Here is a 53,975-nt window from a genome sequence, read left to right as displayed (position 1 = left end):
GTTCGTCGCGGACGCCAGCCACGAGCTGCGCACCCCGCTCGCCTCCATCCGGGGATACGCCGAGCTCACCCGGCGCGGCCAGGAGGAGTGCGGCCCCGACACCCGGCACGCCCTCTGCCGGATCGAGTCCGAGGCGGCCCGGATGACGGGCCTGGTCGAGGACCTGCTCCTGCTCGCCCGGCTCGACGCCGGCCGCCCCCTCGCGTACGAGACCATCGACCTCGTCCCGCTCGTCGTGGACGCCGTCAGCGACGCCCGCGCCGCAGGGACCGACCACCACTGGCGCCTCGAACTGCCCACGGACGGCGCGGTCGTACGGGTCGACGGCGCCCGGATCCAGCAGGTCCTGGTCAACCTCCTCGCCAACGCCCGCACCCACACCCCGCCCGGCACCAAGGTCACCGCCCGCGTCCGCGCGGAGGCCCCGGTCGTCCTCGTCGAGATCGAGGACGACGGCCCCGGCATCGCGCCCGAACTGCTCCCCGCCGTCTTCGAGCGCTTCGCGCGCGGCGACGCCTCCCGCTCCCGGCACGCCGGATCCACCGGCCTCGGCCTCGCCATCGTCCGCGCGGTCGTGCTCGCGCACGGGGGAGAGGTGGGCGTCGAGAGCACCCCCGGCCGGACGGTCTTCACCGTCCGACTGCCCGCCGCCCAGGACACCCGACTGCCCGCCGCCCAGGACACCCGGCCGGACGCCGTACAGGACGCCCGGCCGGAGGCGGAAGCGCAGGACTCACAGGCAGGCCACAGGCTCATCACACGGCCGTGACAGCGGGGCCCGGGAGGGTCCCTGTCATGCGAACCCAAACCATCGGGGAAGCCCTCCCCGCCCGGGAGCACCTGCCGGTGGACGCCGCCGGGCGGCCCGTCCTGGACGTGGTGGTCCCCGTCTACAACGAGGAGAAGGACCTGGAGCCGTGCGTCCGCCGGCTCCACGAGCACCTCCTGAGGACCTTCCCGTACGGCTTCCGCATCACCGTCGCCGACAACGCCTCCACCGACACCACGCCCGCCGTCTCCGCCGCCCTCGCGGCCGAGCTGCCCGAGGTCCGCTCCGTACGGCTCGAACAGAAGGGCCGCGGCCGGGCGCTGCGGACCGTGTGGTCGGCCTCGGACGCGCCCGTCCTCGCCTACATGGACGTGGACCTGTCCACCGACCTCAACGCGCTGCTCCCGCTGGTCGCGCCGCTCATCTCCGGTCACTCGGACCTGGCGATCGGCTCCCGGCTCGCCCGCTCCTCGCGGGTGGTGCGCGGACCGAAGCGGGAGTTCATCTCGCGCGCCTACAACCTGATCCTGCGCTCCTCGCTCGCCGCCCGGTTCTCCGACGCGCAGTGCGGCTTCAAGGCGATACGGCGGGAGGTCGCCGAGCGGCTCCTGCCGATGGTGGAGGACACCGGCTGGTTCTTCGACACGGAGATGCTGGTCCTCGCCGAGCGGGCCGGGCTGCGCATCCACGAGGTGCCGGTGGACTGGGTCGACGATCCCGACTCGACCGTCCACATCGTGCGGACGGCGACCGACGACCTGAAGGGCGTGTGGCGGGTGGGGCGGGCCCTCGCGACCGGTTCGCTGCCCCTCGACCGGCTCGCCCGGCCGTTCGGCGACGACCCCCGGGACCGCGAGCTGAACGGCGTGCCGGGCGGCCTCGCCCGCCAGCTCGTCGGGTTCTGCGCGGTCGGGGTCCTGTCCACGCTCTGCTACCTCGCGCTGTACTCGGCCTTCCGGCTCGGCGTCGGTCCGCAGCTCGCCAACGCGGCCGCCCTCCTCGTCTCCGCCGTCGCCAACACGGCCGCCAACCGGCGCCTCACCTTCGGCGTGCGGGGCAGGGACCGGGCCGTCCGCCACCAGGCGCAGGGGCTCGTGGTCTTCGCCATCGGTCTCGCCCTGACGAGCGGTTCGCTCGCCGCCCTCGGCGCGGCGACCGGCGATCCGGCGCACTCCACCGAGCTCGCCGTCCTGATCGTCGCCAACCTCGCCGCGACCGTCCTGCGCTTCCTCCTCTTCCGCCTCTGGGTCTTCCCGGACCGCGCTTCAGCAAGGAACGAACGATGACCACCCCGAGCCCCGCGGTTCCCGCCGCACGAGAGAACGGCCGGCTCGCCCGGCTGTGGCGCGGACGCCCCGAGGACCGCCCCTGGGCCCGGCCCGCCCTCCTCGCCCTGCTCGTTGCCACCGCGCTCCTCTACCTGTGGAACCTGAGCGCCTCCGGCTACGCCAACTCCTTCTACTCCGCCGCCGTCCAGGCGGGCTCCCAGAGCTGGAAGGCTTTCTTCTTCGGCTCCCTCGACGCGGCCAACGCCATCACCGTCGACAAGCCGCCGGCCGCGCTCTGGCCGATGGCCCTCTCCGTCCGTCTCTTCGGGCTCGGCTCCTGGCAGATCCTCGTGCCCGAGGTGCTCATGGGGGTGGGCACGGTCGCCGTGCTCCACGCGGCCGTCCGGCGCCGGTTCTCCGCCGGGGCGGGCCTGATCGCGGGCTCGGTCCTCGCGCTGACGCCGGTCGCCGCGCTGATGTTCCGCTTCAACAACCCGGACGCGCTGCTGGCGCTGCTCATGACGGTCGCGGTGTACTGCGTGCTGCGCGCCCTGGAGCGGGACCGGGGCGCGGCGAGGTGGCTCGTGTGGGCGGGCGTGGCCTTCGGCGCCGCGTTCCTCGCGAAGACCCTCCAGGCCTTCCTGATCCTTCCGCCGCTCGCGCTGGTGTATCTGGTGTGCGCGCCGGGCGGGTTCGGGCGGCGGCTCGGCCGGCTCGCCCTGGGCGGGCTCGCGCTGCTCGTCTCGGCGGGCTGGTGGGTGGCCCTGGTCGAGCTGTGGCCGGCGTCCTCCCGTCCGTACGTCGGAGGCTCGCAGAACAACAGCTTCCTGGAGCTGACCTTCGGCTACAACGGCCTCGGCCGTCTCAACGGCGACGAGGTCGGCAGCGTCGGCGGCCGGGGCCGGGGCGGCCCCGGCGGGATGGCCGAGAACCTGCCGGCCGGCCTGGAGCTGCCCGGCCGCCCGGGCGGCGGTGGCGGCTGGGGCGAGACCGGGATCGGCCGGATGTTCAACGAGTCGGTCGGCGGTCAGATCTCCTGGCTGCTGCCGGCCGCGCTGGTCCTGCTGGTCGCCGGACTCGTCGTCACCCGGCGGGCGCCCCGGACGGACACGGCGCGCTCGGCGTTCCTGGTGTGGGGCGGTGCGCTCCTGACGACGCTCGCCGTCTTCAGCTTCATGGCCGGCATCTTCCACGAGTACTACACGGTGGCCCTGGCCCCGTACCTCGCGGCGCTGATCGGCATGGGCGCGGCCGTGCTGTGGGAGGAGCGGACCCGGTGGTCCGCCTCGGCGGCGCTCGCGGTGACGGTGGCGGTGACGGCCGGATGGGCGTGGACGCTGCTCGGCCGTACGCCGGACTGGCTGCCGTGGCTGCGCTGGGCGGTCCTGGTGGCGGGCGCCGTCGCGGCGCTCGGGCTGCTGTTCGCGGGCCGGGTCGACCGGCGCCTCGGGCTCGGGGTGGCGGGGCTCGGCCTGGCGGCGGGGCTCGCGGGGCCGCTCGCGTACACCCTGGCGACGGTGGACTCGGGACACCAGGGTTCGATCGTGACGGCGGGCCCGGCGGGCGGTGGCATGGGCGGCCGGGGCCCGATGAACGGCAGGCTGTACTTCGGCTTCTTCCCGGGCGGCGCCCAGGCCCCGGGCGGTGGCCTGCCGCCGGGCGGCCAGATGCCCGGCAATGGTCAGGCGCCCGGCAATGGCCAGATGCCCGGTGGCCGGGGCCAGGGAGGCGGGATGCCCGGCGGCACCCCGCCCCAGGGACTGCCCCGGGGGACGGTCCAGGGACTGCCCCAGGGGGCGGCCCGGGGCGAGAGGCCCGGCGGCGGCATGGGCGGCCTCCTCAACGGCGCGGACGTCGGTGAGGCGGCCGAGAAGGCCCTCCTGAAGGACGCCGACGCGTACACCTGGGTCGCCGCCGCCGTCGGCGCGCAGAACGCGGCCAGCTACCAACTCGCCACGGAGAAGCCCGTCATGGCGATCGGCGGCTTCAACGGCAGCGACCCGTCCCCGACGCTCGCCCAGTTCAAGCAGTACGTCGCCGACGGCAGGATCCACTACTTCATCGGGTCCGGGGGCGGGATGGGCGGCGGCAGCGAGATCAGTTCGTGGGTGGAGGACACCTTCGAGAAGACGACGGTCGACGGCACCGCCTTCTACGACCTCACGCGGAGGAAATAACTCCTATACACCGTACGAGAAACTCTTGTACGGTGTACGAGTCCCGGCCTCGTACACCGTACAAGGAGTCCTTCCCATGACAGCAGCCACCGGCGGCGGCCACCCCCAGCGCTGGCTGATCCTCGGCGTCATCTGCCTCGCCCAGCTCACGGTGCTGCTCGACAACACCGTGCTCAGCGTCGCCATCCCCTCCCTGACCTCCGAACTCCACGCGTCCACCAGCGACATCCAGTGGATGATCAACGCGTACTCGCTCGTCCAGTCCGGCCTGCTGCTCACCGCCGGCAACGCCGCCGACCGCTACGGCCGCAAGAAGCTCCTCGCCACCGGCCTCGCGCTCTTCGGCCTCGGTTCGCTCGCCGCCGGCCTCGCCGGCTCCACCGCGCAGCTGATCGCCGCCCGCGCGGGCATGGGCGTCGGCGGCGCGCTCCTGATGACCACCACCCTCGCCGTCGTGATGCAGATCTTCGACGACTCGGAGCGGGTCAAGGCCATCGCGCTCTGGTCCACGGTCGCCTCGCTCGGCTTCGCCGGAGGCCCGCTGATCGGCGGCGTGATCCTGAACCACTTCTGGTGGGGAATGATCTTCCTGATCAACCTCCCGGTCGCGGCCGTCGCCCTCGTCGCCGTCCTCAAGCTCGTCCCGGAGTCCAAGAACCCCCAGGGCGAGCGCCCCGACCTGCTCGGCGCGCTGCTCTCCACCATCGGCATGACCGCCGTCGTGTACGCGATCATCAGCGGCCCCGGGCACGGCTGGACCTCCGCCCAGGTCCTGGTCCCGGCGGCCGTCGGCCTCCTCGGGCTCGGCGCCTTCGCGCTGTGGGAGCTGCACACCCCGTACCCGATGCTCGACATGCACTTCTTCCGGAACCAGAAGTTCATCGGTGCCGTCGGCGGTTCGATCCTGGTCGTCTTCGGCATGGGCGGCTCGCTCTTCCTGCTCACCCAGCACCTGCAGTTCGTCCTCGGATACGAGCCGCTCGAAGCCGGCCTCCGGATGGCGCCGCTCGCCCTGACGATCGTCGGCCTCAACCTGACCGGCGTCGGCCCGAAGATCGTCATGAAGCTCGGCACCCCGCCCACCGTCGTCCTCGGCATGACGCTGGTCGCCGCCGGTCTCACCTCCATCGCCCTGCTCGGCGGCGGCACGGACGGCAGCTACTGGGGGATGCTGCTCGGCCTGGTCCTGATGGGCTTCGGGATCGCCGTCTCCTCGCCGGCCATGGCCAACGCCCTCATGAGCGCGATCCCGCCGGAGAAGGCGGGCGTGGGCGCCGGGATCAACGGCACCCTGGCCGAGTTCGGCAACGGCCTGGGCGTCGCCGTCCTCGGCGCCGTGCTCAACGCCCGCTTCGCCGCCCTCGTCGCCGTGACCGCGACCTCGCTCCCGGCCGCCCTGGCCGCCGCCGGCGGCGAGGCCGAACGGCGGCAGATCTCCGACGCCTTCGCCTCCGGCCTCCAGACCAGCCAGCTCGTCGGCGCGATCGCCGTCTTCGCCGGCGGCCTCCTGGCGGCGGTACTGCTCAAGCGGGCCGAACGCGCGGAGAAAGCCCTGGCGCCCGAGCAGCCGGTGGCTGCCTAGCATGGTGACGGATCGCTGACAGACGGAGGAACGCGATGGTCAAGGCAGCCGATCGGGCCAAGAACCCGGCGCGTTCCAGCGTGTGGCTGGAGAAGCGGGCCGCCCGCAGCGGCGGGGGCCCGGCCGGGCTCGACCGGGACCGGATCGTCGCCGCCGCGGTCCGGATGCTCGACGAGGAGGGCCTCGCCAGACTGTCGATGCGCAAGCTCGCGACCGAGCTGGGCGTCACCGCCATGTCCCTCTACTGGTACGTGGACACCAAGGACGACATCATCGAGTTCGCCATGGACAGCGTCTACGGCGAGTTCGACCTCGCGGCGGTGGACGCCGCCCGGGACTGGCGGGACCGGATCCGCGTACTCGCCCGGGAGTACCGGAAGATGCTGGTCCGTCACGCGTGGATGTCGCCGAGCGCCGGCCAGTACCTGAACATCGGACCGAACGCGATCACCGTCGCGTACAAGATCCAGCAGGCGATCCGGGACACCGGCCTCTCGCTGGACCGCCAGCCGGGCGCGATGTCGGCGGTCTTCCAGTTCGTGTACGGCTACGGGACGATCGAGGCCCAGTTCGGCCGGCGCGCGGCGGAGGCCGGCATGTCGCAGGACGAGTTCTACGTGGACTCGGTGAAGGCCTTCCGGGACGACCCGGAGTTCAAGGACCGGATCGAGGGCATGGAGGAGATCCTCGACGAGCGCGCCTCGCACGGCAGCGTCGGCGTCATCTGGGACCGCGACTTCGTCCACGCCCTGGACGTCCTGATCGCCGGCATCGAGGTCATGGTCGCGCGCGAGGCCGAAGGCGACTGACGGAGGGCGTCGCGCGAGGCCGAAGGAACCCGAGGGCGGACATGACGGAGCGGCGGGCCGTCCCCTGCCCGCCGCTCCGTACCCGACCCGGCCGCGCCTCCGCTCGAAGCGCGGCCGGGAGCTTTTCCTAGGCCTTCGCCTCGGCCGTCTCCTCGGAGGCCTTCGCCTTGTTGCTCTTCAGCGCGACCTCCTTGATGAACAGCGTCACCACGAAGGCGAGCAGCGCGAACGGCGCCGAGTAGAGGAAGACGTCGGCGACACCGTGGCCGTACGCGTCCTCCATGACCGTGCGGATCGGGGCCGGCAGCTTGTCCATGTCGGGGATGCCGCCGCCCGAGCCGCCCTTGCCCATGGCGGCCGCGGCCTTCGGGCCGAGCTCGGCCAGGCCCTCCTTGACGTAGTTCGTGACCCGGTGGGCCATGACCGCGCCGAGCGCCGAGACACCGATCGCACCGCCCAGGGAGCGGAAGAAGGTGACGACGGAGGAGGCGGCGCCGAGGTCGGCGGGGGCCACCTGGTTCTGGGTGCAGAGCACCAGGTTCTGCATCATCATGCCGAGGCCGAGGCCGAGGACCGCCATGAAGAGCGCGATGTGCCAGTACGCCGTGTCGTAGCGGATCGTGCCGAGCAGCCCGAGACCGCCGGCGGCCAGGGCGCCGCCGCTGACCAGCCAGGCCTTCCAGCGGCCGGTCTTGGTGATGACGAGACCGGAGACGGTGGAGGAGACGAACAGGCCGCCGATCATCGGGATGGTGAGGACGCCGGACATCGTCGGCGACTCGTTCCGGGCCAGCTGGAAGTACTGGCTGAAGAAGACCGTGCCGGCGAACATCGCGACGCCCACGAAGAGCGAGGCGAGCGAGGCCAGGGTGATCGTCCGGTTGCGGAACAGGCGGAGCGGGATGATCGGCTCGCTCGCCTTCGACTCGACGAGCAGGAAGACCGCGCCGAGGAGGACCGCGCCGCCGACCATGGCGGCCGTCTGCCAGGACATCCAGTCGTACTTGTCGCCCGCGAAGGTCACCCAGATGAGGAGCAGGGAGACGGCGGCGCTGATGAAGAAGGCGCCGGCCCAGTCGACCTTGACCTGACGCTTCACCACGGGGAGCTTCAGGGTCTTCTGCAGGACGATCAGGGCGATGATCGCGAAGGGCACGCCGACGTAGAAGCACCAGCGCCAGCCGAGCCAGTCGGTGTCGGTGATGACGCCGCCGAGCAGCGGGCCGCCGACGGTGGCGACGGCGAAGGTCGCGCCGAGGTAGCCGCTGTAGCGGCCGCGCTCACGCGGGGCGATCATCGCGGCCAGGATGATCTGGGAGAGGGCGGTCAGACCGCCGACGCCGATGCCCTGGACGACGCGGCAGGCGATGAGCATGCCGGTGCTCTGCGAGAGACCGGCGACGACCGAGCCCGCGACGTAGACGATCAGGGCTATCTGGACGAGCAGCTTCTTGGAGAAGAGGTCGGCGAGCTTGCCCCAGAGCGGGGTGGTGGCGGTCATCGACAGGAGGGCCGCGGTCACCACCCAGGTGTAGGCGGACTGGCCGCCGCCCAGGTCGGTGATGATCTGGGGGAGGGCGTTGGAGACGATCGTCGAGGACAGGATGGCGACGAACATGCCGAGCAGCAGCCCGGACAGCGCCTCCATGATCTGTCGGTGTGTCATCGGGGCGGTCTCGCCGCCACCGCCGGTACCGGTGACGCCGTTCCGCGCACCGGTGTCGGGCGTGGTCGTGGCCATGAACTTCCTTTTTCTCAAGCGTGGTGGGCCCGGCAGTCCCCGAAGGAGTCGCGGAGGCGGGCGAGCAGGACGGTGAGCTGTTCGACGTCTTCGTCGGACCAGTCCGCGAGCGTGCGGGCGAGCGTGGCGGTCAGCCGCCGGTCGAGCGTGGCGAGCATCTCCGCGCCCGCCGGGGTCAGATGGAGGATGCGGGAGCGCTTGTCGGACGGGTCGGGCAGGCGCTCGACCCATCCGCGGTCCACCGTGTGGGCCACGTGCCGACTGCCGACCGACAGGTCGACGGCCATCAGTTCGGCCACCCGGCTCATCCGTACGTCCCCGTGGTGGTGCAGCAGGGCGAGGACGATCGCGGATCCGCTGGGGCAGTCGGCGGGCAGGGTCCGCGCGAGTCCGCGCTTCACGGCTCCGACGGCGCTCACCTGGCGGGCGAGGTTCTCGTACCGATTGCCTCTGTCCATCGGACACTCCATCGATGTTGTTGCTTAGGGCAACCATAGAGATGGATGGTTGCTTCAGGCAAACTAAATCGGTCAAACGGCGCTAAAGAATCGGCAAAGGCGGTTCGTCGCCGCCGGGGCTTGGGCCCCCCATCCCGACTTCGCTAGGGTCCTGGCCCATGGCACACAACCCCCAAGCACCGTACGGCCAGGGCCAGCCCCCTCAGGGTCCCGAGGGCTACGACCCCGCCGGCAGCACGCAGATGTTCCGCGCCTTCGTCGACGAGGGCACCCCGCAGCGGCAGCAGCCGCAGGCCGTGGCCCCGTCGGGCGGCCCGCGGGTCGGCCTGATCGTGGGCGTCGTCGCGGTGATCGCCGTCCTGGCGGCCGTCGCCTGGCTGGCGCTGGGCTGACCCCCCGTACCCCCGTCGTGGTGGGCCGGATCCGCACCGAGCGGACTCGGCCCACCTTTCTTTTCCCGTCCGTGCGCGTCTCGTCCGTGTGCGGCTTTACGGGCTCGCGTCCAGCGCCGGCGCGAGCACCGCGAAGGCCTCCCCGAGCAGGGCGACCGGGTCCTCGGTGACCTCCGTGCTTTTGCCGGCGCTCCACCGGCGCAGTACGGCGTCGAAGGCGGTCAGGGCCATGCCCGCGGCGAGCCGGGGGCGGAGGTCGGCCTCGGGGTCGCACCCCAGCCGGGCCCCCAGCTCCTCCGCCAGGTCCTCGCGCCACTCCGCCTGGTGCTCCAGGAAGCGCGCGAGGAGGGAGGGGGTCCGCAGGATCAGCCGGACCACCGGCAGCACCCGCTCGGCGTGGTCGCCGCAGGCGGCCAGGGGTACGGAGACGGCGCGCCGCAGCGCCTCGGAGGGGCGCTCGTCGGCGGGCCGGGCGGCGAGCGCGGCGCGCATGTCGGCGCCCATGCCGGCCAGGAACTGGACGACCACGTCCTCCTTGGACGCGAAGTACCGGAAGAAGGTCCGCTTGGAGACCCCGGCCCCGGTCGCGATCTCGTCGACGGTCGCGGCGTCGAAGCCCTTGAGTGCGAACAGCTGGAGCGCCGCCTCGGTGAGCTCGGTGGCGACGAGCTGGCGTTTGCGCTGGGCGAGGGTCGACTCGGGGCGGGTGGTCACGGCTCGATGGTAACGCGGTGCCTTCGATGGCATCCATAGTCATGCTTGACACCCGGTGACACGAGCGGCAACGTGTGCCGCATGACTGAGAAGCAGCGCTGGACCGCCGACCTCATCCCGGACCAGACCGGGCGGGTCTTCGTCGTCACCGGGGCCAACAGCGGACTCGGCCTCGCCACCACCCGCGCGCTCGTCCGGCGGGGCGGGCGGGTGATCCTCGCCATACGGGACGAGGCGAAGGGCCACCGGGCGGCCGAGGACCTCGCGGCGGCGGGGGCCGACCGGGACCTCCTCCTCGTACGGCGGATCGACCTCGCCGACCTCGACTCGGTGCGCGCCTTCGCCGACGGCGTGCGCGCGGAGCACCCGCGCCTCGACGTCCTCGTCAACAACGCGGGAGTGATGGCGCCGCCCCGCACGCTCACGCCCGAGGGCCACGAGCTCCAGTTCGCCGCCAACCACCTCGGCCACTTCGCCCTCACCGGCCTGCTGCTCGACCTGCTCGCCGCCGGGACCGACCCGCGGGTGGTCACGGTCAGCTCTATCAACCACCGGCAGGGCGGCCTCCGCTTCGACGACCTGAGCGGGGAGCGGGGCTATGCGCCCATGGCCTTCTACAACCAGTCGAAGTTCGCCAACGCCGTCTTCGGCAAGGAGCTGCACCGCCGTCTGGCCGCGGCCGCCAGCCCGGTCCGCAGCGTGCTCGCCCACCCCGGCTACACCGCCACCAACCTCCAGATGAAGGACACCTCCGGACTGGCGAAGCTGTTCTTCGGGCGCATCGGCAATCCGCTCCTCGCCCAGCGGCCGGAGCGGGGCGCGCTGCCCCAGCTGTACGCGGCGACCGACGCGTCCGTCGCGGGCGGCGAGTTCATCGGCCCGGACGGCATGGGCGAGCTGCGGGGCTCCCCGACCCGGGTGCGCCTCTCCGAGGCGGCGGCCGACCCCGGGACGGGCCGCCGGCTGTGGGAGGAGTCGGAGCGCCTGACGGGGGTGCGCTACCCGGGTCGCTGATTATTCTCTGGCGGAACGAACCTAGGGCCCTTAGCCTTCTTCCTAGGACGACTAGGAAAGAGGAGGGTCTCGTGGTGCGCGCGGGAATCACCGTCGGCGGCCTCGTGCGGGCGGCCGCCGAGATGGCGGACGAGAGCGGCCTCGACAAGGTCACCGTCTCGGCCCTGGCGCGGCGCTTCGGGGTCAAGGACGCGAGCCTCTACTCGCACATCAGGAACCTGCGCGAGCTGCGGGTCCGGCTCGCGCTCCTCGCCTCGGGCGAGATGAACGACGCCATCGGCGCCGCCGTGGCCGGCCGGTCCGGCAAGGAGGCGCTCGTCGCCTTCGCCGACGCCTACCGCGACTACGCCCTCGCGCACCCCGGCCGGTACGCGGCCGCGCAGCAGCGGATCGAGCCGGAGGAGATCGAGGACACCGGCGTCCTCCTGCGGGCCATCGAGCTCACCTACGGCATGCTGCGCGGCTACGGCCTCCAGGAGCCCGACCTCACCGACGCCGGCCGTCTGCTCCGCAGCACCTTCCACGGCTACGTCCACCTCGAACTGGGCGGCGGCTTCGCGCACTCCCGCCCCGTCGCCTCGTCCTGGGCGCGTTCGCTGGACGCGCTCCACCACGTCCTGGAGAACTGGGGGAACGATTCATGAACGACATCGACATCGCCGTCGGCACGGTGAAGGTCCCGGGGGCCACCCTGCGGTACGAGACCCGGGGCAGCGGACCCGTGCTGCTGCTGATCCCCGGGGGCGCCGGGGACGCCGGGCTCTTCGAGGGGATGGCCGGCCTCCTCGCCGACGCCGGACACACCGTGGTCTCGTACGACCAGCGCGGTCTGTCGCGCAGTCCGCTCGACGGCCCCCTCGCCGACCAGCGGGTGACCGAGTGGCGCGACGACGCCCTCGCCGTCCTGGACGCGGTCTCGCCGGACGCGCCCGCCGACGTCTTCGGCAGCAGCTCCGGCGGCATCGTCGCCCTCTCCCTGCTCGCCGCCCGCCCGGACCGGGTGCGCCGGCTCGTCGCCCACGAGCCGCCCCTCGTGGAGCTGCTCGCCGACCCGGCCCCGTACCGCGACCACTTCGCCGAGGTGCGCGAGCTGCACCGCACGCGGGGCCTCGGGCCGGCGATGGCCCGGTTCTCCGAGACGCCGGACGGCCGGAAGCCGGAGCGGCAGGACGGCGAACTGCCCGCCTCCATCCGGCCGATGGCCGCCCGCATGACCGCCAACATGCCGGTCTTCCTGGAGCACGTCCTGGTCCCCTTCTCCTCCTCCGCCCCCGATCTGGAGGGGTTGCGCGCCGCCGCCGGGAAGCTGGTCCTGGGCGTCGGCGAGGAGTCCACGGATCAGGAGGCGCTCGCCGGACCGGCCCGGCGGCTCGCCGAGCTGACCGGCGCCGTGCGGACGGAGTTCCCCGGCGGCCACGTGGGCTGCGTGGAGCACCCGGCCGAGTTCGCGAAGGTGCTGCTCAGCGCCATGTGGCGGTGACCTCGCGGGTGTCGATCCGCATCCCGATCGGCACCCGCCAGGAGTCCACGCACACCGTGTACGTCTGCGTCCGCGCCGCCCCCGCGGCGATCGGCGCGGGCAGCGGCTGACTGGAGGAGAACGTCCCCCAGTCGGTGCCGAGCAGGCCGATGACGTGCGTCGCGAAGCCGACCGTCCCCGAAGTGGCCGCGGAGCCACCGGTGTTGCGGAAGGTCACGGTGACCCGCTGGCACCAGCGCCGGTCGCCGTCGGCGAGGCTGGGCGCGGAGACGGTGAGCACGGCGGGCCCGGGCGCGGGGGTCGGCGTGGGTGACGGCGGGGGCGTGCCGGTTCCGGTGCCGGGCGGCGCGGGCCTGGGCGTCGTGGAGGGCGTACGGGGCGGGGTGCTGCCGCCGGGCTCCGGGGCCGGGGCGGGGGCGCCGGTGCCGGGGGCGGGGCCCGCGCCGGGGTGGACCGGCTCGGGCGCCGGAGCCGTACCGGCGGGACCCGGGCCCGTACCCGTGTCGGAAGGCCCCGGTGTGCCCGGAGCGTCGGACGGGCCCGGGGAGGGTGCCGCGGGCGACGGGGAGGACGTGCTGGACGTCGTCCCGCTCGCGGAGGGGCTCTCCAGGGGGACCAGACGGACCGCGCCCGAAGGGGCGACCGCGCCCTCGGGCGAGGGGCCTGCGCCGACCGCCGCGTACCCCTCGCCGTCTCCTCCGCCACCGCACGCGGTCAGCGCCCCGCCGAGGCAGAGCGCCACCGCTACGAGTCCCGGCTTCCTGCGCCTCATGCGTCCCAGTCTGGCTGACGTGCCGTCAACGGACAGGGGTTTCGCGGAAGTCGCTCGGCTCAGTCGGAGATGAGGCCCTCGCGCAGCTGGGCGAGGGTGCGGGTGAGGAGGCGCGAGACGTGCATCTGGGAGATGCCGACCTCCTCGCCGATCTGCGACTGCGTCATGTTCGCGAAGAAGCGGAGCATGATGATCTGCCGCTCGCGGGGCGGCAGTTTGGCGAGCAGCGGCTTGAGCGACTCGCGGTACTCGACGCCTTCGAGGGCCGAGTCCTCGTAGCCGAGGCGGTCCGCGAGCGAGCCCTCGCCGCCGTCGTCCTCGGGCGAGGGGGAGTCCAGCGAGGAGGCGGTGTACGCGTTGCCGACGGCGAGTCCGTCGACCACGTCCTCCTCCGACACTCCCAGCACCGCGGCGAGTTCGGGAACGGTGGGGGAGCGGTCGAGCTTCTGCGCGAGCTCGTCGCTGGCCTTGGTCAGGGCGAGGCGCAGCTCCTGGAGCCGGCGCGGCACCCGCACCGACCACGAGGTGTCGCGGAAGAAGCGCTTGATCTCGCCGACGACGGTCGGCATGGCGAACGTCGGGAACTCCACGCCCCGTTCGCAGTCGAAGCGGTCGATCGCCTTGATGAGGCCGATGGTGCCGACCTGGACGATGTCCTCCATCGGCTCGTTGCGGGAGCGGAAGCGGGCCGCCGCGTACCGCACGAGCGGGAGGTTGAGCTCGATGAGGGTGTCGCGGACGTAGGTCCGCTCCGGGCTGTCGGCGGCGGCGCCCTCGGCGTCGAGCGCGCGCAGCCGCAGGAAGAGGGAGCGCGAGAGGGTGCGGGTGTCGAGGGCCCCGGACGTGACGACCATCGGCGGAGGCGCGGTGTCGGTGGTCTCAGCGGCGTTCACGAGCTCCGTGCCGTCGGCCGCGGTCGGCGCCGTCGTCTGCGTGGGCACGGGAACGGGCGTGAGCGTGAGCACCTTCGAGCTGCCCAGTTCTGTGGACATGCCACCCCCTTTGAGGTCGCGGACGGTCGCGGTGGCCGCGACCGTCTGAGGAACGCAGCCTCCACCTGAATACCGGCGGCGGGGCTGCGGCAAACTCGGTTCCAGCAGAATGTCACATGTCGGCAACACGCTGTAGTGACTTGTCGACACAGCGGTGGTGCATTTCCGCAGGAAACAAGGGGTGTACGGCATTTGGTGCGGGTGAGAACTGCTCCGAACCGGTCTACCCGTTCCGGTTACGCCTCGATCCTGTTTGCGGATCTCAGGCGGGCGAAACTGCGGGCGAGGAGCCTTGACACGTGCATCTGGGAGACGCCGAGCTCCTGGCTGATCTGAGACTGGGTCAAGTTGCTGTAGTAGCGCAGCATCAGGATCCGCTGCTCCCGCTCGGGCAGCTGGACGAGCAGGTGCCGGACGAGGTCGCGGTGCTCGACGCCGGCCAGCGCGGGGTCCTCGTAGCCGAGCCGGTCGAGCAGTCCGGGCAGCCCGTCGCCCTCCTGCGCGGCCTCCAGGGAGGTGGCGTGGTACGAGCGGCCGGCCTCGATGCAGGCGAGCACCTCGTCCTCGCCGATCCGCAGCCGCTCGGCGATCTCCGCGGTCGTGGGGGAGCGGCCGTGAGCGGTCGTCAGGTCCTCGGTGGCGCCGTTCACCTGGACCCACAGCTCGTGCAGCCGGCGCGGCACGTGCACGGTCCGCACGTTGTCGCGGAAGTACCGCTTGATCTCGCCGACGACGGTCGGCATGGCGAAGGTGGGGAACTGGACGCCCCGGTCGGGGTCGAAGCGGTCGATGGCGTTGATGAGGCCGATGGTGCCGACCTGGACGACGTCCTCCATCGGCTCGTTGCGGGAGCGGAAGCGGGCCGCCGCGTACCGCACGAGCGGCAGGTTCGCCTCGATGAGGGCCCCGCGCACCCGGTGGTGCTCGGGGGTGCCCGGCTCCAGGTTCTTCAGCTGCCCGAAGAGCACCTGGGTGAGGGCGCGGGTGTCGGCGCCGCGACTGCTCTGGGGGCGCGGGCGCGGGGCTTCCTGGCCGCCGCCGCCCGCCTCGTGCTGGGGCGGGACCTGAGGTGCTGTACTGGCCGGCACGTTCACGCCACCCCTTCGCCTGTTCTTGCTGGTCGACCGGGTCAACTACGGTCAACTCATCCGTCAAAAGCGGTCATAGCATCACAAGACATGTCCACTGTGTGCAAGCACCGCATAATCCCGTGTTGAGGGCATACTGGCGGAAAAAGGGGAGGTCACGCACGGAAAAGGCCCCCCGCCGCGAGGGCAGGGGGCCTCGGGGTGAAGGAGGACTAGAAGGCGTAGTCCGCGATCACCCAGGTGGCGAACTCGCGCCACTGGGCGACACCGGCCTGGTGCGCGGGGTGGTCCAGGTAGCGCTGGAGCGCGTCCTCGTCCTCGACGGCCGAGTTGATGGCGAAGTCGTACGCGATCGGGCGGTCCGTGATGTTCCAGTCGCACTCCCAGAACTTCAGCTCCGGGATCTGCCCGCCGAGCGCGCGGAACGCCTCGACGCCGGCGACCACGCGCGGCTCGTCGCGCGATACGCCGTCGTTGAGCTTGAAGAGGACCAGATGGCGGATCACGGTGAGCTCCTAGTTGACGAGTTCGGTCATGAACTGACCGACCCCCTGGGCGGCGCTGGAAATGCCCTCGAACCCTACCTGGACCAGATCGGCCGCCCGGGCCGGGGAGTTAACGATCGTGTACAGCACAAAGACCACGACCGCGTACAGCGCGATCTTCTTCGCCTGCGCCATCTGCCCGGCCCTCCCCTGTTCCCCCGGCTGTTCCCCCGCCGTACGACCGCGCCACTCTAACCGAGTGCTTATGGACCAAGGGCCCGGCGATCGGGGCCTTTCGCCGCCCTCCGGAAGGGTGACGGGCGAGCAGTATGGATGTCGAGCCCGGCGGATCTGGCAGGAATCCGCAAGGCTCCTGGAACCGGCCCGCACTGCGGGGTCCGCGCCGCGGGCTTCCCCCCTGAACGCGGCGCAGGACCTGCGGCTCCGGTTCTCATCGGGGGGAGCGGCTTGTCCCCCCGATGCCGCTCCCCCCGGCCCCTTCCCTCCCCCCACGCCTCCCTCTCCGGGGATACGCCTCTTCAGAGATACGCCTCTCCGGAGGTACGCCGAAGGGCCCGGCGCTGATGCGCCGGGCCCTTCGATCGAAGCGGTAGCGGAGGGATTTGAACCCTCGGTGACTTGCGCCACACTCGCTTTCGAGGCGAGCTCCTTCGGCCGCTCGGACACGCTACCGAGAGAGAGCTTAGCCCAAACTCGCGCTGCGATGAAATCCGCATCGAAGGCCAGGTCGGAGCGGGGGTCAGCGGCTGCGGAAGAAGGCCGTCAACTGCTCGGCGCACTCCTCGCCGAGGACGCCCTGGATCACCTCGGGGCGGTGGTTGAGCCGCCGGTCCCGCACGAGGTCCCAGAGCGAACCGGTCGCGCCCGCCTTCTCGTCGAGCGCTCCGAACACCACCCGCTCGACGCGGGACTGGACGAGCGCGCCGGCGCACATCACACACGGCTCCAGGGTCACGACCAGCGTGCAGCCCGTCAGCCGCCACTCGCCGGTCACCGCCGCCGCCCGGCGCAGGGCGAGCACCTCGGCGTGCGCGGTGGGGTCGCCGGTGGCCTCCCGCTCGTTGTGCGCGCGGGCGATCACCGCCCCGTCCGGGCCGAGCACGACCGCCCCGACCGGTACGTCACCGGCCGGCGCGGCCGCGTCGGCCTCGGCGAGGGCGAGACGCATGGCGTCCCGCCAGGGATCCCGGACCGGGTCCCGAACGGAGTCGGGAGCGGGGTCGGGAACGGGTACCGCGGATGCCACTAGCGGACGGCCTCCAGGACCTCGGCGGCGCCCAGCGCCTCCGCGATCTCCGCGAGCGCGTCCGTGTCGAGGGCCAGCAGGTCCTCCGCCGACATCCCGAGGTCGGCCAGGATCAGCCGGTCGCCCACCGGAGCGGCCGGGACGGCCTCGGCGGCCACGGAACCCGCCTCGTCCTCGTCCGCCTCGCCGTCGAGCGGCTCCCCGTCCTCGGTGCCGTCCAGGTCCAGCGTCTCCAGTTCGTCGACCAGGTCGTCCAGGTCGTCGCCGAGGATCTCCCGGGTGAGCATCTCCCCGTACGAGGAACGCGCGGCGGCGGCCCCGTCCGAGACGTAGATGCGGGGGTCCTCCTCACCCTCGATCCGGACGATCCCGAACCACGCGTCCTCCTGTTCGATGAAGACGATCACCGTGTCGTCGTCCGAGGCCTCACGAGCGAGCTCGGCCAGATCCGACAGGCTCTCCACGTCGTCGAGCTCCGTGTCGCTCGCTTCCCACCCGTCTTCGGTGCGCGCGAGCAGTGCGGCGAAGTACACCTGACTCTCTCCCACTGATCAGAGGTGTGACGTTCCGGCGGCGCGCTTCCGATGCCCCGCCCAATCGGCATCGTGACAGAAACGTCGCCGTCAGGAGAGGTCTTCGGCTCTTGCGTCGTGCATCAGTCTGAACGACCCCGCGATCGGGTGGGCGTGCGACCCCGGCGCACGGAGGGGGCGCACGGCCGGCTGCCGCCGCGGCGCCCCACGGACGGCCTCACCAGCGGAAGGTCCGCATGCGCATCGCCTGGCGCATCCGGGCGGCCCGGGCGCGCCGCGGCTGCACGCGTTCGCGCAGCGCCTTGGCCTCGTTCAGCTCGCGGAGGAACTGGGCGCGCCGCCTGCGGCGCTCCGCGTCGGTCTCCGGTACCGGCGTGCGGGCCGCCCCCTCGGCGGCTTCCTCGGCCGGTTCTTCCAGGTCGGGCATCGGCCACACCACCCCATCGCTGGGTCCCTGTGCCCCCACCTTCCCCCAGCGGCGTGGGTCGATGCCAGTGCTCGGCGGGCTACTGTTGAGTCATGCGTCTCCACGTCGTCGACCACCCCCTGGTCGCCCACAAGCTCACCACCCTGCGCGACAAGCGCACGGACTCCGCGACCTTCCGCCGTCTCGCCGACGAGCTGGTCACCCTGCTCGCCTACGAGGCCACCAGGGACGTGCGGACCGAGCAGGTCGACATCGAGACCCCCGTGACGCCCACGACCGGCGTGAAGCTGTCGCACCCGCGTCCGCTGGTGGTCCCGATCCTGCGCGCCGGGCTCGGGATGCTCGACGGCATGGTCCGGCTGCTCCCGACGGCCGAGGTCGGTTTCCTCGGCATGATCCGCAACGAGGAGACGCTGGAGGCGTCGACCTACGCGACGCGGATGCCGGAGGACCTCTCGGGCCGCCAGGTCTACGTCCTGGACCCGATGCTGGCGACCGGCGGCACGCTGGTCGCGGCGATCCAGGAGCTCATCAAGCGCGGCGCCGACGATGTGACCGCGGTCGTGCTCCTCGCCGCCCCGGAGGGCGTCGAGGTCATGGAGCGCGAGCTCGCGGGCACGCCGGTGACCGTCGTGACGGCCTCGGTCGACGAGCGGCTCAACGAGAACGGCTACATCGTCCCGGGCCTGGGCGACGCGGGCGACCGCATGTACGGCTCGGCCGAGTAAGGCACTGTCGGCTCAACCGCGCAAGACACTGTCGGGCCGGCCGGACAAGGCGTTGTCGGGTCGGCCGGACAAGGCGCCGTCGGCTCACCGAAGAAGGCACCGCCGGCCTCCGCCGAGCAGGTCCTAACGGCAGGGTTTCACCGCGGGCGCGGGCTTGGTCAGGGCGACCAGGGCCGCGTCCGCCGTCGCTTTCGGGGACAGCGTCTTGAACGCGGTCCCGATGATCAGGTCCACGTCCGCCGTGCCCCGGGTGTCCGTCTTGGCCGTGGCGCCCGCGAGTTGGGTGCGGAGGACCGGGAAGGCGCCCTTGGTGGCCGTGGGCGCGCCGAGCAGCAGGCCGGCGCCCGGGACCTTCTTGTCGTAGGCGGTGGGCGCGTTCCCCACCTTGCCGATCTTGAAGCCGCGCTTCTTGAGCTCGTCCGCGGTCGTCTTGGCGAGCCCGCTGCGCGGGGTCGCGTTGTAGACGTTGACCGTGATCTGCGCGGGCTTGGGGAAGGCGGCGGCGGGCGCGGTGGTGGCCTTGGGCGCGGGCTTGCAGTCGGTCTGCTTCCCGGCCGTCGTCTTCGAGCCGTCGCCGCCGGAGAAGACGTCGACGAGCTGGAGCGTCCCCCAGCCGGCCGCGCCGAGCACGACCACGGCGGCGGCGGACGCGAGGACGATCCTGCGCCGGCGGTGGGGGCGGCGCATGCGGGGGTAGACATCCCCCGTGATGCGGTACTTTCCGCCCATGCCGGGGGGAGTGAGCATGCTCATGAACGCAGCGTAATGCCGCCCGTCGGCGATGCCTACTTGATGATCATGTGATCGCGTCCGGATGGGGGCGAACTGACCCCGAAAGGCTCAGCGGGAAGCTCGGCGGGGCGGGTCCGCGGAGGGCTCAGTCGAGCTCCAGGACGCGGGCGTGCAGCACCTGCCGCTGCTGGAGCGCCGCGCGGACGGCGCGGTGCAGTCCGTCCTCGAGGTAGAGGTCGCCCTGCCACTTCACGACGTGCGCGAAGAGGTCGCCGTAGAAGGTGGAGTCCTCGGCGAGCAGGGTCTCCAGGTCCAGCTGGCCCTTGGTGGTCACCAGCTGGTCGAGGCGGACCGGGCGCGGGGCGACGTCCGCCCACTGCCGGGTGCTTTCCCGGCCGTGGTCGGGATACGGCTTTCCGTTTCCGATGCGCTTGAAGATCACACGGAAAGCCTACCGGGCGAGCGGCTCCCGGCGCAGCCACGCGAGAGCAGTGGGATGCTGGTGCAAACCGTGACAGAACCGGAATCGGGGTGCCGTCGTGAGCGTGAGCGAGCAGCCGCCGGACGCCGAGGCGACCCGGATCGCCGCCGGGTACGCCTTCGACGGCCCCGCACTCGAACTGGGGGCTCTGCTCTGGGACGGCGTCTGTCACCCGGACGCGCGCATCCGCGTCCCGCTGCCCGTGCTCAACCGGCACGGTCTGGTCGCCGGGGCGACCGGCACCGGCAAGACGAAGACGCTCCAGCTGATCGCCGAGCAGCTCTCGGCGAACGGCGTGCCGGTCTTCCTCGCCGACATCAAGGGCGACGTCTCCGGGATCTCCGCCCCCGGCCGGGACGGCGAGCGGGTCCGGGAGCGCGCCGGGCAGGTGGGCCAGGAGTGGCGGGGGCGCGGCTTCCCCTGCGAGTTCTACGGGCTCGGCGGCACCGGCCCCGGCGTCCCGGTCCGCGCCACGGTCACCGGCTTCGGTCCCGTCCTGCTCTCCAAGGTGCTCCGGCTCAACCCGACGCAGGAGCAGTCGCTCGGCCTGATCTTCCACTACGCCGACGCCAAGGGCCTGGAGCTGGTCGACCTCAAGGACCTGCGGGCGGTGGTGGCCTTCCTGGTCTCGGACACGGGGAAGGCGGAGCTCAAGGGCATCGGCGGCCTGTCGACGGCGACGGCCGGGGTGATCCTGCGGTCGATCACGGCCTTCGAGCAGCAGGGGGCGGGGGACTTCTTCGGGGAGCCGGAGTTCGACACGGCCGAGCTGCTGCGGACGGCGGAGGACGGGCGCGGGATCGTCTCGGTCCTGGAGCTGCCGGCGGTGCAGGACAAGCCGCAGCTGTTCTCGACCTTCCTGATGTGGATGCTGGCGGACCTCTTCGGCGACCTCCCGGAGGTCGGCGACCTGGAGAAGCCGAAGCTGGTCTTCTTCTTCGACGAGGCGCACCTGCTCTTCAGCGGCGCCTCGAAGGCGTTCCTGGAGTCGATCACGCAGACGGTGCGGCTGATCCGCTCCAAGGGCGTCGGGGTCTTCTTCGTGACGCAGACGCCGAAGGACGTCCCCGCGGACGTGCTGGCGCAGCTCGGCAACCGGGTGCAGCACGCGCTGCGCGCCTTCACTCCGGACGACGCGAAGGCCCTGAAGGCGACGGTGCGGACCTTCCCGAAGTCGCCGTACGACCTGGAGGAGGTGCTCACCGGGCTCGGTACGGGCGAGGCGGTGGTCACCGTACTGAGCGAGGAGGGGGCGCCGACGCCGGTGGCGGCGACCCGGCTGCGGGCCCCGGAGTCGTTGATGGGCCCGATCGACGCGGCGGCCCTGGACGCGGCGGTGAAGGGTTCGCCGCTGTACGGGCGGTACGCGGAGGCGGTGGACCGGGAGTCGGCGTACGAGAAGCTGACCGCCGAGCAGCGGGCGGCGGAGGAGGCGGCGCTCCGGGCCGCCCGGGAGAAGGAGACGGAGAAGGAGACGGCGCTCCGGGCCGCCCGGGAGAAGGAGGGGGCGGCGAGGGCCCCCGCTCCCGGTGACCGGGAGGAGGAGCCCTCGCTCGTCGAGCAGGTGGTGGGCAGCGGGATCTTCACGTCCCTGGCCCGGTCGGTCGGCACTCAGCTGGGCCGGGAGATCACCCGCTCCCTCTTCGGGACGGCCCGCCGGAGGCGGTAGCTACTGCGTCACCTCGTCGTGGTCCCCGTGCAGACCGCCGCCGCTGCCCGCGTCGCCGGTGGTCGGGGTGGAGACGACCGGCTTGCGCAGGGAGGAGATGTCGTGGGCGTAGGTGCCCACGGCGTTGGCGATGACGTCGATGTTGACGTCGAAGGCCGTCATGTCGATGTTGTGGATGTCGTCGCCCTTGGCGTGGTAGTTCACGTCGTACGCGACGCCCGCCGTGCCGCCGAACCTGGCCGCCTGGGCGGGGGTCTTGATGCCCTCGGCGCCGGTGAAGGTGCCGCCGGAGGGGATGCCGACCTCGATGAACGGGCCGTAGTCGGAGCGGCCGGTGAAGTCGGTGCCCTCGTGGGGGACGCCGCGCCCGTCCATGAAGTCGGTGATGTCGCGCTCCAGTTGGGCGGAGCCCTCGGGTCCGGCGCCCGCGCCGACGCCGTCCGAGTTGTCGCCGTCGTACACGAACAGGCCGTAGTTCGGCGAGGCGATCATGTCGAAGTTGAGGTAGAGCCTGATCTCCTTCCTGTCGAGCGCCGACAGGCTGTTGACGTAGTGCTCGGAGCCGAGGAGGCCGACCTCCTCCGCCGACCACCAGGCGAAGCGGACCTTGTTGCGGACCTTCTCCTTCGACTTGGCGAGCTCCAGGGCGGTCTGCAGGAGGCCGGCGGAGCCGGAGCCGTTGTCGTTGATGCCGGGGCCTGCGGTGACGGAGTCGAGGTGGGAGCCGAGCATCACGGTGTTGGCGGCGTTGCCGCCCCGGGTCTCCGCGATGACGTTGTTGGTGGTGCGCTTCTCCTGGAGCTGGCGGATCTCGAAGGAGAGGGAGACCGGGCCCTTGGCGAGGTCGGCGGTGAGCCGGGTGCCCTCGGCCAGGCTGATCCCGCCGGTGGGGAGCTTGCCGGAGGCGGGGTCGCCGAGGGTGCCGGAGAGGGCGCCGTCGACGTTGTTGTAGACGATCGCGCCGACGGCGCCGGCCGCTGCGGCGTTCTGCTGCTTGATCGCGAAGGAGCAGACGCCGCGCTTGATCAGCGCGATCTTCCCGGTGAAGGCGCCGGAGGCGAAGTCGCCCGGCTCGCAGCCGGTGGAGCCGTCGGCGTCGACCGGTACGGCCGCCAGTTCGGCGGTGATGCCGCCGACCGGGGTGGACTTCGTGTACGTCATCGCCCTGATGCCGAGCGCCCGGGGGTCGGGCGAGAGGACGGAGGCCTTCTCGGCGAGCGTCTGGGTGTAGACGAAGTCGAACTGCTGGTACCGGACGTCGTATCCGGCCTTCTTGAGCTGCGTGTACACATAGGCGGCCGAGGCGTCGTGGCCGAGGGTGCCGGCCGCGCGGTTTCCGGCGGCCGAGTCGGCTATCGCCTGGAACTTCTGCAGGTGCTTGTAGGCGTCCTGGGCGGTGGTTTCGCGGACCAGCTTCTTCGCCAGCCTGGCGGCGTCGCGGGCGGGCGCGGCCGCGGGGTCCTGACCCGCGGTGGCGGGGGAGGCGAGGACCAGCGGGGTGGCGAGGGCGGCGGCGGCGAGGATGGCCGCGGCTCGGCGCTGGGATGCGTTCACAGAAGTCCTTCCCGGTACGGACGGAGGTTGAGGGGAAGCTAGCGATTTCGAGGGCGTTCTGTGAACAGATCCGTCGCAATTCCTGCCAGGTCAGCGCAGGAAGGAAATATGGAATTATCAATTCCCCTCCTTCGGACCCTGTTTCGCGGCCTTCGGGGCGTTTTTCGGAGCAGGCCCCGGGCGGATGCCGGGCGGATTCCGAAGTTCACGCACCGATCATCACGCGCATGCGTGATGATCGCCCGGTGGGTTCACCCTTTCGCGAAGCGGTCGAGGGCCGCCAGGATCCGCTCCCGGGTCTCCTCGCCGCCCAGGTGCCCGGCGCGCTCGACGACGTGCAGCTCGGCGTCCGGCCAGGCGCGGGCCAGCTCCCAGGCGGTGGTGAGCGGCCCGCCCATGTCGAGCCGGCCGTGGGCCAGGACTCCGGGGATGCCGGCGAGCCGGTGCGCGTCGCGGATCAGCGCGCCCTCCTCCAGGAAGGCGCCGTGCGCGAAGTAGTGCGAGCAGATCCGGACGAAGCCGAGCCGGGCGTCGTCGACCCGGTCGGTGTACGGGGTCCCCATGCCCTCCGCCGAGAGGACCGCGTCCTCCCAGGCGCACCAGTCGGCCGCGGCCTTCTCCCGTACGGCCCGGTCGGGGTGGCCCATGAGGGCCGCGTACGCCCCCACGACGTCGGGGGCGTTCCCCGCCCCCGCCCGGAAGCGCTCGTGGGCCTCGGGGAAGAAGCGGCCCACGCCCTCGTACAGCCAGGCGGTCTCGGAGCGGCGGGTGGTCGTGACGGACGCGATCACGATCTCCGACACGCGCTCGGGGTGGGCCTCCGCGTACGCCAGGATCAGCGTGGAGCCCCAGGAGCAGCCGTACAGCAGCCACTTGTCGATCCCGAGGTGCTCGCGCAGCCGCTCCATGTCGGCCACCAGGTGCGCGGTGGTGTTCACGGACATGTCGGCGGCCGGGTCGCTCGCGTGCGGGGTGGAGCGCCCGCAGCCGCGTTGGTCGAAGAGGACGACCCGGTACGCCTCCGGGTCGAAGTACCGCCGGCTGCGCGGGGAGGAGCCGGAGCCGGGCCCGCCGTGCACGACGAGCGCGGGCTTGCCGTCCGGATTTCCGGACACCTCCCAGTGGACGAGGTTGCCGTCGCCCACGTCGAGCAGGCCTTGGTCATGGGGTGCGGTCTCGGGGTGCATCCGGCCGACGCTACCGGGCGCGGACACCGCGGGCCGGGGTGTTTCCCGCCGCCCTCACGGCTGCTCGTTCCCCCGCACCCGTACGGCCAGGTCCTCGCACCAGTCCAGGAGCGAGGGCCACTCCCCGTACCCCGAGTCGGGGTTGAGGTGCTCACCGGCCGGTACGTGGTCCAGGTCGAGGCCGAGCGGGATGCCGTAGTGCAGATCGGCGCCCTCGGGGCAGTAGGGGTCCCCGTCCCCGTACACGAGGCGCGCCTTGAGCCCCGCCTCCGTCAGGTCGAGGCCGTCGGCGAAGGCGGCGATCTCCGGGATCGAGGCGGTGACCCCCGGGGAGGGCGGGGCGACCAGGAGGACCCGGTCGGCGTCCGGCCGCCGGTCCCCGGCGCGCAGCCACAGCAGCACCGACAGGCTGTGCGCGAGGACCACGAACTCCCCCTCGGCCGGGCGCTGCCCGTGCTCCTCCAGGGCGTCGAGCCACTCGTCGAGGACGGGCGCGTCCGGCGAGGGCAGCTGGGGGTAGCGGACCTCGTGGCCGCGCTCGCGCAGCTTCCCGGTGAGCCAGTGCTGCCAGTGGGCGGGCGGGCGGCGGTTCTGGAAGCCGTGCAGGATCAGGTACGTGGTCATGGCGTGATCCTGCGACTCCGGAGGCCGCCGGTCCACCACCGTCCACGGAGCGGTCGGCCTTCTCCGGGGTCGCTCCGGCCGCTCCGGCCGGGGTCAGGCCCTCAGGGCGAGCAGTTCCCGTACGCCGGCCTTGAGGCGCTCGGCCGACAGCTCCTGCTCGACCGCCAGGTGGTGCATGACGTCGGGCGAGAAGGGAGCGAGCGCCAGGTGCGCGAGGAGCGCGCGGTCGCTCCCCGGCCTGAGCTGCCCGATGAGCAGGGCCATGTGCGTGTGCATCACCCGGTAGGCACCGCTGTGGTAGCGGGCGCGGGGCGCGGCGGAGTGCGCCGCGAGCAGCAGGGCGCGCTGCGCGGCGACCCGGTCGACGAGCGCGTCGAGGAACGCGTCGAGCCGCTCGGCGGCGGGGGCGCCGGGGCCCAGCGGCGGCGGGCCGCTCATGTACGCCTCCTGGAACACGCGCTCGCGCTCGTCGAGGAGCGCCCACAGCAGCTGGGAGACGTCGCCGAAGCGGCGGTAGACGGTGCCGACGCCGATGCCGCTGGCGTGGGCGACCTGGTTCATGGTGACGGCGTCGGGGCCTTCCTCGGCGACGATCCGGGCGGCCGCGTCGAGGATCCTGCGCCGGTTGCGGGCGGCGTCGGCGCGCTCGGGGGCGGGGGCGTCGACGGTGGGGAGCAGGTCGAGCACCGGTGCCGTCCTGTCCCGGGCCCGCGGGTTCTCCGTGCTCATCTGCCGACTCCTGTCCCTGTGCCCTGAGCTCCGTCTCCCCCTCGGTCGCTTTCGCGGCTTCCTGGGGCGAGCATACCTGCTCCCCTTGCGAACCGGATAGCAATCCGTTTAATCTCGGTCACGACAAAGCGGAAAACAATCCGCTTGGTCCGTCCATGTGGGTCCGTTCGTGTTCGGCTGAGGAGAGTCCGCCATGTCCGTCAAGGTCGCCGTCATCTACTACTCGGCCACGGGGTCCGTCCACCAGCTCGCCCAGGCCCTCGCGGAGGGCGCCGAGAAGGCCGGCGCCGAGGTCCGTCTGCGCCGGGTGCCCGAGCTCGCCCCCGACGCCGCCATCGACGCCAACCCGGCCTGGCGCGCCCACGTGGACGCCACCGGGGACGTGGAGGTCGCCACCCTGGAGGACCTGGAGTGGGCGGACGCGTACGCGCTCGGCTCCCCGACCCGCTTCGGCAACGTGTCCGCGCAGCTCAAGCAGTACGTCGACACGACGGGCGGCCTCTGGCAGCGGGGCGTCATGGCGGACAAGCCCGCGACCGCGTTCACCAGTGCCCACAACGTCCACGGCGGCAACGAGTCGACGCTGCTCGCGCTCTACAACACCTTCCACCACTGGGGCTCGGTCATCGTCTCGCCCGGCTTCACCGACCCGGCGGTGTACGCGGCCGGCGGCAACCCGTACGGCACCGCCCACCCGGGCGCCAACGGCACCCCGGGCGAGGAGGTCCTCGCGGCCGCCCGCTACCAGGGCGAGCGCCTGACCCGCATCGCCAAGCGCCTGAAGGGCCTGGCGGACGACTGACGGCCGGATGGGGGAGTACCCCCGGGGCATCGCCCCGGGGGTACTCCCCCATCCGCGTCTTCGGCTAGGCCAGCGAGAGGAAGAGCTTCTCCAGGCGGGCCCGCATCGCCTCGGGGTCCTCGCCGTTCCTGCGCCCGCCCTCGATGTCGGTCAGGCACTGCTGGAGACCGGTCGCGATGATCGCGAACCCGGCCCGGTCGAGGGCCCGGGAGGCGGCGGCCAACTGGGTGACGACCTCCTCGCAGTCACGTCCCTCCTCGATCATCCGGATCACCCCGGAGATCTGGCCCTGCGCCCGGCGCAGCCGGTTCAGGACGGACTTGAGCTCGGCGCCCGCGAGATCGAGTTCCACTGTCACTCCTCCACAGATACCCCAGGGGGTAATTTACTCCCCGGCACGGGGTCCCGTCGAAGTCCAAGGATGACACCTGTCAGGGCGTGCGGCGGCGGAGGAACATCCCCACTCCGTCGACGACGAGCCGCTCGCTCGGCTCCTCGGGACGGGCGGGCCCACGGGACGCACTGAGCTCAGTCCTGGGCCGGGCCCGTCTCGTCGATCGGGCGGATGACCACCGGGTGGTCCGGGGAGCCGGGCGGGACCGGGCAGCGGGCCACCTGGGCGGCGATCTCGGTGACGCGCTCCAGGGAGGCGCAGTCGAGGACCCAGTAGCCGGCGAGGACCTCCTTGGTCTCGGCGTACGGGCCGTCGGTGACGATCGGCTTCCCGTCGGCGTCCACCGTGACGAAGCGGGTCGTGGACGGGGCGGCGAGGCCCTGCGCGTCGATCAGCTCGCCGCTCGCGGACACCTCCTCGGTGATCGCGTTCATGTGGTCGAACATGGCCTTGAGCTGCGTCTTGTCCCAGGCGGGGCTCTGCGCGGAGCCGCGGCCCGTCATCGCCTCGTAGTCGGCCTGCGATCCCTGCACCATCACCAGGTACTTCATGACGTCCTCCTCGTTCACGGGGCCGGTCTGCCTCTCGCAGCACAGTCGGAGCCGGACGGCCGTTCTCGACACCGCGCGGACGGAAACCGGGAAGACGCCGGAAATCACCCGACCGCCCCAGCACCGAGCTCCTCGGCCCCGCCCCGGCACCGGCCGCCCCACCCCGCCCCGGCACCAACCGCCTCGGCCCACCCGCCAACCGGCCCCGAGCCCCTCGGCCCCGCCCCGGCACCGACCGCCTCGGCCCCGCCTGCTGCCCCACCCCACCCGCTACCCGCCCCCGAGCTCCCGTTCCAGCGGGGTCCGGAAGCGGGGTGTCACCCGGACGTCCCCCACCCACTCCGCGAGCCGTGCCGCCTCCGCCCCGATCGCCCGCTCCGCGTCCGCCCCCACGTCGGCGAGGAGCCGGTGCACGACGGTCCCGTCCGGCCGCTGCGCCCAGCCGCCGACGATCCGGCCGTTCCACCACACCGTCGGCCCGATGTTCCCGCTGCGGTCGTACAGCGCCGCCCGATGGGCCGGGTCCAGATACCAGTCGCGGCCCTGCCAGCCCATCGCCGTCGGATCGAGCGCGGGCAGCAGCGCCGCCCACGGCTCCGGCTCCGGCACGGCCCCGAGGTCGTCCGGCAGGACGAAACCCGTCCCCTCGTCCACCGTCACCGGCAGCGCCCCCACCGCCACGAGCGCCTTGCGCACGTCCGTGACCTTCCACCCCGTCCACCACGTCAGGTCCGCCTCGGTCGCCGGCCCGCACGCCCCGAGCCAGTGCCGCAGCAGCTCCGCCCGCGCCTCCGCCGGGTCCTGCTCGGGGTGGGCCTCGGCGACCGCCCACCGGAAGCGGCTCGACGTCCACGTCCCCTGCGGCCGGCCCCGTACGATCCGGCCCTCCATGCCGAGGACCCGCAGCACCCGGCTCGCCACGGACTGCGTCCCTTCCTGACGGGTGCCGGGCCCGTACACGTACGTCGACCTCAACCTCGGCACGGCCGTGCCCAGTTCGGCCCCGGTCGCCTCCCCCCGGGCGGCCAGCTCCGCGAGGACGAGCCGCTCGGTCTCCGCGAGCCACGCCTCGTCGAAGTCGCTGCCGGCCGTCAAGTGCTTGAGGAGCGTGGTGCGTTCACGGGCGGCCGCCGCCCGGGTCGTCGAGGCCTGGACGGCGGCGGCGAGGGAGGCCGGGAAGACGAAGAGGGTGTGCCGCATGCCGTGCATCCGGACCAGCGTCCCGTCCTCGTACAACGCCCGCTCCACCGCCCCCACCGGCTCGACGCCCCCGGCCAGCCGCGCCGCCACCGCGAGGAACACGCTCGCCGGATCCGTCCCGTGCAGCGCCACGAGCGCGTCCCCGACCTCCGCCGCCGACCCCGCCCGCGCACTCCCCGCCAGCCGGTGCCGCACCCCGATCCGCGCCCGCCGTTCCGCCGCGTCGATGAACCTGCTGTCTCCCATGGGCCCCATGATGAAGTCAGGAGCCCAGGAACTCCGTCACCGTCTTCACGAACTCGTCCTCCTTCTCGAAGAACATGACGTGACCGGCGTCGATCTCCGCGTACGTGCTGCGGGCGATCGCCGCGTGCAGCTCCCGGCTGTTCTCCACCGGCACGGTGATGTCCCGCGTCCCTCCGACGACCAGCGTCTCCGCCTCGATCCGGGGCAGCAGGTCGCGGATGTCGACCGTCAGGTCGAGCGCCACGTGCCGCAGGGTGCCCGGCGTGGGCGGCATGTTCGGGACGAGCGCCTCGACGCCCTCGCGGCCGATCGAGTTGAGGAAGCCGCGGCTGAAGCCGGTCATCGTCACGCTCCGTCCGAAGCCCGCCGGATCGAACTCGCCGAGCCGCTGCCACAGCGTGAACAGGTTCCGCAGGTACTCGTCGCCGTCGGTGTACGCCCACCCCGCCACCAGCACCAGTCGCTCCACCAGCTCCGGGCGGAGCGCGGCGACGGCCGCCGCCACCGGGGCCCCCATCGAGAACCCGAGGAGGTCCACCGGACCGGTGCCCGCGTCCTCGATCACCGCGGCGACCTGCGCGGCGAGCGCCTCGACGGTCAGCGGCCCGCCGTCGTCGACGGTCCGGTCGGCACCGGACAGATCCAGCGTGACGACCCGGCGGTCGCCGGTGAAACGGGGCGCGGTCTGCCCCCAGTTGATGACGGCGCCGCCGGAGCCGGTGCCGTGGACGAGAAGGAGGGCGGGGCCGTCGCCCGAGCCCTCGACGTCGTAGTGGACGCGGGCGGTGCCGACGGTGACGGTGGCCATGACGGGTGCTCCTCACAAGGTGCCTGGTGGCTGACACCGAGGACTCTTCCGCCCGCCGGAAGCACCCGGGAGAGCCCTCCTGACCCTGGGACCGCCGATCCCTGGATACGGCGCCCCGCGCCCGGCACCATGATCGGCATGACGATCGACCGCCGAGAACTCGCCGACTTCCTGCGCCGTTCCCGCGAGCGGGTACGCCCGCAGGACGCGGGCCTCCCGGCCGGGCCCCGGCGCCGCACCCCCGGACTGCGCCGCGAGGAGGTCGCCCAGCTCGCCGGCATGTCGGCCGACTACTACATCCGCCTGGAGCAGGCCCGCGGCCCGCAGCCCTCGCCGCAGATGCTCGCCGCGCTCGCCCGCGCACTGCGCCTCGACACCGACGGGCGCGACCACCTCCACCTCCTCGCCGGCCACCGCCCGCCGGCCGGCGCCACGGCCGGCGACCACGTCGCCCCGGGCCTCCTCCACCTCCTGGACCAGCTGGAGACGACCCCCGCGCAGGTCCTGAGCGACCTCGGGGACGTCCTCGCCCAGAACGCGATGGCCCGGTCCCTGCTCGGCGGGGTGTGCACGGTGTCGGAGCACGGGCGGAACGTGGTCTGGCGCTGGTTCGCCGACCCGGCGGTCCGGACGCCGTACCCGGCCGAGGAGCACGCGTACTACAGCCGCCTCCACGTCGCCGACCTGCGCGCGGCCGTCGGCCGCCGCTCCGGCGACCCGGCCGCCACGCGCCTCGTGGAGCGACTGCGCGGGGCGAGCGAGGAGTTCGCCGAGCTCTGGGACCGCCACGAGGTGGCGGTCCGCCGGCACACCCGGATGCGGGTCGCCCACCCGGTGATCGGCACGGTCGACCTGGACTGCCAGGTGCTGCTCGCCCCGGAGGGCGAACAGCGCCTCGTCCTCCACACCCCGCCGCCGGGCACGGACACGGGGGAGCGCCTGGCCCTGCTGCGGGTGGTGGGCACGGAACAGTTCGCCCCGTAGCTCAGCCGGCGGCCCGCTCGTCCAACGGCCGCCGCCGCAGCGCCGGATCGGTGAGGAAGGGCGGCTTCCAGGCACCGTCCGGCTGATAGAGGTTGGTCCCCGGGGGCACGATCGCGTCGATCCGGTCGAGGACCTCGTCGGTCAGGACGACCGGCGCGCCCTTCAGCAGCCCCTCCAGCTGCTCCATCGTCCGGGGCCCGATGATCACGGACGTCACGGCCGGATGGGCGGCGACGAACGCGATCGCCAGCTCGGGCAGGGAGCACCCGATGGACTCGGCGACCTCGACGAGGGCCTCGACGGCGTCGAGCTTGGCGGCGTTGACCGGCAGCGAGGGGTCGAACCGGTGCGGGGTGAGCGCGGCCCGCCCCCTGGTGAGGTCGACGGGCGCGCCCTTCCGGTACTTGCCGGTGAGGAACCCGGACGCGAGCGGGCTCCAGGTCAGCACCCCCATCCCGTACTTCTGGGCGGTGGGCAGCACGTTCGCCTCCACGCCGCGCGCGAGCAGCGAGTACGGCGGCTGCTCGGAGCGGAACCGGCGCAGCCCGCGCCGCTCGGCGACGGCGTGCGCCTCGACGATCTCCTCGGCCGGGAAGGTGGAGCAGCCGAAGGCCCGGATCTTCCCCTGGGTGACCAGGTCACCGAGCACGTCGAGGGTCTCCTCGACATCGGTCCGGTGATCGGGCCGGTGCACCTGGTAGAGGTCGATCCACTCCGTACCGAGCCGCTTGAGGCTGTTCTCGACGGCGAGGGTGATCCAACGCCGTGAGGAGCCGCCCTTGTTGGGCCCCTCGCCGCCCATCGGGAAGTAGACCTTGGTGGCGAGGACGGTCGCCTCCCGGCGCCGCGGGTCGCGCAGCGCCTTGCCGACGATCTCCTCGGACTCGCCGGCCGAGTACATGTCGGCCGTGTCCACGAAGTTGATGCCCTGGTCGAGGGCGGCATGGATGATCCGTACGGACTCCTGGTGGTCCGGATTGCCGACGGCTCCGAACATCATGGTGCCGAGGCAGTAGGTGCTGACGTCGATCCCGGTCCCGCCGAGTACCCGATAGCGCATGCGCGCACTCTAGGGACTGGAGTGCACTCCAAGGCAAGGGGTGACCGGAGGAGGCCGGGGACGCAGAAGCTGATCGGCGACGGCGTCCGGGGACACAGAAGCTGATCGGCGACGGTGACTAGGGATGCAGGAGCTGATCGGCGACGGCGGTCCGGGCGTAGAGGACGGAGCGGCCGCTGCGGTGGGCGGTGACGAGGCCGGCGTTGCGGAGGGCGATGAGGTGCTGGGAGACGCCGGCGGCGGACATGCCGCAGTGGGCGGCGAGTTGGGTGGTGGAGGCGGGGGTGTCGAGCTCGGTGAGGAGCAGGGTGCGGGAGCGGCCGAGGACGGCGGCGACGGCGTCCGTGGCACCGGTGGTACGGGGCTCCCAGACGCTCCCGAAACCCCGCGCCGGGTAGGCGAGTTGGGGCGGATCGGGGTGGACGGAGCGGGTGAGGACGCGGGGCCAGGCGAAGACGGAGGGGATGAGCAGCAGCCCGGAGCCGGCCTGGTCGCGGGTGAGCGAGCAGTGCCGCCGTACGAGCCGGAGGGTGCCGTCGTCCCACCGCACGGTCTCGTGGAGCTCGCTCAGCACCCGCGCCGAACCGTGCTCGGCGACCTGCCGCGCCCGGTGGAAGACATCGGCCTCCAGGACCTTCTGGATGCGGGCCCAGTAGGGGGCGAGGGCGATTTCCCAGTACGTCTCGATCTCGTCGGCGACCTTGGGGAGGACGGCCTCGGGGTCTTCGCGCAGCAGCCGGAGTCGGGACCGGTCGACGCCCTTCCGCTCCAGGGTGTCGAGGTCGTCCCGCACGTCCGCGGCGGGGGCGCGGCGAATGGCGTCGAGCTCGACGTCGAGGGTGGGGAAGGGCCCGGCGGGGGTGGGGTTGAGGAAGTCGGCGAGGTAGCCGTCCCCGGGGATCAGCGCGGCGAGCCAGCTGCGGTCGAGACCGGCGCGGACGAGCCGGGGCCGCACCTGGGCGGCCCAGCGTCCGTGCGGGGCGGAGTCGGGTTGATGGGCGGCGATGCGGTAGCTGGTGACGACCTCCCACATGGGGGAGACGGCGAAACGGGTCTGGGCGAGGTCGGCGGTGGAGAAACTGAGCCCGGCTTCCATGGGGTCCACGTCCTGGGGGTGGCGAATGGATTCGGCCTGAGCTTAATGATTGGAGGGCGAGAGGGCCCGGGAAGCACGCTCCTCCCATGCCTGAAACGCCCCGCGTCACCTCAGCCCCTTCCCCCACCTCAGCCCCCACCCCTCCCACCACCCCCTTCAAGGGCCTCCCGTCCGAGGTCTGGACGATCTTCGCGGGAACGATCGTCAACCGCCTCGGCTACCTCGTCACGCCGTTCCTGGTCTTCTTCCTCGCCTCGCGGGGAGTGACCGGCGGGGACACCTCGTACGTGCTCGGCGCCCTCGGAGCGGGCAACCTGATCGGCCCCGCCGTGGGCGGCATCCTCGCCGACCGCATCGGCCGCCGCCCCACGATGCTGATCGGCCTGATCGGCGCGGCGGCGGCGCAGGGAGCGCTCTTCCTGGCGCCGGGGGTGTGGACGATGGCGGGGTCGGCGCTGCTGATCAGCGCGGCCGGCAGCACGGTCTCCCCGGCGGCGTACGCCCTGCTGGCCGACGCCGTCGACAGCGAACGGCGGCAGCGCGCGTACGCACTCTTCGGCTGGGGCGTGAACATCGGCACCGCCGTGGCGGGCGTCCTCGGCGGCTACCTGGCGGCCCAGGGCTACTGGCTGCTGTTCGCGGTCGACGCGGGCTCGATGCTCCTGTACGCGGCGGTGGTGGCGATCCGCCTGCCGGAACCGAAGCGCTCGACCCCGCAGGAACGGACGAAGGACGGCATCGGCTACGGAGTGGTCCTCAAGGACCGCCTGGCCCTGCTCCTCCTCCCCCTCTTCGGCGTCCAGCTCTTCGTGTACTCGCTGACCGAGGTCGCGCTCCCGCTCGCCGTCCGCGACAGCGGCCTCTCACCGGCGGTGTACGGGGCGATGGCGGCCGTCAACGCGATCCTGGTCGTCGCGCTGCAGCCCTTCGCGTCCGCCTGGCTGGCGCGGTTCCCGCAGCTGGCGGTGCAGAGCGCGGGCAGCGCGCTGATCGCGGTGGGCGTCGCGCTGACCGGCCTGGCCGACGGCCTCGCCGGCTACACGCTGTCCGTCGTCGTCTGGTCGCTCGGCGAGGTCGTCGTCGCGGGCATCGCGGCAGGCGTCTTCGCCAACCTGGCCCCGGCGCATGCCCGCGGGCGCTACCAGGGCGCGTACAGCTGGACGTGGGGAGTGGCCCGCTTCGGGGCCCTCACCCTGGGAGTGACGGCCTACACGACCCTGGGCCCGGCGGCGCTGTGGTGGACGGCGCTGGCGGCGGGAACGGCCACGGCGGCGACCACCCTGGTACTGCGGGCCCGGGTGGAAGCCCGTACGGCGCCCCACGCCCTGGCGGCATGACCTACCGCCCGCCGGCGCGGACGTGGGCCACGAGCGCGTTCGCGTGCCCGTGGCCCAGCCCGTGCTCGGCCTTCAGCCAGGAGACGAGCTCCATGTGCTTGGTGAGCGGCGAGTCCCGGATGATCTCGAACCACTCGGAGACGGGCCGCCCGTACTTCTTCTCGATGGAGGGGAAGTAGCCGGCGGGGCCCTTGACGGCGTTCTCGGACACGGTGTTCTCCCCGGTTTGCGGACGACTGTGGAAGAAGACCGCTCCCGACTCGAAAACTAATCGCGTCGGATGTGCTCGGGATCGATGTGCCGCCGCACCATGGGCACGGAGGCGAGGGCGGCGGTGAGCACGACCCCCAGGGCACAGGCGAACAACAGGGGCAACCCGTCCCAGTCCCAGTGCACGTCCCCTCCTCCGGTGATCAGGTAACTGGACTCGGCGAGCCACCCGGTGACGATGGCGGCCCCCAGCCCCACCACCAACGGCAACACCACCTGCACCACCTGCACCACCCGCAGGGTCCCCGCCCGAGCCCCCAACATGACCAGCGCGGTGACCTGCCCCCGCCGCTCCATGGCCCGATCGGCCACGGACACGACGAACGCGGCCACCCCGATCACCAGCCCGAGCACCATCCCGACGACCAGGAGACTCCGGATGACGGTCAACTGGGCGAGCGAGTCGATGACGATCCCGACGGGCTCGACGGAAGCGGTGGGGGCGATGGCTCCGATGCCGTCGAGGACGGAGCGGATGGTGGTGGGATCGGAGGCACTGACGAGCACGAAGCTGGCGTCTGCGAGCTGGGTGCCTGGGGGGAGGAGGGAGGGGGGGATGAGCAGGCTTGGTCCGCCGAACTCCGAGGGGTCGTAGGCCTGAAGGGCCACAGTTTCCCGGGGGACAGACACATTCAGCTTTTGTCCATTGCTGAGCAGAAACGGGAAGTTGCGACCGAGCTGGGCGTTCTTATCGGACAAGATGGTGGGGTCCTGAATCCGGAGGACCTTGTCGTCGATGCATCCGTGCGTAGTTTTGGCAAAGGCAGCCAATTGAGCGCACGTGGCAACGACGCCTTGGATGGTGGGGAGGTCCTCTTCCAGCGTCGCCACCCATGAACTGGCCACCAGGCCATGGGCCTCTACTCCACTCAACGCGGTCATCTCTGATCGCTGTCGCGCACTCAACTCTGCTGCCGGAAAGCTGTACTCCTGGACCGGAGCCGTCCGTCGACTGACCTGATCCAACTCGATGAGCACCCCCTGAGTGAGCGAGGCGCCGAACACCAGCAGTACGAGCCCGGTGACCACCCGCAGGGCGCTCCCCGGATCGACCTCCGTGCGCCGCATGGCCAGCGACAGCGGCAGCGATTGCGACATGCCCGCCAGGCGACGCGAGAGCCACGCCGTGATCGGTGCCAGACCGAACACAAGCCCTGCCCCGGTCATCAGCACAGCACCGGGAACCAGCACGGCGCCGGCCGATCCCCCTGACGGATTCCGCCCCATCGCGCTGAGCAGGCAGTATCCGCTGATGATTCCGAGCCCGGGGATCAGCAGCAGCGTCCCGTACTTCTTCGGAGGCTTACGCTCGCCGGTTCGGCGCACGCTGATCGGCGACTGGGCCGCTCGCCGTGCGCTGAACTGCCCCACGACCCAGGCGAGGGCAGGGCACCCCAGCAGACACGCGGCGATGGTCGTGCCGTCCGGCCGCCCATCGGCCGGGTACCAGCGCAAGCCGGGCAGCCCGACCCACGCCATGACCTCATTGATGCCGAGATAGCCGATGAGCCCGATCACAGCCCCGACGAAGGCGGCCATCACACTCTCTCCGGCATTGACCCGCAGGGTGTCCCGCACGCTGAGGCCGACGAGCCGGAGTGCGGCGAGCCGACGCGCACGTGACTCCCCGGAGAGCCGGGCGCAGACGGAGAGGAAGATGACGAGCGGGAGCAACACGATGCAGCCGAGCGTGAACCGCAGGATGTCCAGGGTGGAGGGATCGATGACCTCATGCCGCGGGTACGAGTCGCCGAAGTGGCCGAGTGCCGCCGCCCCGCTCAGTTCATCGGCATCGGTGCCGATGTAGGCGTACAACTCGTCCGGCCCGCCCAATCCCTCCGGGGAAATAGTGCCGATCACGCGACCGGGCACAAGGCCTGCGGCACGGGGATTGGCTGCCAGGATCTCGCCCAGCTTCGGCGAAACGATCGCTTCGCCCGCACGGGGGAGTGCCTTGATGCCCGGAGGAACCGGCAACGGGCCGGTCCCTTTGTGACCGATGAAGATCCGCCGCAGTGGCTGCGATCCGTAGGGGTCCAGGAACTCCTGGTAGACGGCATTCTTGTTCGCGCCCGAGGAAACGGCGCGGTTCGTCACCCGGGCATCGTTGGCGGCGATGATCGTCGGAATGGTGAGTGCGGCGGCCAGACAGGCGACCCCGAGTGCGGAGCCGAGTGCCATCAGGAGGAAGCGGGCCCGAGCCCTGCGCCCGCTTCCCCACAACAGACGCATGCCGAGGACGAACGCGTTCACACGGCCACCCGCTGGGCCAGCACACCGTCCGACATCGTGTACTGGGTGTCGGCCTTCGCGGCGACGTCGGCGTCGTGCGTGACGATGACGACGGCGGTCTTCTGCCTTCTCGCCAGCTGAAGGAATTCATCGAGCACGGCAGCTGCGTTGGCGCTGTCGAGGGCTCCTGTGGGCTCGTCCGCGAACACCACGTCCGGTCGGTGGACCAGAGCCCGCGCCACCGCAACGCGCTGACTCTGACCACCCGACAGCTTCGAGGTCCTGCGCCGCAGCAGATCGCCCAATCCGAGCCGCCCCAGTACTTGGCCGGCCATGGCGTGGGCGTGGGTCTTGCTGATTCCGGCGAGCCGGAGGGGGAGCGCCGCGTTCTCCTCGACGGTCAGCTCCGGCAGCAGTTCCCCGTACTGGAAGACGAAGCCCAGGCGCGTACGGCGCAGCGCGCTGAGCTCAGCGTCGGGGAGGGAGGAGAGCTGTTCTCCATCGAAGGTCACCGTGCCCTTGGAAGGCGGAAGAACCCCGGCGAGGCAGTACAGCAGGGACGACTTCCCCGACCCGCTGCTGCCCATGATGGCGGCCACCTCGCCGCGCTTGAGCGTGAAATCGGCACCGGTAACCGCCTGCTGGGTGCCGTAGAAGAGATCCACGCCTTCGGCGCGGAGGATGACGTCCATCGTGGTGCGCACTCCTTGGGGAGCGGGAGCCGCCGTGAGCGGCCCCCGCGAAGGTGGACTGCCCTACTTGCGCTTGAAGGACTTCGTCGGAGAGCAGTTGTCAGGGTGCAGGGAGCCGCGGTTCTGGCACACGCGTACCTGCGCCGTGTTCGTGTACCGGCTGGCGCCGTCGTTGACGAGCTTGTCGATCCAGACGTCTTTCTTCTGCACGCCGTCGAAGCGGTTCCACCCGTAGCCGTGCACCTTTACCTGCAGATACACGTTGTGGTTGTCATCCAGGCCGGCGTCACGCAGCGTGCCCTTGATGTGGAACGCGCCCTGATGTACCTCAGCGGGCTCCCACTTGTACTTTCCGCCCACGAAACGTGCTCCGGTCGTCTTGAAGAGCCCTGCGCCGTGCCACGAATCGGCCGCCGCAACCCCCACTCCTCCGACGAACAACCCCACGGCCCCCGCCACTGCAGCCAACTTCCTCATGGATGTCCCCTGTTTGATCGTGCCGACTGGTCATCGACTGGTCGTCACAGAAAGTATCTGCATCACTACAGACAGGGTGGAGCAGGAACGTCCCTTCCTCCGATCACCCCCCGATCCGGTGAACGACCCCTGCTGCGAGGCCCGTTCAGCCCTCCGGGGGTGGGCGGGTCGCGTGGGTGTCGGCGGACGGCCCGCCTCCGTAGGAGTGATCACCGGTGCGCCTGCGTGAAGGCCCCCCACCGCCGCCCGCAGGATGCGCCCATGCGTCCTTCCCCTTCCTTGCTGCGCCGCGCCCTCGTCCCGTTCGTCGCCGCCGTCGCCCTCCTGGGTGCCGCCGGCTCGTCCGTGGTCGGGGCGGTCGAGGCGTGTGGGTCCGTCATCACGTCTCCCCTCGCCCCTCCCGTCTCCGCCGACGACCCCTGCCCCAGCGCCGACCCGGTCGTGTGCCGGATCCGCGTCCTGCCGATGGACGAGAAGGTCGAGGCCCAGCGGACCCGGATGCGCTACCACGGGCTCCTGGAGGACATGCACCGCACCGAGGCCGACATGCGGGCGGCGGGCTTCACGGACGAGGAGATCGCGCGGGAGCTCGTCGACATGCGGAACCAGGCCAAGGAGATCACCCGCGCCGGCATGACCCCCGAGGAGGTCCGCATCCTGGAGGAGCGGAACATCGCCAAGTACGGCAACCCCCTCGGCCCCACCGCGGACCAGCTGTACGCCAAGTACGGCTCCTGGCAGCAGGTCATCGACGCGTCGATGCGGACGAGCTACGCCGTCGACCGCGAGCTGAGCCTCGAGTACCGCCCCTGCCCCGTCTGAGCCCCCCGTCCGAGTCCCCGAGAGGCCTGCCTGCAGCGGAACGGTCGGGACACGTCGAAGGGCCCCACCGCGAACGGTGGGGCCCTTCGACAACGTGCCCGGTGAGGCACTGGCGGAGGATACGAGATTCGAACTCGTGAGGGGTTGCCCCCAACACGCTTTCCAAGCGTGCGCCCTAGGCCTCTAGGCGAATCCTCCGGGGAGAACATTACATGACCGGGAGGGGTGCTCGCGCACGTGATCTCGGCGTGGGGGTGGGGGAGGGGTGCAGGTCGGGGAGGGGGGACGGGCACGGGTTCGGATCGGGTACGCTGGGCGGAGCCCCTCACGCGGTGCTATCTGACTGAACTCCCCCAGGGCCGGAAGGCAGCAAGGGTAGGTCGGCTCTGGCAGGTGCGTGGGGGGCGCTTGCGTTTCCGGGCCCCGGCTCGGGTCTTCAGGCCCCGACCCCCGTGCTCGCGCCGCGCCCCGGACCGCGTCTCGTCCGCCCCCGCCCCCGCCCCCCTTCCCGTTTTCCCGGGTTGTCGGTGGGCGCCTATAACCTCGTATACGTGTCGTCTCTCGCGCTGTACCGCCGCTATCGCCCCGAGTCCTTCGCCGAGGTCATCGGGCAGGAGCATGTCACCGACCCGTTGCAGCAGGCCCTGCGGAACAACCGGGTCAATCACGCGTACCTGTTCAGCGGGCCCCGCGGGTGCGGCAAGACGACCAGTGCGCGCATCCTCGCCCGGTGTCTGAACTGTGAGCAGGGGCCCACGCCCACGCCGTGCGGGGAGTGCCAGAGCTGTCGGGACCTCGCGCGGAACGGGCCCGGGTCCATCGACGTCATCGAGATCGACGCCGCTTCCCACGGTGGTGTGGACGACGCCCGTGACCTGCGGGAGAAGGCCTTCTTCGGGCCCGCCTCCAGCCGGTACAAGATCTACATCATCGACGAGGCCCACATGGTCACCTCGGCGGGCTTCAACGCCCTCCTGAAGGTGGTCGAGGAGCCGCCGGAGCACCTCAAGTTCATCTTCGCGACCACCGAGCCCGAGAAGGTCATCGGGACCATCCGGTCCCGGACCCACCACTACCCCTTCCGGCTCGTGCCGCCCGGCACGCTGCGGGACTACCTCGGCGAGGTCTGCGGACGCGAGGGCATTCCCGTCGAGGACGGGGTGCTGCCGCTGGTCGTCCGCGCCGGCGCCGGGTCCGTGCGTGACTCGATGTCCGTGATGGACCAGCTGCTCGCCGGCGCCGCCGCCGACGGTGTGACGTATGCCATGGCGACCTCTCTCCTCGGATACACGGACGGGTCGCTGCTCGACTCCGTCGTCGACGCCTTCGCGGCCGGAGACGGCGCCGCCGCCTTCGAGGTCGTCGACCGGGTCGTCGAGGGCGGGAACGACCCCCGCCGGTTCGTCGCCGATCTGCTGGAGCGGCTGCGGGACCTCGTGATCCTCGCCGCCGTGCCCGACGCCGCCGAGAAGGGGCTCATCGACGCCCCCGCCGACGTCATCGAGCGGATGCAGGCGCAGGCCTCGGTGTTCGGGGCCGCCGAGCTGAGCCGGGCCGCCGACCTCGTCAACGCCGGGCTCACCGAGATGCGGGGGGCCACCTCGCCCCGGCTGCAGCTGGAGCTGATCTGCGCGCGCGTGCTGCTGCCCGCCGCCTTCGACGACGAGCGCTCCCTCCAGGCGCGGCTCGACCGGCTGGAGCGCGGTGCGGCCGCCGCGCCCGCACCCGTCTTCACGCCCGGCCCCCCGGCGCCCGCCATGGCGTACGTGCCCGGCCCCGAGGCCCACACCCCGATGGCCCCGCCCCCGCCGGCCCCCGCCCCCGCGCCCGTCCAGCAGCCGGCGCCCGCGGCCGTGCAGGCTCCCGTGCGGGAGCAGCCCGCCGCTGCCCGGCCCGGGGCCTGGCCGGGTGCCGCCACCCCCGGCGGCGGCGCGCCCGGCGCCTGGCCCGGCGCGTCCGCGGCGCCCTCCGTCCCGGCCCCCGCGCCCGCACAGGCGCAGCCCGCCCCGCAGGCCCCGGCCGCCACGGGCGGCGGTGACGGGGACACGGCCCAGGTGCGGAACCTGTGGCCGCAGATCCTCGACGCCGTCAAGAACCGGCGCCGCTTCACCTGGATCCTGCTCAGCCAGAACGCCCAGGTGGCGGGGTTCGACGGGACGACGCTCCAGCTCGGCTTCCTCAACGCCGGCGCCCGGGACAACTTCGCCAGCAGCGGCAGCGAGGACGTCCTCAAGCAGGCCCTCGCCGAGCAGTTCAACGTGAACTGGAAGATCGAGGCGATCATCGACCCCTCGGGCGGCTCCGCGCCCCCGCCCGCCGCCACCGGCTTCGGCGGCTCGGGCGGGACCGGAGGCTTCGGCGGCGGCGGAAGCGGTGCCGGTGGCTTCGGCGGCGGTCGGCCGCCCGCGCCCGCTGCTGCTCCCGCCCCCGCGTTCTCGCAGGCCCCGTCGCCCGCCCCCGTACAGGCGCAGCCCGCTCCGGCGCCTTCGTTCCCGCAGGCCCCGCCGCCCGCTCCCGAGCCCGCGTACGCCCCGCCGGCGCCGCAGCCCGTGGCGCCCGAGGACGACGTCCCGGAGGAGGACGACCCGGACCTCGTCGACTCCGCTCTCTCCGGGCACGACCTGATCGTGCGCGAGCTCGGAGCCACGGTTGTGGAGGAATACACGAACGAGTAGGGCCGTCTCGCCCGGTGGCCCGCACAAGGGGCATCCCGTCCCGCGGGCTACCCTGGCAGGCGTGAAGGTCCTCGTCATCGGCGGCGGCGCCCGCGAACACGCCCTGTGCCGCTCTCTCTCCCTCGATCCCGACGTCACCGCTCTGCACTGCGCGCCCGGCAACGCCGGAATCGCGGAGGTCGCGGAGCTGCACGCCGTCGACCAGCTGGACGGCGCGGCCGTCGCCGCGCTCGCCACCGAGCTGGGCGCCGAACTGGTCGTCGTCGGCCCGGAGGCCCCGCTCGTCGCCGGCGTCGCCGACGCCGTCCGCGCGGCCGGCATCCCCGTCTTCGGACCCTCCCGGGAAGCGGCGCTGCTGGAGGGCTCCAAGGCCTTCGCCAAGGACGTCATGGCCGGCGCCGGGGTCCCCACCGCCCGCAGCTACGTCTGCACCACCCCGGAGGAGATCGACGAGGCCCTCGACGCCTTCGGCGCTCCGTACGTGGTCAAGGACGACGGCCTCGCGGCCGGCAAGGGCGTCGTCGTCACCGAGGACGTCGAGAAGGCGCGGGCGCACGCGCTCGCCTGCGACCGGGTGGTCATCGAGGAGTACCTGGACGGCCCCGAGGTCTCCCTCTTCGCCATCACCGACGGCACCACCGTCCTCCCGCTCCAGCCCGCGCAGGACTTCAAGCGCGCGCTCGACGGCGACGAGGGCCCGAACACCGGCGGCATGGGCGCCTACTCGCCGCTGCCCTGGGCCGACCCGAAGCTGGTCGGGGAGGTCCTGGAGACCGTCCTGCAGCCGACGGTCGACGAGCTGCGCCGCCGTGGCACGCCGTTCTCCGGTCTGCTCTACGCGGGTCTGGCGATCACCAGCCGCGGCGTCCGGGTCATCGAGTTCAACGCGCGCTTCGGCGACCCCGAGACCCAGGTCGTCCTGGCCCGCCTGAAGACCCCGCTCGCGGGCGTCCTGCTGAACTCCGCGAACGGCACCCTGGACGACCAGGCCCCGCTGAGCTGGAGCGACGACGCCGCCGTCACCGTGGTCATCGCCTCCCACAACTACCCGGACACCCCGCGCACGGGCGACCCGATCGAGGGCCTGGACGAGGTCGCGGAGAAGGACGCCCCGCACGCGTACGTGCTGCACGCCGGCACGAAGCGGGGCGAGGACGGCGCGGTCCTGAGCGCCGGCGGACGCGTCCTGTCGGTCACCGCCACCGGTTCGGACCTGGCGCAGGCCCGCGAGCGGGCGTACGCGGCGGTCGGCCGTATCCGCCTTGACGGTTCGCAGCACCGTACGGACATCGCGCGGAAGGCCGCCGAGGCCTGATCCCGCTTGATTCCGGCTGATTTCGTCTGATTCCCCTTGTGGCCGTGTGGTGCGGAACCCGTGAACCACACGGCCACAAGTGCGCCATCACCTTTGCCCAAAGCCATTCCATCGAGTGACGGCTCGGCCATACGGATGACGCCCGCCACAGCCCCAACTAGGGTGCGGCGAAGGCATTCCGGCACTTGGCCCACCGGCATTGCGATGTCAGTGGCGGGTGCCACAGTGGGGGAGTGAGCAACACCGCCACGGGCAGTCCCGACGAGGACAGGAGGGGGTGATGAACGGCGTGTCCGGTACCGGTTCCGTTGTCGGTGAGGAGTGGGGCGCGCGCGCCGCGCGCTCCCGGGCCCTCGCCGTCCTCCGCGTCCGGGGCAGGGCGCTGGGCCTCGCGGTGCTCCCCGCCGCCGTGGCCGTCGTCCTGTACGCGGGCGGGGTCACCGGCCACTTCACCGGGACGGGCTGGGACACGGCCCGCTGGGTCGTGACCGTCCTCGCCGTCGTCGTGCTCCTCGCCGCGGCGGCCGTCGCCCTCGTCGTCACCCGGGCCCGTCCGGCCGCCACGCCGACGGTGGAGCTCGCCGAGTCCGCCGCCCCCGATCTCTACCGGCTCGTCCGCGATCTGGCCGACCGGCTCGGCGTCCCGCCGCCCGCCGCGATAGCCCTCACCCCGGACTGCGACAGCTGGCTGGAGGACCGCACCCACCGGGCCCACCGCCTCCACCGGACCTCCGGCGGGGACGGCGCCCCGATCCTGGTCATAGGCTCGCCCTTCCTGTGGTGGATGCGCGTCGGCGAGCTGCGGGCGGTCCTCGCCCCCGTCGTCGCCGGTACGGGACCGGCCGCCCAGCCCGACATAGCCGCCGCCCGCCGCTTCGTCCGCGGCCTGGACGCCGCCGTCGCCGTGCCCCGGGATCCCGGCCTCGGCCCGCTCCGCCGCCTCGGCGCCCACGGAGTCGGTCAGGTCGCCCGCGTACTGCTGCGCGCCTGCCGCGGGCACGCCGCCGAGATGGAGCGCGGAGTCGCCGCCGCCGGCTCGGAGCGCGCCCAGGCCGTGGACTACGGCGTACGGATCGTCGCCCAGGAGCAGGTCGGCCTGGCCTACGCGGGCTGGGACCGGCTGCTCACCCGAGTCGCGCTGCCCGCCTGGCGCATGGGCCGCTGGCCCGCCAAGCTCGACGCGGGCGTGGTCTCCGCCCTCACCGAACTCTCCCGCCGGGACCGGCTCGCGGACGGCTTCTCCTCCCGGCTCGGCGAGCGCCCCGCCTGCGACCTCCTGGAGGAGCCCGGCGCCGTCGACGAGGCCACCTCGCTGCTCGCCGCCCGCCTCTTCCACGGCGGCCCGGCCGAGCCCGGCCCCGACTGGGCGCCGGTGGAGTGGAGCCAGTATCCGGAGGAGGTCGTCGACCGGAAGTGGCGCACCGACGCGGCCCGCCTGCACCAGGTCCTCGACGGCCTCGGCGTGGCGTCCCCCGCCGGCGGACCGGCCTCCGGCACGACCGGCCCGACCCTGACCCGCGTGATGGCCCACCTGACGGCCCCCCGCCCCGAGCACGAGCCCCGGCACGAGCGCGCCACCGGTGTCGAGGAGCCCCGGTACGAGCGCGATACGGGCGCCGAGGAATCTCGGTACGAGCCCGACACCGGTGTCGGCGAGCACGGGCGCGACGCCGGCCTGCGTGAGCCGAAGCCGGAGCCCTTCGCCGACACGGCAGAGGGGGCCGCGGCCGAAGGGGCCGCGACCCGGGGCGGCAGGGGTGCCGGAGCCGGCGCCGACGAGCCCGGGTCCGCCGCCACCTCCGCCGCCGCCCCCGAGCACGTTTCCGACCCCGACCCCGACCCCGACTCGGACTCCGACCTCGGCCTTCTCCCCGCCGGTCCGGAAGAGGACGACGACGAGCCGGTCAACCCCGCCGCCGAGGCGCTCGCCGGGGCGCTCAGCGCGCTTCTCGCGCGGGAGGAGGCGGCCCGGGAGGCCCGGGTCGCCGCGGCGGCCGAGTCCGCCCGCGCCACCGACAAGGGCGGCCGTGCCGCCGCCCCCGACGCCGTCAGCGGCCCCGACGGGCCCCTGCCGCTGTTCCCGCTCCAGCCGCCCCGCACCGGCCGAGACCTGCTCGCCGACCACGTGACCGCGATGGTCTGCTGCGCGGCCGTGGACACCGCCGAGGCCGCTCCCGGCCTCGACTGGCTCGACGGGCCCGCCCTGCTCGTCGGCGGCGAGCGCGCGGCGGATCTCGGGCCCCGGGTCCTCGCGCTCGTCGAGGACGGCGACCCGGAGCCGCTGCGGGCCTGGCTCGCCCGCACCGGGGTGCGCCCGGAGAAGCCCGTACGCCTGGTCTGAGACCCCGGGAAAGGGGCGCCGGCCGGAGCCTCGGCTTCCACTCTCGTCAATTCACGACGAACGGTGACGGAGTGCGTGCGTTATGTGATGTGCTGGAGACCGTCACTGACAGAGGCACGGACCACCGGCACACCTCACAGGCGCTGAGCGGACACCGAACAGGAACCGACAGGCGCCGGCAGGTACCAGCGGGCACCGGACAGGCACTGAGCAGAGACCGCACACACCGAACACGCAGCCACACGTACCGGCCGGCCGACCGGGGGAGCCGAGGGAGGGGCGCACATGGGGGCGGAGCAGATCAGACGGTGGGAGTCGGGTGCGCTCGCGCACGCCGTCTCCGATCCCTTCGGCCAGGGCCCGCTGCCCTGGCTGCGCGGCTCGGAGAACTACTTCGACGACACCGGGCAGATGGTCCCCTGGTACGCGGACGAGATCCTGGCCCGGGGCGGCAGCGGCGGTCCGCGCACGGCGGACGACGTCCGGCGCCAGATCAAGGGCTTCGCGTCGGGCGGGGCCGTGGCGCCGGGCGAGTCGATCGACTTCCACGTCACCGTGGACCCGCCGCAGCAGTTCTCGGTCGACGTCTATCGGATCGGGCACTACGGCGGCGACGGCGCCGCGAAGATCACCACGAGCCCGCGTCTCGCCGGGATCGTCCAGCCGCCCCCGCTCACCGCCGACCGCACGGTCTCCTGCCACCACTGGTGGCAGTCCTGGCGGCTGCAGGTCCCCACGTACTGGACGATCGGCGCGTACGTCGCCGTCCTCACCACCGTCGACGGCTACCGCTCGCACATCCCCTTCACGGTCCGGGACGACCACCCGGCGGACCTGCTGCTCGTCCTCCCGGACGTGACCTGGCAGGCGTACAACCTCTACCCGGAGGACGGCCGCACCGGCGCCAGCCTCTACCACGCCTGGGACGAGGAGGGCCGGCTGCTCGGCGAGGAGGAGGCGGCCGTCACCGTCTCCTTCGACCGTCCGTACGCGGGCGCGGGGCTGCCCCTGCACGTCGGGCACGCCTACGACTTCATCCGCTGGGCCGAGCGCTACGGCTACGACCTGGCGTACGCGGAGACCCGCGACCTGCACGCCGGGCGGGTCGACCCGAGCCGCTACCGGGGGCTCGTCTTCCCGGGCCACGACGAGTACTGGTCGGTGCCGATGCGCCGGACCGTCGAACTCGCCCGTGACCAGGGCACCTCGCTCGTCTTCCTCTCCGCCAACACCATGTACTGGCAGGTGGAGCTGGGCCCTTCGCCGTCCGGGGTGCCGGACCGCCTCCTCACCTGCCGCAAGCGGCGCGGTCCCGGCCGCCCCGCGCTCTGGCGCGAGGTCGACCGGCCCGAGCAGCAGCTCCTCGGCATCCAGTACGCGGGCCGGGTGCCCGAACCGACCCCGCTGGTCGTGCGGAACGCCGACCACTGGCTCTGGGAGGCCACCGGCGCGGGCGACGGCGACGAGCTCCCGGGCCTGGTCGCGGGCGAGGCCGACCGCTACTTCCCGCGCACCGCGCTGCCGGAGCACCAGGGCCGCATCCTGCTCGCGCACTCGCCCTACCGGGACGGCGAGGGGGCGCTGCGCCACCAGGAGACGAGCCTCTACCGGGCGCCGTCCGGGGCCTGGGTCTTCGCGTCCGGCACGTTCGCCTGGTCGCCGGCGCTGGACCGGCCGGGCCACGTCGACGCCAGGATCCAGCGCGCCACCGCGAACCTCCTCGACCGCATCTGCAAGAGGGACTGAGCGGGGGCTCACAGGGTCCGACGACGGGATCCGTCCTCATGTGCGAGAGAATCGGACTCGCTCCTGGATCAACCTACGCGGAGGAACCGTGTCCGGATTCGTAGAAAAGCCCGAGCCCGTCCAGGTCCCGGGCCTCACCCATCTCCACACGGGCAAGGTCCGCGACCTGTACCGGAACGAGGCGGGCGACCTCGTCATGGTGGCGAGCGACCGCATGTCGGCCTACGACTGGGTGCTCCCCACCGAGATCCCCGACAAGGGCCGGGTGCTCACCCAGCTCTCCCTGTGGTGGTTCGACAAGCTGGCCGACCTGGTCCCGAACCACGTGCTCTCCACCGAACTGCCGGCCGGCGCCCCCGCCGACTGGGCGGGCCGCACCCTCATCTGCAAGTCGCTGAACATGGTCCCGGTCGAGGCTGTCGCCCGCGGCTACCTCACCGGCTCCGGCCTGCTCGAGTACAACGAGTCCCGCACGGTCTGCGGCCTCGCGCTGCCCGAGGGCCTGACCGACGGCTCCGAGCTGCCCGCGCCGATCTTCACCCCGGCGACCAAGGCCGCCGTCGGCGACCACGACGAGAACGTGTCGTACGAGGAGGTCGCCCGCCAGGTCGGCGCCGAGACGGCCGCGCTGCTGCGCCAGACGACCCTCGCCGTCTACTCCCGGGCCCGGGACATCGCCCGCGACCGCGGGATCATCCTGGCCGACACGAAGTTCGAGTTCGGCTTCGAAGGGGAGACGCTCGTCCTCGCCGACGAGGTCCTCACCCCGGACTCCTCGCGCTTCTGGCCGGCCTCCGAGTGGGAGCCGGGCCGCGCCCAGCCCTCGTACGACAAGCAGATCGTGCGGAACTGGCTGACCTCGCCGGCCTCCGGCTGGGACCGCAAGAGCGAGCAGCCGCCGCCGGCCCTGCCGCAGGAGGTCGTGGAGAAGACCCGCGCCAAGTACATCGAGGCGTACGAGCTCCTGACCGGGAACGCCTGGTCCGAGGGCGTCTAGGCGACGGACATGCCGTACGGGTCCCTCTCCGGGGCCCGTACGGCATTCCGGTGGCCGCGAGGACGCACGACGAAGGCCCCGGTTCCTGAGAACCGGGGCCTTCGCACTTCCTGAGCGGACGACGAGATTCGAACTCGCGACCCTCACCTTGGCAAGGTGATGCTCTACCAACTGAGCCACGTCCGCATGCGCCGTAGCGCGCTGCTAACTATACCCAACCTCTCGACCGTGCGAGACGCACCGCCGCATGACGGTTCTCCGCACCGAGTTTCGCGGTGGCGGAGGAGAGGTAGTTCCGGACGGTTCCGGGGGAGAGCGCGGCCCGCCGGGCGATCTCCGCGACGGGGGCGCCGTCGGCGGCGAGTTCGAGCACCTCGGCCTCGCGGGCGGTCAGCGGGGAGTCCCCGGCGGCGATCGCGTCGGCCGCCAACTCGGGGTCCACGTAACGGTTTCCGGCGTGGACGGTACGGATCAGCTCGGCCAGCCGCTGGGCGCTGACGGTCTTCGGGGCGAAGCCGCGGACGCCCGCCGCGAGCGCCCGTTTGAGGTGACCGGGGCGGCCGTGGCCGGTCACGATCATCGTGCGGCAGTCGGGGAGTTCGTCCCGGATGGATGTGGCCACCGTCACACCGTCCGCCCCCGGCATCTGGAGGTCCAGGACGGCCACGTCGGGCCGGTGGGCGCGGGCCATGGCGAGCGCCTCGGGGCCGGTCGCGGCCTCGGCGACGACGACCAGGTCGTCCTCCAGGGCGAGCAGGGCGGCGAGCGCGCCCCGGATCAGGTGCTCGTCGTCGGCCAGCAGTACGCGCACGGGCTCGGTCACGCGACCGTCTCCTCTTCCTGTCGGGCGGTGGGCCCCTGTCGGGCGGCGGGCTCCTGTCGGGCGGCGGGCGGGACGGGCCGCAGGGCGGCCGACGGCACCCGGGCGGTCACGCGGAAGGACTGCGGATCCGTGAACCCGGCCTCCAGGGTGCCGCCCACCGCCCCGAGCCGTTCGCGCAGTCCGGCGAGCCCGGAGCCGGTCCGGCCGGGGGCGCCCGCCCCGTCCCGCACCGCCGCCCCGTCGTTCTCGACGGTCAGCAGCACGGCGTCCGCCGCGCGCCGCAGGGTGATCGCGCAGCGGCGGGCGTCGCCGTGCCGCAGCACGTTGGTGGTGGCCTCGCGGACGACCCAGCCGAGCGCGGACTGCACCCCGGCGGGCAGGTCGAGGGCGGGGGCGTCGACGGCACAGTCGATGCCGGCGGCGTCGAGGACGCCCCGGGCGCCCTCCAGCTCGACCCGCAGGTCGGCTTCCCGGTAGCCGCGGACGACCTCCCGCACCTCCCGCTGGGACTCCTGGGCGATCCGCTGGACCTCGACCATCTGGTCCACGCTCTCGGGGCGGCCGCGCCGGGCGAGCCGGACGGCCAGCTCGCTCTTGAGCGCGATCACCGAGAGGTTGCGGCCCATGACGTCGTGCAGGTCGCGGCCGAAGCGGAGCCGCTCCTCGGCGACGGCGAGCCGGGCCTTGAGGTCGCGGGAGCGCTCCAGCTCCCGGACGACGCCGAGCAGCCAGAAGGAGAAGCCGCAGGCGGAGGCGTAGGCGCCACCGCCGACGAGGACGGCGGCCAGGGTGATCAGGCCCTCCGGGGCGCCGTGGCCGAAGGCGGTGACGGGCAGCGCGGCGGCGACCGCGGCGCCGGCGACCGCGTACGCCATGTGCCGCACCCGGTCCAGGCAGAAGACGAGCGCGCCGGTGGTGAAGACCGAGGTGCCGACGAGCACGCTCGCGACGACGGAGGCGTCGGTCAGCACCCCGGCCGCCCAGAGGCCGGAGACGGCGAGGTTCGCGAGGACGGTGGCGGCGGCGAGGACGGCGGCGAGCCGGACGGGACGCGGCCGCGTGCCGGTGGTGTGGTCGAGTGCGCGGGAGGCGAGCACCCCGCAGAGCACGGCGTGGACCAGGACCCACAGGGCCAGGCCGACCGCTCCGCCCGTGCCGAGCCCGCTGCGCCCGCCGCTGCCCAGCGGGGCGCCGCCGAACGCGAGGACCTCGACCGGGGCCATGAGGTGGAAGGTCCACCGGGTGTACAGCTCGACCTTCCCGGCGACGCTGCGCCGTGCCCACCATCCCGTCATCGCGGACACCGCGTCCCCCTCCCGTTCCGCCCTAGCGCCGGGGCTCCCAGCGGAACCAGCGGCGGGCCGCCCACCCCGTCAGGACGCCCCAGGCCACTGTATTGAGGGCGGCGGTCAGCAGGCTGCCCGCGTGGGCGGTGCCGAGCCAGCCGGCCCGGACGAACTCCATGGCGCCGCTGAGCGGGAGCAGCAGGGCGAGGTCGGCGGCGAGCTCGGGCAGGGCGTCGTGGGGGACGAAGAGGCCGGAGCCGAAGGAGGAGACCAGGAAGAGCGGCAGGGTGGTGAGGCCGGCGCTTTCGACGGTGCGGGTGACGGTGGTGGTGACGGCGGCGAGCCCGGCGAGCAGCGCGATCGCGGCGACGAGGCCGAGGACGAGCAGGTCGGGGCGGGCGGGCGCGTCGGAGCCGAGGAGGGTGGAGCCGCCGACGGTGAGGATCGCGCACTGGGCGAGGGCGATGGCGGTGGCGGGCAGGGCGGCGCCGGTGAGGATCTCGGCGTCGGTGGCCTCGCCGGTGCGCAGCCGCTTGAGGACGAGTTCCTCGCGGCGGGCGACGAGGCTGGAGGTGAGGCTCATGTAGACGACGAGCAGCAGGACCGTGCCGGTGCCGCCGATGAGGGTGGCGGCGCCGGGGGAGATGCCGAGGGTGGCTTCGTCGACGTTCTTGAGCGAGGACCGCAGCAGGAAGATCATCAGCAGCGGCATGGCGGCCGCGACGAAGAGGTTGTTGCGGTTGCGGCCGAGGAGGGTGAGTTCGGCCCGGCCGAGGGCGGCGATCCGGGTGAGGGGGGTGGAGGCCCGGCCGGCGGTGGGGGTGTGCGTGCTCTGCGTGGTCGGCGCACTCATCGGGTCACGGACTCCTTCGGGCCGGCAGGGGTGTCCTGTGTGCGGGAGGCGATGTCGAGGAAGGCCTCTTCGAGGGAGGCGGAGCGGGCGTCGAGCCCGTCGAGCCGGACGCGGTGCTCGCGGGCCCAGCCGAGGAGTTCGGTGAGGTCCTCCTGGAGGGCGTGGGTGCGGATCTCGATCCGGTCGCCGTCGGCCGCGGCCTTCAGCCCGAGCGGCAGCCGGGCGGCGGGCACGTCGGCGGGGAGCGTGAAGCGGATCCGGGCGGGCTGGGCGGCGGTGACCTCGGCGGGGGTGCCGGAGAGGACGATCCGGCCCTGGTGCATGATCGCGAGCCGGTCGGCGAGCGCCTCGGCCTCCTCCAGGTAGTGCGTGGTGAGGAGGACGGTGGTGCCCTGTTCGCGCAGGGCGCGGACGAGTTCCCAGGTGTCGCGGCGGCCCCCGGCGTCGAGGCCGGTGGTGGGCTCGTCGAGGAAGAGGACCTCGGGGCGGCCCAGGAGGGCGCAGGCGAGGTCGAGGCGGCGGCGTTCGCCGCCGGACAGCTGCTTGATCCGCACCTTCTCGCGGCCGGCGAGGCCGACGGGGCCGAGGACCTCGCCGGCGGCGCGGGCGCCGCTGGTGCAGCCGGCCCACATGCGTACGGTCTCGGCGACGGTGAGGTCGGAGGGGAAGCCGCCCTCCTGGAGCATGACGCCGATGCGCGGGCGGACGAGGGCCCGCTCGCGGTACGGGTCGTGGCCGAGGACGCGCGCGGTGCCGCCGGTCGGGGCGGCGAGGCCCTCCAGGAGTTCGACGGTGGAGGTCTTTCCGGCGCCGTTGGTGCCGAGCAGGGCGAGGATCTCGCCCCGGGGCACGGAGAGGGAGATGCCGCGCACCGCCTCGAAACCGCCGTCGTAGCTGCGGCTCAGGTCGGTCGCCTGGATGGCCGGTGTCAGGGCTTCGGCTGTCATGGCTCCAGCCTCCGGCCCGCTCGGGGCGGAGGGCAGTGCGTGCTGTCATCGTCCCGGCTGACAAATGTCATGCCCTCAGGGGGAGGCGGACGGGCCGGTGACACGACGAAGGCCCCGGTTCCTGAGAACCGGGGCCTTCGTACTCCCTGAGCGGACGACGAGATTCGAACTCGCGACCCTCACCTTGGCAAGGTGATGCTCTACCAACTGAGCCACGTCCGCATTGCTACCGGTCAGCTTTCGCTGCTCGGTGCGAGCACCACTCTACCTGATCCACCGGAGTGGTCGGTAACGCGTTTCTCGCAGAGCGGGTGACAGGGATCGCACACTGCGCCTTCCCCCTGGAAGGGGGCTGTTCTGCTACTGAACTACACCCGCACGCTGCTGGGGACTCGGCTTTTCGGCCTCGCCCCTCGGCGTGATCCAGACTCTAGCCGATCAAGGGGGGTGCAATGCAAATCGGCTCGGACCGGGGCTCGGGCCGCCTCCCGCGGCGGCCCCTGCGACGCCCCCCGGCGTCCCGCCTCAGCTCGCCGCGCGGAAGGCCTCGTAGACGCGCTTCGGGATCCGGCCGCGGGCCGGGACGTCCATCTTGTTGGACTGGGCCCAGGCGCGGACCGCCGCCGGGTCGGGGGCGAGGGCGGTGTGCGTGTACGAGGCGGCCGGGCCGCTCCGGCCGGTCGTCACCCGGGCCGGCAGCTTGCGCCCGGCGGCGAGGTAGGGCGCGAGGGCCTTGCGGAGTTTCTTTGCATTGGCAGCATTCAGGTCGATCTCGTACATCTTCCCGTCCAGGCCGAACGCGACCGTTTCAGCCGCTTCTCCACCGTCGATGTCGTCGGAGAGAGTGACCACCACACGCTGAGCCACGGATATCGGTCCTTTCCTGCGGCCGCCGCGGTCACGAGGACACTTGTGGCGCCCTTGACGTGCGGCGATGCCGACCGTACGGCTGTGCCGGGACAATGCTGCTTTCTTCTGGATTCCTTTGTACAGCGGTGGGCGTCGCATTGTGAAGCCCCGTCAATTGTTTCAGCGTGTCCCGGCACATTGCGGTCCGCAATTTTTCGCTCGAATTTTGTGTGGAGTGTGTGTCCGGGGTTCGGATGCCGTTCGTGTGACGCACACCGCTCCGAACCGGGCTTTTGTAGGATCCTTCAGATCTCTACCCGCGTAGAATTTGGAGGCAGGTACGCTGAGGGAACCGCCCACGCAACACACCACCGGGAGTGCCAGTGGCACGCGTCGTAGTCGACGTCATGCTCAAGCCGGAGATCCTCGACCCTCAGGGGCAGGCGGTGCAGCGTGCACTGCCTCGCCTGGGATTCGCCGGAATCGCCGACGTCCGTCAGGGGAAGCGCTTCGAGCTGGAGGTGGAGGGACCGGTCGACGACGCCGCCCTCGCCCGCATCCATGAGATGGCCGAAACCTTCCTTGCCAACACCGTGATCGAAGACTTCGTCGTGAAGGTGGAGTCGTGACCGCACGCATCGGCGTCGTCACGTTCCCCGGAACGCTCGACGACCGGGACGCGCTGCGTGCCGCCCGCCTCGCGGGCGCCGAGCCCGTGTCGCTCTGGCACCGGGACAAGGACCTCAAGCAGGTCGACGCCGTGGTCCTGGCCGGCGGCTTCTCCTACGGCGACTACCTGCGGGCCGGAGCCATCTCCCGCTTCTCGCCGGTGATGGAGACGATCATCGAGCAGGCGAAGGCGGGCATGCCCGTCCTCGGCATCTGCAACGGCTTCCAGATCCTCACCGAGGCCCATCTGCTGCCGGGCGCGATGCTCCGCAACAACCACCTCCACTTCATCTGCCGCGACCAGAAGCTGCGGGTGGAGAACGCGGAGACCGCCTGGACCTCGGACTACACCGAGGGCCAGGAGATCGAGGTCCCGCTCAAGAACATGGACGGCCGCTACGTCGCCGACGAGCGCACGCTCGACGAGCTGGAGGCCGAGGGGCGGGTCGCCTTCCGCTACCTGGACATGAACCCCAACGGCTCGCTGCGTGACATCGCGGGCATCACCAACGCCGCGGGCAACGTGGTCGGCCTCATGCCGCACCCGGAGCACGCCGTCGAGCCGCTGGTCGGCACCGGCAAGACGGACGGCCTCGGTTTCTTCACCTCGATCCTCAAGAAGCTGGTCAACGCCTGATGAGCCTCGACACCGTCAAGCACGCGAGCGAGACGCCGGACAGCGAGCAGCCCTGGAAGGAGCTCGGCCTCAAGGAGGACGAGTACGCGCGCATCCGCGAGATCCTCGGTCGCCGTCCCACCGGCGCCGAGCTCGCCATGTACTCCGTCATGTGGTCCGAGCACTGCTCCTACAAGAGCAGCAAGGTCCACCTG

General features: G+C 72.4%; 55 protein-coding genes, 5 tRNA genes and 1 other RNA gene (2 of these 61 running past the window's edge). 24 read left to right on the top strand and 37 right to left on the bottom strand.

Going from position 1 to position 53,975, the window contains the following annotated elements:
• The 5 genes from ACIGW4_RS03715 to ACIGW4_RS03695 form a co-directional block, all read left to right on the top strand.
• Positions 1-769, top strand: the end of a protein-coding gene (locus ACIGW4_RS03715) for a sensor histidine kinase (protein ID WP_399578287.1). It extends 839 nt beyond the left edge of the window; only the last 769 of its 1,608 coding nucleotides appear in the window; the start codon falls outside the window, past its left edge; its stop codon occupies positions 767-769.
• Positions 770-795: 26 nt separating this feature from the next.
• Positions 796-2,055 carry a bifunctional glycosyltransferase family 2/GtrA family protein gene (locus ACIGW4_RS03710; RefSeq protein ID WP_123453762.1) on the top strand — a complete coding sequence of 420 codons (1,260 nt, stop codon included), beginning with the start codon at positions 796-798 and terminating at the stop codon, positions 2,053-2,055.
• Entirely contained in the window at positions 2,052-4,214 is a 2,163-nt protein-coding gene (locus tag ACIGW4_RS03705; protein WP_399578285.1) for an ArnT family glycosyltransferase, read from the top strand. Before ACIGW4_RS03710 ends, ACIGW4_RS03705 begins: the two co-directional genes overlap by 4 nt.
• A 76-nt stretch (positions 4,215-4,290) precedes the next feature.
• Positions 4,291-5,796, top strand: a complete 1,506-nt coding sequence (locus tag ACIGW4_RS03700) for an MFS transporter (protein ID WP_398707890.1) — start codon at positions 4,291-4,293, stop codon at positions 5,794-5,796.
• 35 nt (positions 5,797-5,831) lie between these two features.
• Positions 5,832-6,605 (top strand): TetR/AcrR family transcriptional regulator, encoded by a 774-nt coding sequence (locus tag ACIGW4_RS03695; RefSeq protein WP_123453768.1) that lies wholly within the window; start codon positions 5,832-5,834, stop codon positions 6,603-6,605.
• 127 nt (positions 6,606-6,732) lie between these two features.
• Here the strand turns inward: ACIGW4_RS03695 and ACIGW4_RS03690 are convergent, their stop codons facing one another.
• On the bottom strand, positions 6,733-8,346 hold the full coding sequence (locus tag ACIGW4_RS03690) for an MDR family MFS transporter (protein ID WP_123453770.1): 1,614 nt from the start codon (positions 8,344-8,346) through the stop codon (positions 6,733-6,735).
• 14 nt (positions 8,347-8,360) lie between these two features.
• On the bottom strand, positions 8,361-8,804 hold the full coding sequence (locus ACIGW4_RS03685; RefSeq protein WP_123453772.1) for a MarR family winged helix-turn-helix transcriptional regulator: 444 nt from the start codon (positions 8,802-8,804) through the stop codon (positions 8,361-8,363).
• A gap of 158 nt (positions 8,805-8,962) precedes the next feature.
• Between ACIGW4_RS03685 and ACIGW4_RS03680 the strand changes: the two genes are divergently transcribed.
• Positions 8,963-9,196, top strand: coding sequence for a hypothetical protein (locus ACIGW4_RS03680; protein ID WP_123453774.1), 234 nt, complete (start codon positions 8,963-8,965; stop codon positions 9,194-9,196).
• A 96-nt stretch (positions 9,197-9,292) separates the two neighbouring features.
• On the opposite strand, the gene ACIGW4_RS03675 is transcribed toward ACIGW4_RS03680, so the two are convergent.
• Positions 9,293-9,943 carry a TetR family transcriptional regulator gene (locus ACIGW4_RS03675; protein ID WP_399578280.1) on the bottom strand — a complete coding sequence of 217 codons (651 nt, stop codon included), beginning with the start codon at positions 9,941-9,943 and terminating at the stop codon, positions 9,293-9,295.
• Between the two features lie 48 nt (positions 9,944-9,991).
• On the opposite strand from ACIGW4_RS03675, the gene ACIGW4_RS03670 reads away from it, so the two are divergent.
• The 3 genes from ACIGW4_RS03670 (at position 9,992) to ACIGW4_RS03660 (ending at position 12,404) form a co-directional block, all read left to right on the top strand.
• Complete coding sequence (locus ACIGW4_RS03670) at positions 9,992-10,924, top strand: oxidoreductase (RefSeq protein WP_399578278.1); 933 nt, start codon at positions 9,992-9,994, stop codon at positions 10,922-10,924.
• A gap of 71 nt (positions 10,925-10,995) precedes the next feature.
• Positions 10,996-11,568 carry a WHG domain-containing protein gene (locus ACIGW4_RS03665; protein ID WP_399578276.1) on the top strand — a complete coding sequence of 191 codons (573 nt, stop codon included), beginning with the start codon at positions 10,996-10,998 and terminating at the stop codon, positions 11,566-11,568.
• Positions 11,565-12,404: an alpha/beta fold hydrolase gene (locus tag ACIGW4_RS03660; RefSeq protein ID WP_398707882.1), complete on the top strand. Its 840-nt coding sequence runs from the start codon at positions 11,565-11,567 to the stop codon at positions 12,402-12,404. The genes ACIGW4_RS03665 and ACIGW4_RS03660 overlap by 4 nt, the downstream gene beginning before the upstream one ends.
• Here ACIGW4_RS03660 and ACIGW4_RS03655 read toward each other — a convergent pair.
• The 9 genes from ACIGW4_RS03655 to ACIGW4_RS03615 all read right to left on the bottom strand — a co-directional run bounded on the left by ACIGW4_RS03655 (position 12,385) and on the right by ACIGW4_RS03615 (position 17,968).
• The gene (locus ACIGW4_RS03655) at positions 12,385-13,176 is read right to left on the bottom strand and encodes a hypothetical protein (RefSeq protein ID WP_399578274.1); all 792 of its coding nucleotides are present in this window, start codon (positions 13,174-13,176) and stop codon (positions 12,385-12,387) included. The genes ACIGW4_RS03660 and ACIGW4_RS03655 overlap by 20 nt on opposite strands.
• Positions 13,177-13,235: 59 nt before the next feature.
• Positions 13,236-14,168 (bottom strand): RNA polymerase sigma factor SigF, encoded by a 933-nt coding sequence (locus tag ACIGW4_RS03650; protein WP_123453784.1) that lies wholly within the window; start codon positions 14,166-14,168, stop codon positions 13,236-13,238.
• A gap of 236 nt (positions 14,169-14,404) precedes the next feature.
• Positions 14,405-15,256 carry an RNA polymerase sigma factor SigF gene (locus ACIGW4_RS03645; protein ID WP_123457390.1) on the bottom strand — a complete coding sequence of 284 codons (852 nt, stop codon included), beginning with the start codon at positions 15,254-15,256 and terminating at the stop codon, positions 14,405-14,407.
• 212 nt (positions 15,257-15,468) lie between these two features.
• The gene (locus ACIGW4_RS03640) at positions 15,469-15,762 is read right to left on the bottom strand and encodes a Dabb family protein (protein WP_123453786.1); all 294 of its coding nucleotides are present in this window, start codon (positions 15,760-15,762) and stop codon (positions 15,469-15,471) included.
• A gap of 9 nt (positions 15,763-15,771) precedes the next feature.
• Positions 15,772-15,936 carry a hypothetical protein gene (locus ACIGW4_RS03635; protein WP_181924568.1) on the bottom strand — a complete coding sequence of 55 codons (165 nt, stop codon included), beginning with the start codon at positions 15,934-15,936 and terminating at the stop codon, positions 15,772-15,774.
• A gap of 413 nt (positions 15,937-16,349) precedes the next feature.
• Positions 16,350-16,434, bottom strand: a tRNA-Ser gene (locus tag ACIGW4_RS03630).
• Positions 16,435-16,501: 67 nt separating this feature from the next.
• Complete coding sequence (gene tadA / locus ACIGW4_RS03625) at positions 16,502-16,930, bottom strand: tRNA adenosine(34) deaminase TadA (RefSeq protein ID WP_260174414.1); 429 nt, start codon at positions 16,928-16,930, stop codon at positions 16,502-16,504.
• Between the two features lie 77 nt (positions 16,931-17,007).
• Complete coding sequence (locus ACIGW4_RS03620) at positions 17,008-17,541, bottom strand: hypothetical protein (RefSeq protein ID WP_123453789.1); 534 nt, start codon at positions 17,539-17,541, stop codon at positions 17,008-17,010.
• Between the two features lie 217 nt (positions 17,542-17,758).
• The gene (locus ACIGW4_RS03615; RefSeq protein ID WP_398707874.1) at positions 17,759-17,968 is read right to left on the bottom strand and encodes a hypothetical protein; all 210 of its coding nucleotides are present in this window, start codon (positions 17,966-17,968) and stop codon (positions 17,759-17,761) included.
• Between the two features lie 92 nt (positions 17,969-18,060).
• Between ACIGW4_RS03615 and upp the strand changes: the two genes are divergently transcribed.
• Positions 18,061-18,696: a uracil phosphoribosyltransferase gene (upp, locus tag ACIGW4_RS03610; RefSeq protein WP_017240523.1), complete on the top strand. Its 636-nt coding sequence runs from the start codon at positions 18,061-18,063 to the stop codon at positions 18,694-18,696.
• Positions 18,697-18,819: 123 nt separating this feature from the next.
• Here upp and ACIGW4_RS03605 read toward each other — a convergent pair whose 3' ends face one another.
• Positions 18,820-19,449, bottom strand: a complete 630-nt coding sequence (locus ACIGW4_RS03605; RefSeq protein WP_359590922.1) for a LytR C-terminal domain-containing protein — start codon at positions 19,447-19,449, stop codon at positions 18,820-18,822.
• Positions 19,450-19,573: 124 nt separating this feature from the next.
• Positions 19,574-19,870: a type II toxin-antitoxin system VapB family antitoxin gene (locus ACIGW4_RS03600; RefSeq protein ID WP_030209440.1), complete on the bottom strand. Its 297-nt coding sequence runs from the start codon at positions 19,868-19,870 to the stop codon at positions 19,574-19,576.
• 97 nt (positions 19,871-19,967) lie between these two features.
• Here ACIGW4_RS03600 and ACIGW4_RS03595 point away from each other — a divergent pair, with 97 nt between their 5' ends.
• Positions 19,968-21,578 carry a helicase HerA-like domain-containing protein gene (locus ACIGW4_RS03595; RefSeq protein ID WP_399578269.1) on the top strand — a complete coding sequence of 537 codons (1,611 nt, stop codon included), beginning with the start codon at positions 19,968-19,970 and terminating at the stop codon, positions 21,576-21,578.
• On the opposite strand, the gene ACIGW4_RS03590 is transcribed toward ACIGW4_RS03595, so the two are convergent.
• The 4 genes from ACIGW4_RS03590 to ACIGW4_RS03575 form a co-directional block, all read right to left on the bottom strand.
• A complete protein-coding gene (locus ACIGW4_RS03590; RefSeq protein WP_399578267.1) occupies positions 21,579-23,132 on the bottom strand; it encodes a M28 family metallopeptidase in 1,554 nt (517 codons plus the stop codon). It abuts the gene before it with no gap.
• A gap of 251 nt (positions 23,133-23,383) precedes the next feature.
• Positions 23,384-24,319, bottom strand: coding sequence for a prolyl aminopeptidase (gene pip / locus ACIGW4_RS03585; RefSeq protein ID WP_399578266.1), 936 nt, complete (start codon positions 24,317-24,319; stop codon positions 23,384-23,386).
• 54 nt (positions 24,320-24,373) lie between these two features.
• Positions 24,374-24,943: an RBBP9/YdeN family alpha/beta hydrolase gene (locus tag ACIGW4_RS03580; protein WP_399578263.1), complete on the bottom strand. Its 570-nt coding sequence runs from the start codon at positions 24,941-24,943 to the stop codon at positions 24,374-24,376.
• Positions 24,944-25,036: 93 nt separating this feature from the next.
• The gene (locus ACIGW4_RS03575; RefSeq protein WP_123453799.1) at positions 25,037-25,672 is read right to left on the bottom strand and encodes a TetR/AcrR family transcriptional regulator; all 636 of its coding nucleotides are present in this window, start codon (positions 25,670-25,672) and stop codon (positions 25,037-25,039) included.
• A gap of 193 nt (positions 25,673-25,865) precedes the next feature.
• Between ACIGW4_RS03575 and wrbA the strand changes: the two genes are divergently transcribed.
• Positions 25,866-26,474, top strand: a complete 609-nt coding sequence (gene wrbA, locus ACIGW4_RS03570; RefSeq protein WP_123453801.1) for an NAD(P)H:quinone oxidoreductase — start codon at positions 25,866-25,868, stop codon at positions 26,472-26,474.
• 64 nt (positions 26,475-26,538) lie between these two features.
• Here wrbA and ACIGW4_RS03565 read toward each other — a convergent pair whose 3' ends face one another.
• From ACIGW4_RS03565 to ACIGW4_RS03550, 4 genes are all read right to left on the bottom strand, one after another.
• Positions 26,539-26,826 carry a metal-sensitive transcriptional regulator gene (locus ACIGW4_RS03565; RefSeq protein ID WP_123453803.1) on the bottom strand — a complete coding sequence of 96 codons (288 nt, stop codon included), beginning with the start codon at positions 26,824-26,826 and terminating at the stop codon, positions 26,539-26,541.
• A 176-nt stretch (positions 26,827-27,002) separates the two neighbouring features.
• Positions 27,003-27,419: a YciI family protein gene (locus ACIGW4_RS03560; RefSeq protein ID WP_123457392.1), complete on the bottom strand. Its 417-nt coding sequence runs from the start codon at positions 27,417-27,419 to the stop codon at positions 27,003-27,005.
• Between the two features lie 270 nt (positions 27,420-27,689).
• Entirely contained in the window at positions 27,690-28,865 is a 1,176-nt protein-coding gene (locus tag ACIGW4_RS03555; protein ID WP_399578261.1) for a winged helix DNA-binding domain-containing protein, read from the bottom strand.
• Positions 28,866-28,881: 16 nt separating this feature from the next.
• Positions 28,882-29,673 carry an alpha/beta fold hydrolase gene (locus ACIGW4_RS03550; RefSeq protein ID WP_399578258.1) on the bottom strand — a complete coding sequence of 264 codons (792 nt, stop codon included), beginning with the start codon at positions 29,671-29,673 and terminating at the stop codon, positions 28,882-28,884.
• A 129-nt stretch (positions 29,674-29,802) separates the two neighbouring features.
• Between ACIGW4_RS03550 and ACIGW4_RS03545 the strand changes: the two genes are divergently transcribed.
• The gene (locus ACIGW4_RS03545) at positions 29,803-30,657 is read left to right on the top strand and encodes a helix-turn-helix transcriptional regulator (protein WP_359590930.1); all 855 of its coding nucleotides are present in this window, start codon (positions 29,803-29,805) and stop codon (positions 30,655-30,657) included.
• Position 30,658: 1 nt separating this feature from the next.
• On the opposite strand, the gene ACIGW4_RS03540 is transcribed toward ACIGW4_RS03545, so the two are convergent.
• Positions 30,659-31,717: an aldo/keto reductase gene (locus ACIGW4_RS03540; protein WP_359590931.1), complete on the bottom strand. Its 1,059-nt coding sequence runs from the start codon at positions 31,715-31,717 to the stop codon at positions 30,659-30,661.
• Between the two features lie 118 nt (positions 31,718-31,835).
• Positions 31,836-32,813, bottom strand: coding sequence for a DUF5937 family protein (locus ACIGW4_RS03535; RefSeq protein WP_399578675.1), 978 nt, complete (start codon positions 32,811-32,813; stop codon positions 31,836-31,838).
• An 86-nt stretch (positions 32,814-32,899) separates the two neighbouring features.
• On the opposite strand from ACIGW4_RS03535, the gene ACIGW4_RS03530 reads away from it, so the two are divergent.
• Positions 32,900-34,150, top strand: coding sequence for an MFS transporter (locus ACIGW4_RS03530; RefSeq protein ID WP_399578255.1), 1,251 nt, complete (start codon positions 32,900-32,902; stop codon positions 34,148-34,150).
• Position 34,151: 1 nt separating this feature from the next.
• Here the strand turns inward: ACIGW4_RS03530 and ACIGW4_RS03525 are convergent, their stop codons facing one another.
• The 4 genes from ACIGW4_RS03525 to ACIGW4_RS03510 form a co-directional block, all read right to left on the bottom strand.
• Positions 34,152-34,361, bottom strand: a complete 210-nt coding sequence (locus ACIGW4_RS03525; protein ID WP_123453814.1) for a DUF4287 domain-containing protein — start codon at positions 34,359-34,361, stop codon at positions 34,152-34,154.
• A 56-nt stretch (positions 34,362-34,417) separates the two neighbouring features.
• Positions 34,418-36,673, bottom strand: a complete 2,256-nt coding sequence (locus ACIGW4_RS03520; RefSeq protein WP_399578252.1) for an FtsX-like permease family protein — start codon at positions 36,671-36,673, stop codon at positions 34,418-34,420.
• Complete coding sequence (locus ACIGW4_RS03515) at positions 36,670-37,344, bottom strand: ABC transporter ATP-binding protein (RefSeq protein WP_123453816.1); 675 nt, start codon at positions 37,342-37,344, stop codon at positions 36,670-36,672. The genes ACIGW4_RS03520 and ACIGW4_RS03515 overlap by 4 nt, the downstream gene beginning before the upstream one ends.
• Before the next feature lie 63 nt (positions 37,345-37,407).
• Positions 37,408-37,821, bottom strand: coding sequence for a hypothetical protein (locus tag ACIGW4_RS03510; RefSeq protein ID WP_123453818.1), 414 nt, complete (start codon positions 37,819-37,821; stop codon positions 37,408-37,410).
• A 261-nt stretch (positions 37,822-38,082) separates the two neighbouring features.
• On the opposite strand from ACIGW4_RS03510, the gene ACIGW4_RS03505 reads away from it, so the two are divergent.
• Complete coding sequence (locus tag ACIGW4_RS03505) at positions 38,083-38,643, top strand: hypothetical protein (RefSeq protein WP_399578249.1); 561 nt, start codon at positions 38,083-38,085, stop codon at positions 38,641-38,643.
• Between the two features lie 110 nt (positions 38,644-38,753).
• On the opposite strand, the gene ACIGW4_RS03500 is transcribed toward ACIGW4_RS03505, so the two are convergent.
• Positions 38,754-38,841, bottom strand: a tRNA-Ser gene (locus ACIGW4_RS03500).
• 118 nt (positions 38,842-38,959) lie between these two features.
• Here ACIGW4_RS03500 and ffs point away from each other — a divergent pair.
• The 6 genes from ffs (at position 38,960) to ACIGW4_RS03470 (ending at position 47,717) form a co-directional block, all read left to right on the top strand.
• Positions 38,960-39,058: signal recognition particle sRNA small type (gene ffs / locus ACIGW4_RS03495), an RNA gene on the top strand.
• A 136-nt stretch (positions 39,059-39,194) separates the two neighbouring features.
• Positions 39,195-41,318 carry a DNA polymerase III subunit gamma and tau gene (locus ACIGW4_RS03490; RefSeq protein ID WP_399578247.1) on the top strand — a complete coding sequence of 708 codons (2,124 nt, stop codon included), beginning with the start codon at positions 39,195-39,197 and terminating at the stop codon, positions 41,316-41,318.
• Between the two features lie 61 nt (positions 41,319-41,379).
• Positions 41,380-42,633 (top strand): phosphoribosylamine--glycine ligase, encoded by a 1,254-nt coding sequence (purD, locus tag ACIGW4_RS03485; protein WP_123453824.1) that lies wholly within the window; start codon positions 41,380-41,382, stop codon positions 42,631-42,633.
• 280 nt (positions 42,634-42,913) lie between these two features.
• Positions 42,914-44,974, top strand: coding sequence for a hypothetical protein (locus tag ACIGW4_RS03480; RefSeq protein WP_399578244.1), 2,061 nt, complete (start codon positions 42,914-42,916; stop codon positions 44,972-44,974).
• Positions 44,975-45,259: 285 nt separating this feature from the next.
• The gene (locus ACIGW4_RS03475) at positions 45,260-46,720 is read left to right on the top strand and encodes a N,N-dimethylformamidase beta subunit family domain-containing protein (protein ID WP_399578241.1); all 1,461 of its coding nucleotides are present in this window, start codon (positions 45,260-45,262) and stop codon (positions 46,718-46,720) included.
• Positions 46,721-46,808: 88 nt separating this feature from the next.
• Positions 46,809-47,717, top strand: a complete 909-nt coding sequence (locus ACIGW4_RS03470) for a phosphoribosylaminoimidazolesuccinocarboxamide synthase (protein ID WP_123453830.1) — start codon at positions 46,809-46,811, stop codon at positions 47,715-47,717.
• A 113-nt stretch (positions 47,718-47,830) separates the two neighbouring features.
• Here the strand turns inward: ACIGW4_RS03470 and ACIGW4_RS03465 are convergent.
• The 8 genes from ACIGW4_RS03465 to ACIGW4_RS03430 form a co-directional block, all read right to left on the bottom strand.
• A tRNA-Gly gene (locus tag ACIGW4_RS03465) sits at positions 47,831-47,903 on the bottom strand.
• Positions 47,904-47,925: 22 nt separating this feature from the next.
• A complete protein-coding gene (locus tag ACIGW4_RS03460; protein WP_123453832.1) occupies positions 47,926-48,540 on the bottom strand; it encodes a response regulator transcription factor in 615 nt (204 codons plus the stop codon).
• Positions 48,537-49,835: a sensor histidine kinase gene (locus tag ACIGW4_RS03455; RefSeq protein WP_399578673.1), complete on the bottom strand. Its 1,299-nt coding sequence runs from the start codon at positions 49,833-49,835 to the stop codon at positions 48,537-48,539. Before ACIGW4_RS03455 ends, ACIGW4_RS03460 begins: the two co-directional genes overlap by 4 nt.
• 31 nt (positions 49,836-49,866) lie before the next feature.
• A complete protein-coding gene (locus ACIGW4_RS03450; RefSeq protein ID WP_399578238.1) occupies positions 49,867-50,679 on the bottom strand; it encodes an ABC transporter permease in 813 nt (270 codons plus the stop codon).
• Positions 50,676-51,626 carry an ABC transporter ATP-binding protein gene (locus tag ACIGW4_RS03445; RefSeq protein ID WP_399578235.1) on the bottom strand — a complete coding sequence of 317 codons (951 nt, stop codon included), beginning with the start codon at positions 51,624-51,626 and terminating at the stop codon, positions 50,676-50,678. The genes ACIGW4_RS03450 and ACIGW4_RS03445 overlap by 4 nt, the downstream gene beginning before the upstream one ends.
• Before the next feature lie 149 nt (positions 51,627-51,775).
• Positions 51,776-51,848: transfer RNA gene (locus ACIGW4_RS03440), tRNA-Gly, on the bottom strand.
• Between the two features lie 84 nt (positions 51,849-51,932).
• Positions 51,933-52,004, bottom strand: a tRNA-Gly gene (locus tag ACIGW4_RS03435).
• A 147-nt stretch (positions 52,005-52,151) separates the two neighbouring features.
• Positions 52,152-52,493: an Lsr2 family protein gene (locus tag ACIGW4_RS03430; protein WP_185094581.1), complete on the bottom strand. Its 342-nt coding sequence runs from the start codon at positions 52,491-52,493 to the stop codon at positions 52,152-52,154.
• Between the two features lie 365 nt (positions 52,494-52,858).
• Here ACIGW4_RS03430 and purS point away from each other — a divergent pair, with 365 nt between their 5' ends.
• The 3 genes in view from purS to purL are tightly spaced (each overlapping or abutting the next) and all read left to right on the top strand, a layout consistent with a single transcriptional unit that may run on beyond the window.
• Positions 52,859-53,104, top strand: a complete 246-nt coding sequence (gene purS / locus ACIGW4_RS03425; RefSeq protein ID WP_015035032.1) for a phosphoribosylformylglycinamidine synthase subunit PurS — start codon at positions 52,859-52,861, stop codon at positions 53,102-53,104.
• The gene (gene purQ / locus ACIGW4_RS03420; protein ID WP_123453838.1) at positions 53,101-53,781 is read left to right on the top strand and encodes a phosphoribosylformylglycinamidine synthase subunit PurQ; all 681 of its coding nucleotides are present in this window, start codon (positions 53,101-53,103) and stop codon (positions 53,779-53,781) included. The genes purS and purQ overlap by 4 nt, the downstream gene beginning before the upstream one ends.
• Positions 53,781-53,975, top strand: the 5' end (the start) of a protein-coding gene (gene purL / locus ACIGW4_RS03415) for a phosphoribosylformylglycinamidine synthase subunit PurL (RefSeq protein WP_123453840.1). 2,055 nt of this gene lie beyond the right edge of the window; the window shows 195 of its 2,250 coding nt (coding positions 1-195); the start codon lies at positions 53,781-53,783; the stop codon falls past the right edge of the window. The genes purQ and purL overlap by 1 nt, the downstream gene beginning before the upstream one ends.

Source organism: Streptomyces sp. NPDC053513 (assembly GCF_044544765.1).
GTDB classification, from domain to species: Bacteria; Actinomycetota; Actinomycetes; order Streptomycetales; family Streptomycetaceae; genus Streptomyces; species Streptomyces litmocidini.
The sequence above is the reverse complement of the archived record's forward strand: the minus strand, read 5'-3'. Positions and strand labels throughout refer to the sequence as shown.

What these genes read in the sequence shown, in the direction of transcription:
- ACIGW4_RS03710 (WP_123453762.1), top strand. Translation starts at nt 796, where the DNA reads ATGCGAACCCAAACCATCGGGGAAGCCCTCCCCGCCCGGGAGCACCTG.
- ACIGW4_RS03705 (WP_399578285.1), top strand. Translation starts at nt 2,052, where the DNA reads ATGACCACCCCGAGCCCCGCGGTTCCCGCCGCACGAGAGAACGGCCGG.
- ACIGW4_RS03700 (WP_398707890.1), top strand. Translation starts at nt 4,291, where the DNA reads ATGACAGCAGCCACCGGCGGCGGCCACCCCCAGCGCTGGCTGATCCTC.
- ACIGW4_RS03695 (WP_123453768.1), top strand. Translation starts at nt 5,832, where the DNA reads ATGGTCAAGGCAGCCGATCGGGCCAAGAACCCGGCGCGTTCCAGCGTG.
- ACIGW4_RS03690 (WP_123453770.1), bottom strand. Translation starts at nt 8,346, where the DNA reads ATGGCCACGACCACGCCCGACACCGGTGCGCGGAACGGCGTCACCGGT.
- ACIGW4_RS03685 (WP_123453772.1), bottom strand. Translation starts at nt 8,804, where the DNA reads ATGGACAGAGGCAATCGGTACGAGAACCTCGCCCGCCAGGTGAGCGCC.
- ACIGW4_RS03680 (WP_123453774.1), top strand. Translation starts at nt 8,963, where the DNA reads ATGGCACACAACCCCCAAGCACCGTACGGCCAGGGCCAGCCCCCTCAG.
- ACIGW4_RS03675 (WP_399578280.1), bottom strand. Translation starts at nt 9,943, where the DNA reads ATGCCATCGAAGGCACCGCGTTACCATCGAGCCGTGACCACCCGCCCC.
- ACIGW4_RS03670 (WP_399578278.1), top strand. Translation starts at nt 9,992, where the DNA reads ATGACTGAGAAGCAGCGCTGGACCGCCGACCTCATCCCGGACCAGACC.
- ACIGW4_RS03660 (WP_398707882.1), top strand. Translation starts at nt 11,565, where the DNA reads ATGAACGACATCGACATCGCCGTCGGCACGGTGAAGGTCCCGGGGGCC.
- ACIGW4_RS03655 (WP_399578274.1), bottom strand. Translation starts at nt 13,176, where the DNA reads ATGAGGCGCAGGAAGCCGGGACTCGTAGCGGTGGCGCTCTGCCTCGGC.
- ACIGW4_RS03650 (WP_123453784.1), bottom strand. Translation starts at nt 14,168, where the DNA reads ATGTCCACAGAACTGGGCAGCTCGAAGGTGCTCACGCTCACGCCCGTT.
- ACIGW4_RS03635 (WP_181924568.1), bottom strand. Translation starts at nt 15,936, where the DNA reads ATGGCGCAGGCGAAGAAGATCGCGCTGTACGCGGTCGTGGTCTTTGTG.
- tadA (WP_260174414.1), bottom strand. Translation starts at nt 16,930, where the DNA reads ATGCGTCTCGCCCTCGCCGAGGCCGACGCGGCCGCGCCGGCCGGTGAC.
- ACIGW4_RS03615 (WP_398707874.1), bottom strand. Translation starts at nt 17,968, where the DNA reads ATGCCCGACCTGGAAGAACCGGCCGAGGAAGCCGCCGAGGGGGCGGCC.
- upp (WP_017240523.1), top strand. Translation starts at nt 18,061, where the DNA reads ATGCGTCTCCACGTCGTCGACCACCCCCTGGTCGCCCACAAGCTCACC.
- ACIGW4_RS03605 (WP_359590922.1), bottom strand. Translation starts at nt 19,449, where the DNA reads ATGAGCATGCTCACTCCCCCCGGCATGGGCGGAAAGTACCGCATCACG.
- pip (WP_399578266.1), bottom strand. Translation starts at nt 24,319, where the DNA reads ATGCACCCCGAGACCGCACCCCATGACCAAGGCCTGCTCGACGTGGGC.
- ACIGW4_RS03580 (WP_399578263.1), bottom strand. Translation starts at nt 24,943, where the DNA reads ATGACCACGTACCTGATCCTGCACGGCTTCCAGAACCGCCGCCCGCCC.
- ACIGW4_RS03575 (WP_123453799.1), bottom strand. Translation starts at nt 25,672, where the DNA reads ATGAGCACGGAGAACCCGCGGGCCCGGGACAGGACGGCACCGGTGCTC.
- wrbA (WP_123453801.1), top strand. Translation starts at nt 25,866, where the DNA reads ATGTCCGTCAAGGTCGCCGTCATCTACTACTCGGCCACGGGGTCCGTC.
- ACIGW4_RS03560 (WP_123457392.1), bottom strand. Translation starts at nt 27,419, where the DNA reads ATGAAGTACCTGGTGATGGTGCAGGGATCGCAGGCCGACTACGAGGCG.
- ACIGW4_RS03555 (WP_399578261.1), bottom strand. Translation starts at nt 28,865, where the DNA reads ATGGGAGACAGCAGGTTCATCGACGCGGCGGAACGGCGGGCGCGGATC.
- ACIGW4_RS03550 (WP_399578258.1), bottom strand. Translation starts at nt 29,673, where the DNA reads ATGGCCACCGTCACCGTCGGCACCGCCCGCGTCCACTACGACGTCGAG.
- ACIGW4_RS03545 (WP_359590930.1), top strand. Translation starts at nt 29,803, where the DNA reads ATGATCGGCATGACGATCGACCGCCGAGAACTCGCCGACTTCCTGCGC.
- ACIGW4_RS03540 (WP_359590931.1), bottom strand. Translation starts at nt 31,717, where the DNA reads ATGCGCTATCGGGTACTCGGCGGGACCGGGATCGACGTCAGCACCTAC.
- ACIGW4_RS03535 (WP_399578675.1), bottom strand. Translation starts at nt 32,813, where the DNA reads ATGGAAGCCGGGCTCAGTTTCTCCACCGCCGACCTCGCCCAGACCCGT.
- ACIGW4_RS03530 (WP_399578255.1), top strand. Translation starts at nt 32,900, where the DNA reads ATGCCTGAAACGCCCCGCGTCACCTCAGCCCCTTCCCCCACCTCAGCC.
- ACIGW4_RS03515 (WP_123453816.1), bottom strand. Translation starts at nt 37,344, where the DNA reads ATGGACGTCATCCTCCGCGCCGAAGGCGTGGATCTCTTCTACGGCACC.
- ACIGW4_RS03510 (WP_123453818.1), bottom strand. Translation starts at nt 37,821, where the DNA reads ATGAGGAAGTTGGCTGCAGTGGCGGGGGCCGTGGGGTTGTTCGTCGGA.
- ACIGW4_RS03505 (WP_399578249.1), top strand. Translation starts at nt 38,083, where the DNA reads ATGCGTCCTTCCCCTTCCTTGCTGCGCCGCGCCCTCGTCCCGTTCGTC.
- ACIGW4_RS03480 (WP_399578244.1), top strand. Translation starts at nt 42,914, where the DNA reads ATGAACGGCGTGTCCGGTACCGGTTCCGTTGTCGGTGAGGAGTGGGGC.
- ACIGW4_RS03475 (WP_399578241.1), top strand. Translation starts at nt 45,260, where the DNA reads ATGGGGGCGGAGCAGATCAGACGGTGGGAGTCGGGTGCGCTCGCGCAC.
- ACIGW4_RS03455 (WP_399578673.1), bottom strand. Translation starts at nt 49,835, where the DNA reads ATGACGGGATGGTGGGCACGGCGCAGCGTCGCCGGGAAGGTCGAGCTG.
- ACIGW4_RS03450 (WP_399578238.1), bottom strand. Translation starts at nt 50,679, where the DNA reads ATGAGTGCGCCGACCACGCAGAGCACGCACACCCCCACCGCCGGCCGG.
- ACIGW4_RS03445 (WP_399578235.1), bottom strand. Translation starts at nt 51,626, where the DNA reads ATGACAGCCGAAGCCCTGACACCGGCCATCCAGGCGACCGACCTGAGC.